The sequence below is a fragment of the Vibrio sp. 1401 genome (genome assembly GCF_033340295.1).
Genome location: NZ_JAWOWF010000004.1, coordinates 134377 through 186686, shown reverse-complemented (window position 1 = coordinate 186686; position 52310 = coordinate 134377). Strand labels below are relative to the sequence as shown.

General features: G+C 45.3%; 49 protein-coding genes, 4 tRNA genes and 1 other RNA gene. 41 read left to right on the top strand and 13 right to left on the bottom strand.

All coding sequences use genetic code 11. The annotated features are described in order from the left end of the window. Positions 1-148: 148 nt before the first annotated feature. On the bottom strand, positions 149-631 hold the full coding sequence (locus tag R7Z77_RS04100) for a YbaK/EbsC family protein (protein ID WP_005380994.1): 483 nt from the start codon (positions 629-631) through the stop codon (positions 149-151). Between the two features lie 26 nt (positions 632-657). After that, positions 658-1287 (bottom strand): LysE/ArgO family amino acid transporter, encoded by a 630-nt coding sequence (locus R7Z77_RS04095; protein WP_025998531.1) that lies wholly within the window; start codon positions 1285-1287, stop codon positions 658-660. Between the two features lie 147 nt (positions 1288-1434). Here R7Z77_RS04095 and R7Z77_RS04090 point away from each other — a divergent pair, with 147 nt between their 5' ends. Beyond that, positions 1435-2331: a LysR family transcriptional regulator ArgP gene (locus R7Z77_RS04090; RefSeq protein ID WP_005380990.1), complete on the top strand. Its 897-nt coding sequence runs from the start codon at positions 1435-1437 to the stop codon at positions 2329-2331. 207 nt (positions 2332-2538) lie between these two features. Further along, positions 2539-3231, top strand: coding sequence for an oxidative stress defense protein (locus tag R7Z77_RS04085; protein ID WP_064377011.1), 693 nt, complete (start codon positions 2539-2541; stop codon positions 3229-3231). Between the two features lie 71 nt (positions 3232-3302). Here R7Z77_RS04085 and serA read toward each other — a convergent pair whose 3' ends face one another. The 5 genes from serA to R7Z77_RS04060 form a co-directional block, all read right to left on the bottom strand. Next, positions 3303-4535, bottom strand: coding sequence for a phosphoglycerate dehydrogenase (serA, locus tag R7Z77_RS04080; RefSeq protein ID WP_017821632.1), 1233 nt, complete (start codon positions 4533-4535; stop codon positions 3303-3305). Between the two features lie 274 nt (positions 4536-4809). After that, positions 4810-5466, bottom strand: coding sequence for a ribose-5-phosphate isomerase RpiA (gene rpiA / locus R7Z77_RS04075; protein ID WP_053304138.1), 657 nt, complete (start codon positions 5464-5466; stop codon positions 4810-4812). 53 nt (positions 5467-5519) lie between these two features. Further along, the gene (locus R7Z77_RS04070) at positions 5520-6119 is read right to left on the bottom strand and encodes a 5-formyltetrahydrofolate cyclo-ligase (RefSeq protein ID WP_025768838.1); all 600 of its coding nucleotides are present in this window, start codon (positions 6117-6119) and stop codon (positions 5520-5522) included. Positions 6120-6124: 5 nt separating this feature from the next. Then, positions 6125-6309: non-coding RNA, 6S RNA (gene ssrS / locus R7Z77_RS04065), on the bottom strand. 8 nt (positions 6310-6317) lie between these two features. Continuing rightward, a complete protein-coding gene (locus R7Z77_RS04060) occupies positions 6318-6626 on the bottom strand; it encodes a cell division protein ZapA (RefSeq protein ID WP_005384553.1) in 309 nt (102 codons plus the stop codon). Between the two features lie 249 nt (positions 6627-6875). Here R7Z77_RS04060 and R7Z77_RS04055 point away from each other — a divergent pair, with 249 nt between their 5' ends. Genes R7Z77_RS04055 through R7Z77_RS04045 form a run of 3 tightly spaced genes read left to right on the top strand, consistent with a single transcriptional unit; the run spans position 6876 to position 9896 of the window. After that, the gene (locus R7Z77_RS04055; protein ID WP_033907447.1) at positions 6876-7454 is read left to right on the top strand and encodes a YecA family protein; all 579 of its coding nucleotides are present in this window, start codon (positions 6876-6878) and stop codon (positions 7452-7454) included. A gap of 23 nt (positions 7455-7477) precedes the next feature. After that, positions 7478-8656 (top strand): 2-octaprenyl-6-methoxyphenyl hydroxylase, encoded by a 1179-nt coding sequence (gene ubiH, locus R7Z77_RS04050; RefSeq protein WP_033907446.1) that lies wholly within the window; start codon positions 7478-7480, stop codon positions 8654-8656. 31 nt (positions 8657-8687) lie between these two features. Beyond that, positions 8688-9896 (top strand): FAD-dependent 2-octaprenylphenol hydroxylase, encoded by a 1209-nt coding sequence (locus R7Z77_RS04045; protein ID WP_033907445.1) that lies wholly within the window; start codon positions 8688-8690, stop codon positions 9894-9896. Positions 9897-9961: 65 nt separating this feature from the next. On the opposite strand, the gene R7Z77_RS04040 is transcribed toward R7Z77_RS04045, so the two are convergent. From R7Z77_RS04040 to ygfZ, 3 genes are all read right to left on the bottom strand, one after another. Next, entirely contained in the window at positions 9962-10168 is a 207-nt protein-coding gene (locus R7Z77_RS04040) for a DUF1107 domain-containing protein (protein WP_005380970.1), read from the bottom strand. Positions 10169-10807: 639 nt separating this feature from the next. After that, complete coding sequence (locus R7Z77_RS04035) at positions 10808-11281, bottom strand: aminoacyl-tRNA deacylase (protein ID WP_033907461.1); 474 nt, start codon at positions 11279-11281, stop codon at positions 10808-10810. Then, positions 11274-12242, bottom strand: a complete 969-nt coding sequence (gene ygfZ / locus R7Z77_RS04030; protein ID WP_033907444.1) for a tRNA-modifying protein YgfZ — start codon at positions 12240-12242, stop codon at positions 11274-11276. Before ygfZ ends, R7Z77_RS04035 begins: the two co-directional genes overlap by 8 nt. 189 nt (positions 12243-12431) lie before the next feature. On the opposite strand from ygfZ, the gene R7Z77_RS04025 reads away from it, so the two are divergent. Together R7Z77_RS04025 and R7Z77_RS04020 are read left to right on the top strand one after the other, a co-directional pair. Further along, complete coding sequence (locus tag R7Z77_RS04025) at positions 12432-12692, top strand: succinate dehydrogenase assembly factor 2 (RefSeq protein ID WP_005380951.1); 261 nt, start codon at positions 12432-12434, stop codon at positions 12690-12692. Then, entirely contained in the window at positions 12661-13122 is a 462-nt protein-coding gene (locus R7Z77_RS04020) for a protein YgfX (RefSeq protein WP_230856650.1), read from the top strand. Before R7Z77_RS04025 ends, R7Z77_RS04020 begins: the two co-directional genes overlap by 32 nt. 22 nt (positions 13123-13144) lie before the next feature. Here the strand turns inward: R7Z77_RS04020 and nadB are convergent, their stop codons facing one another. Next, the gene (gene nadB, locus R7Z77_RS04015) at positions 13145-14758 is read right to left on the bottom strand and encodes an L-aspartate oxidase (protein WP_005380947.1); all 1614 of its coding nucleotides are present in this window, start codon (positions 14756-14758) and stop codon (positions 13145-13147) included. Positions 14759-15312: 554 nt separating this feature from the next. Here nadB and rpoE point away from each other — a divergent pair. The 11 genes from rpoE (at position 15313) to acpS (ending at position 24552) form a co-directional block, all read left to right on the top strand. Continuing rightward, positions 15313-15891, top strand: a complete 579-nt coding sequence (gene rpoE, locus R7Z77_RS04010) for an RNA polymerase sigma factor RpoE (protein WP_005380946.1) — start codon at positions 15313-15315, stop codon at positions 15889-15891. Positions 15892-15917: 26 nt separating this feature from the next. After that, positions 15918-16544 carry a sigma-E factor negative regulatory protein gene (locus R7Z77_RS04005; protein ID WP_033907443.1) on the top strand — a complete coding sequence of 209 codons (627 nt, stop codon included), beginning with the start codon at positions 15918-15920 and terminating at the stop codon, positions 16542-16544. Beyond that, positions 16541-17500, top strand: a complete 960-nt coding sequence (gene rseB / locus R7Z77_RS04000) for a sigma-E factor regulatory protein RseB (protein ID WP_005380941.1) — start codon at positions 16541-16543, stop codon at positions 17498-17500. Before R7Z77_RS04005 ends, rseB begins: the two co-directional genes overlap by 4 nt. Before the next feature lie 2 nt (positions 17501-17502). Further along, the gene (locus tag R7Z77_RS03995; protein WP_033907442.1) at positions 17503-17973 is read left to right on the top strand and encodes a SoxR reducing system RseC family protein; all 471 of its coding nucleotides are present in this window, start codon (positions 17503-17505) and stop codon (positions 17971-17973) included. A 158-nt stretch (positions 17974-18131) separates the two neighbouring features. Continuing rightward, positions 18132-19925: a translation elongation factor 4 gene (lepA, locus tag R7Z77_RS03990; protein ID WP_005380934.1), complete on the top strand. Its 1794-nt coding sequence runs from the start codon at positions 18132-18134 to the stop codon at positions 19923-19925. Positions 19926-20029: 104 nt separating this feature from the next. Next, positions 20030-20929, top strand: a complete 900-nt coding sequence (lepB, locus tag R7Z77_RS03985) for a signal peptidase I (protein ID WP_005380933.1) — start codon at positions 20030-20032, stop codon at positions 20927-20929. Between the two features lie 21 nt (positions 20930-20950). Then, positions 20951-21628 (top strand): ribonuclease III, encoded by a 678-nt coding sequence (rnc, locus tag R7Z77_RS03980; protein ID WP_005380932.1) that lies wholly within the window; start codon positions 20951-20953, stop codon positions 21626-21628. After that, the gene (gene era, locus R7Z77_RS03975) at positions 21621-22583 is read left to right on the top strand and encodes a GTPase Era (protein WP_005380931.1); all 963 of its coding nucleotides are present in this window, start codon (positions 21621-21623) and stop codon (positions 22581-22583) included. The genes rnc and era overlap by 8 nt, the downstream gene beginning before the upstream one ends. Positions 22584-22698: 115 nt before the next feature. Continuing rightward, the gene (gene recO, locus R7Z77_RS03970) at positions 22699-23430 is read left to right on the top strand and encodes a DNA repair protein RecO (protein ID WP_005384578.1); all 732 of its coding nucleotides are present in this window, start codon (positions 22699-22701) and stop codon (positions 23428-23430) included. Further along, positions 23427-24161: a pyridoxine 5'-phosphate synthase gene (gene pdxJ / locus R7Z77_RS03965; protein ID WP_005384579.1), complete on the top strand. Its 735-nt coding sequence runs from the start codon at positions 23427-23429 to the stop codon at positions 24159-24161. Before recO ends, pdxJ begins: the two co-directional genes overlap by 4 nt. Positions 24162-24171: 10 nt before the next feature. Continuing rightward, positions 24172-24552, top strand: a complete 381-nt coding sequence (gene acpS / locus R7Z77_RS03960; RefSeq protein WP_005380927.1) for a holo-ACP synthase — start codon at positions 24172-24174, stop codon at positions 24550-24552. Positions 24553-24621: 69 nt separating this feature from the next. On the opposite strand, the gene barA is transcribed toward acpS, so the two are convergent. Next, positions 24622-27420 carry a two-component sensor histidine kinase BarA gene (gene barA, locus R7Z77_RS03955; RefSeq protein WP_033907441.1) on the bottom strand — a complete coding sequence of 933 codons (2799 nt, stop codon included), beginning with the start codon at positions 27418-27420 and terminating at the stop codon, positions 24622-24624. A gap of 192 nt (positions 27421-27612) precedes the next feature. Between barA and rlmD the strand changes: the two genes are divergently transcribed. The 13 genes from rlmD to rpoS all read left to right on the top strand — a co-directional run bounded on the left by rlmD (position 27613) and on the right by rpoS (position 42032). After that, complete coding sequence (rlmD, locus tag R7Z77_RS03950) at positions 27613-28932, top strand: 23S rRNA (uracil(1939)-C(5))-methyltransferase RlmD (protein WP_025768846.1); 1320 nt, start codon at positions 27613-27615, stop codon at positions 28930-28932. Between the two features lie 123 nt (positions 28933-29055). Further along, positions 29056-31275, top strand: a complete 2220-nt coding sequence (relA, locus tag R7Z77_RS03945; RefSeq protein WP_005380915.1) for a GTP diphosphokinase — start codon at positions 29056-29058, stop codon at positions 31273-31275. A gap of 349 nt (positions 31276-31624) precedes the next feature. After that, positions 31625-32428: a nucleoside triphosphate pyrophosphohydrolase gene (gene mazG, locus R7Z77_RS03940; protein WP_033907439.1), complete on the top strand. Its 804-nt coding sequence runs from the start codon at positions 31625-31627 to the stop codon at positions 32426-32428. Between the two features lie 205 nt (positions 32429-32633). Continuing rightward, complete coding sequence (locus R7Z77_RS03935; protein ID WP_021034029.1) at positions 32634-34274, top strand: CTP synthase; 1641 nt, start codon at positions 32634-32636, stop codon at positions 34272-34274. Between the two features lie 78 nt (positions 34275-34352). Beyond that, entirely contained in the window at positions 34353-35654 is a 1302-nt protein-coding gene (eno, locus tag R7Z77_RS03930) for a phosphopyruvate hydratase (RefSeq protein ID WP_033907438.1), read from the top strand. Positions 35655-36055: 401 nt separating this feature from the next. Beyond that, positions 36056-36337 carry a cell division protein FtsB gene (ftsB, locus tag R7Z77_RS03925; protein ID WP_005380907.1) on the top strand — a complete coding sequence of 94 codons (282 nt, stop codon included), beginning with the start codon at positions 36056-36058 and terminating at the stop codon, positions 36335-36337. Between the two features lies 1 nt (position 36338). Continuing rightward, positions 36339-37046, top strand: coding sequence for a 2-C-methyl-D-erythritol 4-phosphate cytidylyltransferase (ispD, locus tag R7Z77_RS03920; protein WP_017821625.1), 708 nt, complete (start codon positions 36339-36341; stop codon positions 37044-37046). 14 nt (positions 37047-37060) lie between these two features. Continuing rightward, the gene (gene ispF / locus R7Z77_RS03915; protein ID WP_005380896.1) at positions 37061-37537 is read left to right on the top strand and encodes a 2-C-methyl-D-erythritol 2,4-cyclodiphosphate synthase; all 477 of its coding nucleotides are present in this window, start codon (positions 37061-37063) and stop codon (positions 37535-37537) included. Positions 37538-37582: 45 nt separating this feature from the next. Beyond that, on the top strand, positions 37583-38626 hold the full coding sequence (gene truD / locus R7Z77_RS03910; RefSeq protein ID WP_033907437.1) for a tRNA pseudouridine(13) synthase TruD: 1044 nt from the start codon (positions 37583-37585) through the stop codon (positions 38624-38626). Then, positions 38626-39402, top strand: a complete 777-nt coding sequence (surE, locus tag R7Z77_RS03905) for a 5'/3'-nucleotidase SurE (RefSeq protein ID WP_005380894.1) — start codon at positions 38626-38628, stop codon at positions 39400-39402. Before truD ends, surE begins: the two co-directional genes overlap by 1 nt. After that, positions 39402-40028: a protein-L-isoaspartate(D-aspartate) O-methyltransferase gene (locus tag R7Z77_RS03900; protein WP_033907436.1), complete on the top strand. Its 627-nt coding sequence runs from the start codon at positions 39402-39404 to the stop codon at positions 40026-40028. The genes surE and R7Z77_RS03900 overlap by 1 nt, the downstream gene beginning before the upstream one ends. 13 nt (positions 40029-40041) lie before the next feature. Next, on the top strand, positions 40042-40965 hold the full coding sequence (locus tag R7Z77_RS03895; RefSeq protein WP_033907434.1) for a peptidoglycan DD-metalloendopeptidase family protein: 924 nt from the start codon (positions 40042-40044) through the stop codon (positions 40963-40965). Between the two features lie 80 nt (positions 40966-41045). Then, positions 41046-42032 (top strand): RNA polymerase sigma factor RpoS, encoded by a 987-nt coding sequence (rpoS, locus tag R7Z77_RS03890; protein ID WP_005380887.1) that lies wholly within the window; start codon positions 41046-41048, stop codon positions 42030-42032. An 82-nt stretch (positions 42033-42114) separates the two neighbouring features. Here rpoS and mutS read toward each other — a convergent pair whose 3' ends face one another. Beyond that, positions 42115-44676: a DNA mismatch repair protein MutS gene (mutS, locus tag R7Z77_RS03885; protein WP_033907432.1), complete on the bottom strand. Its 2562-nt coding sequence runs from the start codon at positions 44674-44676 to the stop codon at positions 42115-42117. 84 nt (positions 44677-44760) lie between these two features. On the opposite strand from mutS, the gene pncC reads away from it, so the two are divergent. The 10 genes from pncC (at position 44761) to R7Z77_RS03835 (ending at position 52310) form a co-directional block, all read left to right on the top strand. Further along, on the top strand, positions 44761-45243 hold the full coding sequence (gene pncC / locus R7Z77_RS03880) for a nicotinamide-nucleotide amidase (RefSeq protein WP_005380875.1): 483 nt from the start codon (positions 44761-44763) through the stop codon (positions 45241-45243). 200 nt (positions 45244-45443) lie between these two features. After that, a complete protein-coding gene (gene recA / locus R7Z77_RS03875) occupies positions 45444-46487 on the top strand; it encodes a recombinase RecA (RefSeq protein ID WP_005380874.1) in 1044 nt (347 codons plus the stop codon). 127 nt (positions 46488-46614) lie between these two features. Continuing rightward, complete coding sequence (gene recX / locus R7Z77_RS03870; RefSeq protein ID WP_017633543.1) at positions 46615-47082, top strand: recombination regulator RecX; 468 nt, start codon at positions 46615-46617, stop codon at positions 47080-47082. A gap of 142 nt (positions 47083-47224) precedes the next feature. Beyond that, positions 47225-49807, top strand: coding sequence for an alanine--tRNA ligase (alaS, locus tag R7Z77_RS03865; protein WP_033907431.1), 2583 nt, complete (start codon positions 47225-47227; stop codon positions 49805-49807). Between the two features lie 212 nt (positions 49808-50019). Then, complete coding sequence (locus R7Z77_RS03860) at positions 50020-51207, top strand: aspartate kinase (protein WP_033907430.1); 1188 nt, start codon at positions 50020-50022, stop codon at positions 51205-51207. A 92-nt stretch (positions 51208-51299) separates the two neighbouring features. After that, positions 51300-51497, top strand: a complete 198-nt coding sequence (gene csrA / locus R7Z77_RS03855; protein WP_004415691.1) for a carbon storage regulator CsrA — start codon at positions 51300-51302, stop codon at positions 51495-51497. A gap of 334 nt (positions 51498-51831) precedes the next feature. Beyond that, a tRNA-Ser gene (locus R7Z77_RS03850) sits at positions 51832-51923 on the top strand. A gap of 31 nt (positions 51924-51954) precedes the next feature. Further along, positions 51955-52031 (top strand) — tRNA-Arg (locus R7Z77_RS03845). Between the two features lie 29 nt (positions 52032-52060). Then, positions 52061-52152, top strand: a tRNA-Ser gene (locus R7Z77_RS03840). A gap of 85 nt (positions 52153-52237) precedes the next feature. Further along, positions 52238-52310, top strand: a tRNA-Arg gene (locus R7Z77_RS03835).

Here is a 52310-nt window from a genome sequence, read left to right as displayed (position 1 = left end):
GTGAGTTTAAAAGCGAGGGAGTAATCGCGCTGAGTTCTTTTAGTTGTTGATTTCATAACACTCTCCAATTTTGGGGGTAGAAAGTGTCAACCTTATTTAGGACGGCACAAGTCGATATTCAAAAGCGAGGCCAATAGGCCTCGCTTTTTTATATTTCGTAAAGGGTGTGATGACCAGCAAGTAAGAGGCGTTTTAGATGTTTACCTGCAAATCCAAATGTGAACTCAGGTAAGCCAGGCGTATAGAGCAACTCTTGATGTTGATAGAGATTGGTATCAACAATGATAGTGATGTATTCCGGTAAGCCTATTGGGCAAACCGCGCCGGGTACGCAACCTAACACTTCGACCATTTCATCGTCATTACAAATAGAGGGACGTTTACCTGTAATCGCTTTAATCTGCTTGGCATCGAGGCGCGAGTCCTTATCTGTCAGATAAACCGCGTAACCTTGTCCTTTGAGGGTTAAAAAGAGGCTTTTGGTATGCGTACCCGTCCAACCAAGCTCTCTCGCAATGCGTATATCTGTCTCAAAGTCTAAGATGGCTTCGTGCTGCCATTCCCGAAAAGGAATAGAGAGCGCGTTGAATCGCTCTCTATTGTTGTTATAAATACGTTTTAGTGACTCCATGTCTTTGCTGCCTTACTACCTGGTGATTACCAATACTTATCAATAAGCTCACTCGCTAAGATATATGCGATTGTGAACATCATCATTGCGATTGCAATGTCGATGGTTTTTTTCACTTTTGGTTTAGAGAGTGTTGGACCTAGTTTGGCTGCTCCTATCGATAAAGTGTAGAACCAAACAAAGGAAGCCATAATCGTACCTAGTGCAAAAGCAATGCGATCATGGCCTTCAAATTGTCCACCGATCGAACCTAGAATAACGACAGTATCTAAATATAAGTGCGGATTAAGCACAGTGACGGCTAACGCACCTAGAATAACCGTTCGACGACCTCGAGCTACGATCTCCCCTTTTGATTCCGATTCACTCTCTGGCTTAAAAGCACTTTTTAGTGAGAGCAGTCCATAGAAGCTCAAGAAAGCAATACCACCAAGTGTCACCGACGTCAGTAAGATTTCATTTTGAGACAGAATTGCACCACCACCAAAAATACCTAGAGAGATGAAAATCATATCTAGCACGCTACAAATAGTGGCGGTTGTTAGGTGGTGGTTACGCTTTATGCCTTGATTCAAAACATACGCATTTTGCGCGCCGATCGGAATGATCATTGATGCTCCTAAACCAAAACCTTGCAATAGAACCCACAAGCTCACACTTCACCTCACTTCAAAATAACAAATACATTTACAGAAAAGGGAAAGATAAAGCGTTTATCTAAATAAGTATAATTAATGATTTTAATCTTACATTAGATAGACTAATTTAACGGGAGGCGTTTGATCAAGAGTGAGAGGAAAGGTATGCGAGGGTTAGATTACAAATGGATTGAGGCATTAGACGCTATAGTTTATCAGGGTAGCTTTGAGCGTGCTGCCGAGCATTTATTTGTTTCTCAATCCGCCATTTCTCAACGTATCAAGCAGTTAGAGAAGTTTCTCGCGCAGCCTGTTTTAATTCGAAGCCAGCCACCTAAGCCAACGCCAATTGGTAAAAAATTGTTGGGTCTTTATCGGCGAGTACGCTTGCTAGAGCATGAAATTCTCCCCGAACTAAAAAATGATACCAGTACGCGACCTGTGCAACTCTCTTTAGCGACTAATGCAGATAGCCTTGCAACATGGCTACTGCCAGCGCTGCAAAATGTTATGAAGCAGCGTCAAGTTGAACTAAAACTGACTATCTATGGTGAATACCGCTCTATTGAAAAACTCAAAAGTGGCGAAGTGACAGGAGCGATCAGCTTGGAGTCCCAGCCAATCCCCGGATGCAGAGCAGACTATTTAGGTCGCATCGATTATGTTTGTGTCGCGAGCCCAGAGTTCTATCAGCGTTATTTTTCTAAAGGCGTAAATAATCAGACATTGGCAAAAGCACCGGCCGTTTCATATGACCAATATGATGATCTACATAAAACATTTCTTACCGAGCATTTTAACGTCAATCCTGACAGCGTTATTCATCACAACATCAGTAGTTCTGAAGCGTTTCTAAAAGTGGCGTTAGCTGGTGTTGCTTATTGCTTGATCCCCCGCTTGCAAATTACCGACGAATTAGACAGAGGTGTGTTGGTTGATGTGACTCCAGGTTTTTTAATGTCCCATCGGATTTATTGGCACCACTGGCAGTTAGAAACTGGGGTATTACAAGAAATCTCACACGCGATAGTGGGGTATGCGCAGCAGCATCTACCTCAATAAGTTTGTCAGAGCTGCATATCGTTAACTTAGTGTGTTTTGTTTAAAAATTACGCCAATGTTACATAGTCAAAGTTGTGTTAGAAGTCACTATGGGTGCTTGGATAATCGGCGGAAGTTTCTATTATGAAACCACACGCTTTCTCAGCCATGATAGTGATGTTGGAATCTGAGATTAAGTACTTAATTTTGTATGGATGGATTTATTGAATGAAATTGTATTCATTTTTGCTGGCTTCAGCACTCAGCCTTACCAGTGCTTCAGTTTTGGCGAATACGCCAGAGTTTGCTCATGTTACGACAACGGGGTATGGCGAAGTGACGGCCACACCTGATATGGCTACGTTTTCTGTAAAAGTAGTCGATACGACAATGACGGCCGAACAAGCGAAATTGTCCGTAGATAAAACCGTTGAAGAGTTTCTAAAAAGCTTATCGGATGCCGGCTTGTCAAAAGACAATATTACTAGCTCGAATTTATACCTTGCTCCTCAGTACCATTACCCTAAATCAGGAAAAGCAGAACTTGTTGGGTATCGAGCATCTCGCAGTATTGATGTCACGGTGACGGAGCTGAAAAACCTTAACCAATACCTAGATATGGCGTTAGAAGCGGGAATTAATCAGGTTGATAATATTCAACTTAAGGTAAGCAACCAAGCCGAGTATCAGCAAAAGGCACGAATGGCTGCGATTAAGGACGCAAGAGAAAAAGCAGGGTCATTAGCGACTGGTTTTGAGAAAAAGTTGGGCGATGTATGGCAGATCAATTACAGACAGATGCACGTTCAGCCTGTGTTAATGCGTTCAATGGCGATGGATAGTAAAGAAGGAGCGAATAGCTACCAAGATTCAACCATGATCATTCGCGATCAAGTCGATGTCATTTATAAGCTAAAGTAAGGCTTAGCAAACAGTAAAAAGCAAAAGGCAGGGAGTTACAACCCCTGCCTTTGTCGTTTCTGTTTCACTGTTTAGTGAAGGATACGAGCACGGATTGTGCCTTCAATGTTTTTGAGCTTTGTTAGAGCTTCTTCTGCTCGTTCAGTTTCAACGTCGATCACTACGTAGCCTATTTCAGCGGCTGTTTGTAGGTACTGCGCGGCAATGTTAATGCCTTCTTCAGCAAAGATGGTGTTGATCTGAGTTAGAATACCAGGACGGTTCTTGTGAATATGAAGCAGACGAGAGCACTCACCACTGTGTTCTGGCAATGACACTTCAGGGAAGTTTACGCTTGAAAGTGTCGAGCCGTTATCAGAGTACTTAGCCAGTTTGCCCGCCACTTCTAAGCCGATATTCTCTTGTGCTTCTTGCGTTGAACCACCAACGTGTGGAGTGAGAATGACGTTATCGAATTTTTGTAAAGGAGACTCGAACGGGTCAGCATTTGTTTTTGGTTCAGTTGGGAATACATCAATTGCAGCGCCGGCAAGGTGACCAGCTTCTAAGCTATGGCAAAGTGCAGGAATATCCACAACGGTGCCACGTGCCGCGTTGATAAAGATGGAACCTGGTTTCATTCGAGCAAATTCAGCTTCACCCATCATGTTTTTCGTTTCCGGTGTTTCGGGAACGTGCAAAGAAATCACATCACATTTGTTCAATAGTTCACTCATGGTATGTACTTGCGTCGCATTACCAAGGGACAGTTTGTTCTCAATATCGTAGTAGTAAACGCGCATACCTAAGTTTTCGGCAATAATACCAAGCTGCGTACCAATGTGACCGTATCCGATAATGCCAAGGCACTTACCACGAGCTTCGTAAGAGTTGTCTGCACTTTTCTTCCAAATACCGCGATGTGCAAGAGCATTCTTTTCAGGAATACCACGCACTAGTAAAAGGATTTGCCCAAGTACAAGCTCTGCCACGCTTCGAGTGTTAGAGAATGGTGCATTAAAGACAGGAATACCGCGTTTTGCTGCTGCGTCTAGGTTTACTTGGTTAGTGCCAATACAAAAACAGCCAATTGCAACCAGCTTGTTCGCCGCATTGATTACCTCTTCGGATAGGTTCGTACGGGAGCGGATACCAATGAAGTGCACGTCTTTTACCGCTTCAATTAGTTCTTCTTCCGGAAGGGAACCTTTATGGTATTCAATGTTGGTATAACCAGCTGCTTGAAGAACTTCAACTGAAGAAGGGTGGAGTCCCTCTAACAAGAGGATCTTAATCTTTTCTTTTTCCAGTGAAACTTTGGCCATTTTTTCTCGTCCTTAAAATGGAAAGGTGGGCTAATGTGGCGCACATTGGGCAAAACTATTAAAAAGGGGATAATTAACAGTTTTGTAGGAAGACAAACGTTTCCCTGTGCGTCTTCTGTTCAATAAAGTAACAAAAAAAAATTGCTTTGGGTAAGAAAATTACGGAATAAGAGATAATTTTCTTATAGAAAGGAATAAAAAACGGTGCCTTGCAGCACCGTATGTAATGAAATAACAGAAAAGTGAACCAGATAGGTTCATTTTAGGCTGTTATTTACTCTTCAATTTTTGTACCTTCTGGTGTGCCAGTGATCACTACGTCTGCACCACGATGAGCAAAAAGACCCACAGTCACCACACCAGCGATGCCGTTTATTTTGTCTTCCATTTCTTTCGGGTTGGTAATTTGCATATTGTGCACATCCAGAATCACGTTGCCGTTGTCAGTCACAACGCCTTCACGGTAAGCTGGATCACCACCTAGTTTTACCAATTCACGAGCCACGTAAGAGCGTGCCATTGGGATTACTTCAACAGGCAATGGGAACTGGCCAAGTACGTCAACTGCTTTAGTGCCGTCAACGATACATACGAACTTATCAGAGATTGCTGCGACTATTTTCTCACGAGTCAGAGCCGCGCCGCCGCCTTTGATCATTTCACGTGCTGGGTTGATCTCATCTGCGCCATCAACATACACATCCAGCTTCATTACATCGTTACACTCGTATACTTCAATACCAAGCTCTTTAAGGCGCTCAGTTGAAGCGACAGAGCTAGACACTGCACCTTTAATATCATCTTTGATAGTGCCTAGTGCATCGATGAAGTGATTCACGGTAGAGCCAGTACCAACACCGACAATGCTGCCTTTCTCAACATATTTTAGTGCTGCCCAACCAGCCGCTTTTTTCATTTCATCTTGAGTCATGCCAATCTCCTGAATAGATGTTCGTTAACGTTTGCGGGCGTGATTATAGCGGCTTACTTGTCACTTTCCCATTGCCATATTTGGCTTGGGGTCACGATCTTAGGTAATGGAATGTCCCAGCTTTCAATTGGTAAGCGTTCTACATGTTGGCAGTCATGAGCGATACCAACAGGTTTAGCTCCCTCTCCAGTTATAAACCAACGTGACAGAGTACGATCGTAGTACCCTCCGCCCATGCCTAAGCGGTGTCCGATGCTGTCGAACCCAACTAAAGGCGTGCAGATTAAATCAAGCTGGCGAACGGGTTTGAGGTGTCTGATATCGAGCTTGGGCTCTAAGATGCCGTACTTGTTGTAGACGAGCTGTTCATCACTTATATACTGAAGAAACAGTAACTGACCTTTAGAAAAGGGATGGATGACGGGCAGATAAACCGATTTTCCCTGTTGCCATAACCATTCAATGAGCGGTTTAGTATCAAGCTCACCGTCTGCAGAAAGGTAGATGGCAATATGTTGCGCCTGCTCGATTTCAGGAAGTTGGGAAAATTGAGTAATAAGGTCGATTCCCGCTTGGTATTGTGTATCACTGCACAGAGCGTTGCGCTTTTCACGAATCAGTTTGCGGAAGTCTTGTCGAGAGAGGTCTGACATAGAGAGAATACCCCAGGGTGCCGTTGAGGATTGTGGCCCTTGAACCAGCTGGTTCAAGGCGGATCAGCAATGACAACCGTAGGCTTCTCGGTGCATGCCGAGCTTGCTCAATAGTTACCAAATACTAACCCTTAGGTATTGCTTATCGGCTCAGGGACTTAAATCCTGCTGACGCACACCCCAGGGTAAATTTTGTATTTACTGCTGTCCTTGCGTAACTTTGCTTAGTGCGTTCTCTAAAGACGCGGTGAGCTTTTCCATTCGCTCAGTAATTTCTTGCTGTTGACCATTGGATTCGTATGACTTGGTGTGCAACTCATAGCAAATATTCAATGCAGCAAAGGTCAGCAGTTGGATTTCATTGGTTACCTTAGTACGTTCGCTCATTTCTTTCAATCGGCGATCCAGATCTTTTGCCGCTGCAACAAGAGACTCTTCTTGTCCTGTCGGACAATTCACTCGTGTAAGTTTGCCTAATATTTCAACGTCGATCGCTTGATTGCTCATGATGAATAAACTCTATATTCGCGCTATCTAAGGTGTTGCTTCATACAACTACCGAGGAGCAAACTATAGGAAAACCGCTATTAAGATTCAAGCATTTCCCATCACAGAAAGAGAAATGATGACGAGATCACACAGGAATTGGGCAAATTGAACAAATGCTGTCCAAAATTGAATTTGATAGCCGTTTCAGACCACTAACCTTGATGGTAGGATATACCAATACATTATTACGCAAGAATGAGCCAAGTTATGAGTGAAATCACCCTTCCTGAATACCAATCTATTGCTGCTGAACTGCAATCTGCAAGCCTAGCAGTAACACCTGCGGAATTACATGGCTTATTTGTCGGCATGTTAAGTGGTGGATTGGCGATTAATGATCAAACTTGGCAGCCTATTCTGTTTGACTACACCAATGATGGTATGGGTTGGCCTTCTACCGCGCTAGCTTTTGCTCAAAGCGTATTCACTGTTACTGTCAATGAACTAACTGGCACGTCGATGGAGCTGTCTTTATTATTGCCAGATGAGCCGGGCGAAGAAGGCTTATTCGCATTAGCCGACAGTGTGTCCGACTTTGTAAACCACTTTATTTCTGGGCTAGGTCTAGCAGGCGTTGCTCTTAATAAAGCATCTGATGACGCTAAAGAAGCACTGGCTGACTTAGAAGAGATTGCCAAATTAGGCATCGATGAAGATGACGATCTTGGTGAACAAGCGCAATTGCTAGAGCAAGTGATTGAGCACATCAAAGCTTGCGTACTAACGATTCATGCTGAATTTGGTGTTCGTCCTGAAAGCAGCGACAAAAAACCTACTATTCACTAATCGTAGACTGTCCAGAGGTTAGTATGAAGCAATATGATGTAGTCATTGCTGGTGGTGCCATGGCTGGTGCAACGTTAGCATTGGCGATTGACCATTTGTCTCAGGGAAAGCTCCGCATTGCAGTCGTTGAGCCTTTTAAAGCACAATCAGATATGCACCCTGGTTTTGACTCTCGCTCAATCGCATTGTCTTACGGTACTGTCAATCTGTTGCGTCAACTACAGCTCTGGACGTCAGTAGAACCGTTTGTCACCCCCATTGAACATATCCACGTTTCTGACCGTTCTCATGCTGGGATGACGGAGATTACCAAGCAAGAGGTTGGGGTTGAAGCTCTAGGGTATGTTGTAGAATTAGCCGATGTTGGGCGTGTATATCAAGAATTATTAGACAGCAGCGAATCCATTACGCTGTTTTGTCCTGACTCCGTTACCGATATCGAGCGCGAGCAAAACTGTACCCATGTGGCGTTGAAAAGTGGTGAGCAACTTGAAGCAAAACTGTTGGTAGCTGCAGATGGTGCTGTTTCGACCTGTTGTCAGAAAATTGGTCTAGAAATTTCTGAGCAAGATTTTGAACAAGTGGCTGTCATTGCCAATATTGTGACTCAAGAACCTCATCAAGGTAGAGCCTTTGAACGTTTTACTGAAAATGGCCCTGTTGCTTTATTGCCAATGAGTGACAATCGAATGTCCTTAGTTTGGTGTTTGCACCCTGAAGAAGCCCAAGCCGTTCTTGAGTTATCTGATCAAGCATTTCTCCAGCATTTACAGAACGATTTTGGTTGGCGTTTAGGCACGATGAAAAAAGTGGGGCGTCGTGCAAGTTACCCATTGCTTCTTCGCCATCGAAAGCAAAATATTTCACATCGCTTTGCAATTGTTGGAAATGCGGCGCAAACGCTGCACCCGATAGCTGGACAAGGCTTTAATCTCGGTATTCGCGATGTAGTCTCACTAGCAGAAGAAATTGTGCAGCAAAGTGAGGATGTGGGTCTTTATCAAGGCCTGATGCGCTTTAGTCAACGTAGAGAAGCAGATCGAAGCGAAACTATTTGGCTAACCAGTGCCTTAGTGCATGTTTTTTCAAATGATTTACCCGCGATGCGAATTGGCCGAAATACTGCCTTAGCAGCGATGGATAACCTTTCTATTTTTAAGCAGCCGCTACTACGCCATACACTTGGCTTGGTAAAACGATGAACGGCCGCACTGAATTAGGTAATAAAAAGCAATGATGCAAAGTGTAGATATCGCCATCATCGGCGGAGGGATGGTTGGGTTGGCACTTGCTGCCGCGTTCAAAGACAGTGATCTGCGTGTCGCCGTTATTGAAGGTAAAGTGCCAGATGATTCGTTGAAAGAATTACCCGATGTTCGTGTGTCTGCGCTGAGCCGCTCTAGTGAGACGATTTTGCGTAAACTTGGTGCTTGGCAGGGCATAGAACAGCGCCGAGCTTCACCTTACCATGGCATGGAAGTATGGGAACAAGATAGCTTTGCCAGCATTGAATTTAATGCACAAAGTATGGCACAACCTGATTTAGGGCATATTGTTGAGAATCGTGTGATTCAACTTGCGCTGCTTGAACAAGTCCAAAAGCTCGATAACGTCACTATGTTTATGCCTGCACGTTGCGCGACTCTCGCGGTCGGTGAGCAAGAAAGCTGGCTGACGCTCGATAATGGCCAAGCCATGACCGCTAAATTAGTGGTCGGAGCCGATGGGGCGAATTCGTGGCTTCGCCATCAAATGGATATTCCATTAACGCATTGGGACTATGGTCATCATGCTTTGGTCGCGAATGTCAAAACTGCTATGCCACACAACAGCATTGCGCGCCAGATATTTACTCCTCACGGACCGTTGGCATTTTTGCCAATGTCGCAACCAGATATGTGCTCTATTGTTTGGTCCACGGAGCCAAATCGAGCAGAGCAGTTAGTGGCGATGAGTGAACATGATTTCAATAAAGCGTTGACGAGTGAGTTTGATGCTCGACTTGGTCTATGTGAAGTAGTGGGAGAGCGTGCTGCGTTTCCTTTGAAAATGCGCTATGCGCGAGATTTTGTTGTCGAGCGAGTCGCGCTGGTTGGTGATGCGGCCCATACCATTCACCCATTAGCGGGGCAGGGTGTGAATTTAGGTTTATTAGATGCGGCCAGTCTTGCTCAAGAAGTATTAGCACTTTGGAAGCAGGGTCAAGATATCGGCAGTAAACGCAACCTAAGAAGCTACGAGCGTTGGCGAAAAGCGGAAGCGGCAAAGATGATCGCTACTATGCAAGGGTTTCGAGATTTGTTCTCTGGCGAGAACCCTGCTAAGAAGCTTGTTCGTGGCATTGGCTTGAGTTTAGCGGGGCAACTGCCGGGAGCGAAAGATGAGATCATGAAGCGCGCGCTTGGTTTAAAGGGACACTTGCCGGATCTGGCGCGTCAGTAAGTGCAAAGCGAACTTCAAATACACAAAAGGCTGGTTAATCCAGCCTTTGTTTTATCAACATTTTGCTAAGCATATGCGCATCGGAGTTTCATTATTTCTTGATTGATCTCTTTGACCGCTCGGAAATGGCGTTGCTCTGCTTTCTCCGGCAGTATTAACTTACCGTTATCAAACTCGAATCTACCGACCCCGTAAATATAAATTCTTCCTTTAAAAAGACGACTTATATGTTTAGCAATCATACTTGGTGTATAGCGCTTAAACAGTCTCATATTTACTTTCCTTTTATCTAACCTAGCCTAGGTATTCTACGTTCTGGACGCGAAAATTATTGTGACAGCAATAGTATTAAATACAGATGTAGGGTGTTGCGTCAGAGAATTGTGTTGTCTTAGACAATTTGACAGTGTCATCTCTTAAATAGCGTGAGGATTACCCCAAAAATAACCTCTCTAAAGGAACCCTTACGCCAATACACTCCTTTTTACGTGACGCATTAAGCAATAGTTTTGTTACAGAATTAAGAATAGAACGAAAACGGTTGTTTGCTAGTTGTTCCTATTAAGGTCGTGCCTCGCGCAACACACTTTACGTTCTAACGATTAGAGGAAATGAAAGAGAAAAAGTTCCACGTAAAAAAAAGCCCGCTTCAGCGGGCGAATAGTCACAGATGCATTACACAAAAGTGGATAACTAACTGCATGAATGCTGTCACTCAGCTAGCTGACTCACTTTATATCGGTTAAGTGCTTGTTTGAAACTTAACCAACAAATTCAGCATATACGAGTTTTATCTTTGTGACTATTTATGTTTTATATGTGATTAAAAATTCTCATGTCTATTTTTGTAGATATGAGCGAGATCACGCAGTGATAGAAACACTACATGTCATTACATTGTTTTTAGACGATTAACGACAGATCTCAGCTACGGTCGGCTGACACAATTGGATAAGATCTTTAATAGAAAGCGCCAGTCCAGCCATGCGATCGCCACTGCTGATCGTGACTTCCTGTTCTTCTAGTAAGCTAGGGTCGAACACGATTGGCATATGACGTTTGAGTAGCAGAGGAGTGACAGTACCAATTTTGTAACCAGTGATGGACTCAACATCGGCTTGATCAACACAAGTCATCCGGCGATATTTCAGTAACGAGCGCACTTTTTTGGGATCAACGCTACGATCACCTGGCGCACAGGCGAGTGCATATTGATTACCCATGTCTCGTAGCAAGATTGCTTTCACCATTTGAGAGGGGCGAATGCCGCGTTGGTGCGCGGCATCCTCAATGGTGGTTGCTGGTCTTTGATGCGGTAACAGACGAAACGGAATGTGTTGGTCTGTGAGAAATTGCATCAAAGGAGTATTGATTGTATTACTCATCATCAAGACTGTAAGGCAGTGATTCGATTGTCCATTCACATTCTGGTTGCGCAACCAAACGAAGACGAGTGTCCTCATCGAGATTATTAGGCAGTACGATCAGGCCAATCGCGTGATTGTCACTGAACTGGTAGTGATTTAATAAAGCACCTACTGAACGCCAGTTTTCACCTACGCTGCGTTCGAGCTCAATTGGTTCGTCACTGAATGGAGCAGAAGTTGCACCTTTTACGATATACATCGCACGTTTATTGGTACCGCGATACTTCGCTCGTGCTACCGTTTCTTGTCCCGTGTAGCAGCCCTTTGTGAAGCTTATGCCTCCTAAAGCTTGCACGTTAAGTGCTTGTGGAATGTGAGCATTCTGCGCGGATGCAGAGACAAATGGTAAACCTGCCTCAATATCGAAACGATTCCAAAGCTCATTTGTCGTAAAGACAGCGTCGGTAGTTTCAACGATTTGCTGTGCTTCTGGCGCACTTAATATCAGTAACCAGCGATCTTGTGCAACTTGCACTGCTGTGCCACCGTCAACTGGGCGAACGCTGCCAGTTGTCTTGCTCATTGTTGAAATGAATTCGTCGGCTTTGACGCCAGCAACACCTAAGATAACGTCATCAGAAGCTTCAATCGTTACTTTAGAGAAAATAGCGTATTTCTTTATTTCATTAAGTTCTACGTCAATCGCCGATTTTGGTTGGATCATGCCGTAGCCATCATGATGATGGAAAAGGCGGAACACGCTCCACACTTTTCCTTTCGCATCACAATGTGCGCCCAGTGTTGATTGGTCTTGTTCTAAAGAAACAACATCGCAGGTAACCTGACCTTGTAAGTATGATTTTTTATCATCACCGATCATGGTGATCATGCCGAAGTTATCCAGCAGTGAGATAGATAACTCTGGAAGTACGTCTTGAGTTGAGAGAGGTAATGCTGAAAAACGAGTTTGCCATTCCATAATTACAATGCCTTTTGAAGATATTTTTCCGCTATGGTATACCCAAATAACCTTGAGATACTAGGGGAGCGATTTACGAATCAACATTTGTCTGCTTTCACTATCGTATTGTGACCCGCACACTAGTGACGTAGCACATCCCTTGTTACACTCCGCACTAACAACAAGACATCTATGAAGGAATAGTGAATGTACACTCCGGAAGAAAAAGCGCGTATTAAATGGGCTTGTCGTCGAGGCATGCTTGAGCTTGACGTAGTAATTATGCCGTTTTTTGAAGAGTGCTTTGATACTCTGAGTGAACAAGAGCAGCGTGACTTTGTTTCTTTACTTGAATGCGATGATCCTGATCTGTTTACTTGGGTAATGGGGCATGGCCGTAGCGAAAATTTAGGTCATGCAGCAATGGTTGATAAAATTGTCGCCCATAACCTCAGCAAAGTTCGTTAATTTTACTGCTTCTCCCTCTCTGACTGCCCGAGTCTTCAATGTTGTACTTTTCTTATTGATGACTTGGGCTGTTATCCTCTCTAGCATTCCGCTCGTATTATCGACTTATTTGTTATTACTGATTGTTAAGGCTCTCTCAAGCCAAGGCCTTGTTCAACCTACAAGTCATGGGCATTGGTATGTGCACTGCGATGGCTCGGTTAGGTTTGATGCCCTTGAGTGTGGCGAATGCTCGGAAGATATTGAGTCCGAAAAGGGTCATTTACAGCGAGTCGATACATCGGCATCACCATTCAAGATAACATTCCAATTGCAATCTGGCCGTGTTGTTACGATTTGGCGTGATAGCTGTGACGATGAGCAGTATCGTCAACTATCTTTGGTATTACGCCAATGGGAAATGAAACAGGGAGCTAATGCTCCCTGCTGATGTAATAGTTTACTTGGTAAAGTTAAAGCTGTTTAGCTGGAACCAAAATCGTTGGGCCGCTGTTTTCCAGTTGGTTCGGATAGTCAAGCGTGTAGTGCAAACCTCGACTCTCTTTACGCTGCATCGCACAACGAACCATCAACTCTGCTACTTGTAAAAGGTTACGCAGTTCTAATAAGTTGTTCGACACTCGGAAATTGCTGTAGTACTCGTGTGTTTCTTGTTGCAACAGTTGGATACGGCGTAAGGCGCGCTCTAAACGCTTGTCAGTTCGCACAATGCCCATGTAGTCCCACATAAACAGACGAAGCTCGTGCCAGTTGTGCTGAATGATCACTTCTTCATCACTATTGGTTACTTTACTTTCATCCCAACATGGCACCTGTGAGGGTAGCTCAACGTTAGTGTGATGTTTTAGAATATCTTTTGCCGCAGACCAAGCATAAACCACGCATTCGAGAAGTGAGTTTGATGCCATGCGGTTAGCACCGTGCAGCCCGGTGTAGCTAACTTCACCAATCGCATACAAATTTTTCAGATCGGTGCAGCCATTTCTATCCACCATGACACCGCCACAAGTGTAGTGTGCAGCAGGTACGATTGGGATTGGCTCTTTAGTCATGTCGATGCCCAAATCCATCAAACGTGAATAAATGGTTGGGAAGTGTTTCGTAATAAAGTCAGCAGGCTTATGACTGATGTCGAGATACATACAGTCGGCGCCTAAACGCTTCATTTCGAAGTCGATAGCACGAGCCACGACGTCACGCGGAGCAAGCTCTTTACGTTCATCGAAATCTGGCATAAAGCGAGAGCCATCTGGACGACGCAGGTAAGCACCTTCGCCACGCAACGCTTCAGTCAGCAAGAAGTTACGTGCTTCTGGGTGATATAAACACGTAGGGTGGAACTGGTTAAATTCCATATTCGCCACACGACACCCTGCACGCCAAGCAATCGCAATACCATCACCAGACGACACATCTGGGTTAGAGGTGTATTGATAAACCTTTGAAGCACCACCTGTAGCGAGAACCACAAATTTGGCTCGCACGGTTTCGACATGCTCTTCGTTGCGGTTCCAAATATAAGCACCGATAACTTTGTTTTTATCACCGCCAATTTTGTCTTCGGTGATTAAGTCCAGAGCATTGTGACGTTCGAGAACATGAATGTTTGGATGGTTATGAGCGTTATCTTGCAGGGAGGTTTGCATCGCCATACCTGTCGCATCTGCCGCGTGAAGAATACGACGACGGCTATGACCACCTTCACGAGTTAAGTGGTAGCGAGGTTCATCGTCAGAGTCATCTTCTTCACGATCAAATGGGACACCACCGTCAATCAACCACTGTACACACTCTTTTGAATGCTCAGCAATGAACCTTACGGTCTCCTCATCGCAAATACCATCCCCGGCGATTTGCGTGTCTTCAACGTGTGAATCAATGGTGTCTGACTCATCAAATACGGCAGCGATACCGCCTTGAGCATAGTAGGTTGCCCCTTCGCTGCGTGGTCCTTTACTCAGCACCATCACCTTACAGTGGTTAGCAACGCGCAAAGCCAACGACAAACCTGCCGCGCCACTCCCTACCACTAATACATCACACTCATGTTCACGATTTGTGTTCATATAACTTTTATAATCCCAAGCTAAGGTAACAAAGTTACCTTGTGTATTATTTGCACACCATGTGCATTCCATTATCGCGACATCTGTCGCTAAGGGCTAAGTTGGGAGACCTATCGACGTCCGTGTTACGGCGGTGACTGAGCCACTCTTCTTTTTCATGCAGAGCATGAGCATGCTTCCTAAGTTATAATTTGTAACGCGGTGTTCAGATAGCCATTAGCCATGCAAATGAAAAGTAATAGTTTGTCAATGCCATTGCTTTTCCATGCCCGACCCAGCACAATCTGGGACAGAGATCATTCATTATACCCATTTCCCTCCAAGATGCTCGCTTGTCAAACTTAGACTAAAGTCAGGCAGCGGTGGTCATTTGGGTACAGACATCACATTGTGAAAAAACAATGACAAAAAACTTGAGAAACCATGGAACTTTCTCATTCACGTTAGAGTCACAATAGTGCTCAAGTAAGCAGTGGTGTCAATACTACGTTTTGCATAATTAGTACCCATATCTGAGAAGAGTAGGGGCATAACAAATAGGAGTATCCGCTCGAATGAACGAGCAGCTGACCGATCAAGTATTGATTGAGCGAGTTCAGAATGGCGATAAGCAAGCATTCAACCTGTTGGTAACAAAGTACCAGAATAAGGTATGTAATCTTATTTCCAGATACGTTAGTAATCCTGGCGATGTACCAGATGTAGCACAAGAAGCGTTTATTAAAGCTTACCGAGCTATCCCTAGCTTTCGTGGGGAAAGTGCGTTTTATACGTGGCTGTATCGCATTGCAGTGAATACTGCGAAAAATCACATTGTTGCTCAAGGGCGTAGACCTCCAGCGACAGATGTCGATGCTGAAGATGCTGAATTTTACGAAACAGGTAGTGCACTTAAAGAAATATCGAACCCTGAGAACTTAACGTTGTCCAAAGAATTGCAACGGGTGGTGTTCAGTGCAATCGAAGCTTTACCTGAAGATTTAAAAACCGCAATGACATTACGAGAGCTCGACGGCTTGAGTTATGAAGAAATTGCAGAAGTGATGGATTGCCCGGTAGGAACGGTACGATCGCGTATCTTCCGTGCTCGTGAGGCGGTGGAAAAGAAAATCAGACCTCTTTTGCAACGCTAGTACAAGTAATAACTATGGTGAAAATAATGGCTGACAAAGAAAAACTTTCAGCTCTCATGGATGGAGAATTGGTCGATAAGGCTTTAATTCAAGAGTTAGAGCAAGACCAAGAGAGCCGTGATGCTTGGCAGAACTATCACCTGATTGGTGATGTGATGCGAGGCGAAGCGCCAGCAAAACCTGAGTGGAATATTGCTGAAAGCGTGGCGTTAGCGTTAGAAGATGAACCTGCACACCGTGCGTTTGATTCGCACAGTGCAAATGTTATCTCAATTGCGGATACGCCAAAAGAGTCGCAACCAGAACCGCAAAAAGCAAAACGTCACTTGCCAGGTTGGTTGACGCAGTTTGGTCAAGTTGCTGTTGCTGCATGTGTATCGCTTGTTGTTATTTTAGGTGTACAGCAGTACGGTGGTAGCGATTCAATGTCGCCGCAAACAGATCAATTACCTGTATTGCAGACGGTTCCGTTTGCTGGCAGCGCAGAACCAGTGAGTTTGACTCGTGAGTCTGTAGAACGTTCTGTAGGCGAGGCAAATATGCAAGAGCAGCGCAAGCGTGTTCATGCTATGCTGCGAGACTACGAATTGCAGTTACGAATTAACAGTGATGCATCTCAACAAGATGCAAATCTGAATCCGGATATTGAATGAAAAAATTTCTGATCAGCGCTTGCGCTCTGTTCAGTATGATGTCTTCTCAAGCCTTTGCTGGTGATAAGCCAGCGGAGGCTTTATTGCATCAAATGAGCGAGGCGAGTAAGAATTTAAGTTACGAACTCTCTTATATCCTTATCAAAAAGAACAGCATTGAGCCGTTGCTGTATCGTCATGCCACGCATGGTGACGATCAATATGCTCATCTTGTCTACTTAAGTGGCCCAGTGCGTGAAGTGATTCGTCGCGGAACTGAAGTAAGTTATATCGAAACGGGTTTAGAACCGTTCACCATCGAGTCAGGTAAAATGGTCGCTCCGACTATGCCTATGCTCAACACCAATATCGATGAGCTAAACTTGTATTACGACTATGTAAAAGTGGGTAGAGCTCGTGAAGCTGGTGTGGCAACACAAGTGCTGCGTATTGTTCCTAAAGACGGTCTGCGCTATTCATACGTACTATGGATCGATGAAAAGAGTAAATTGCCGTTACGTGCCGACCTTGTGGACCGCGATGGTGAAATGCTTGAACAATATCGCACTATTTCTTACACGGTAAACCCAAAAATCGCAGAGTTAATGAGTGGCCTGCAAGATGTTCAATTACCTGCTGTTCTCACCATGCCAAAAGGCGATATTGGGACCAGTAATTGGCAGGTTGGTTGGATCCCTGAGGGTTTCGAGCCGAACGAGCTCAACCGCTATCGTATGGCCGTTACTAACCAAATGGTGGAGAGTCAGCTGTATTCTGATGGTCTGTTTAGTTTCTCTGTTTACGTAGCAAACAAAGATGAGCATTCGTTAAAAGGGCAGCTGGTTCGCCAAGGCAGAAGAACGCTACACAGTTTTGTGAGCGGTCAACATGAAATCTCCGTCGTAGGAGACATTCCACCGACCACAGCACAGCGTATCGCCCAATCTGTCACATTTAATGTAACAAAGAGTAAATAACAATGATGACCGCGTTGGCTACCGTGACAGACGTGCATCGTCGCGGCAAGCAATTCGAAATTGATTTAAGTTGCGAACAGCAGACCAGTTGCAGTAGTTGCTCTTCACAGAAAAGCTGTGGAACGGGCGTTGTTACTAAAGCCATTGGTAACAAGAGTTTATCTTGGCATCTGCGCACGGATAAATCGGTGAAAATAGGTCAAGTCGTCGAGATTGGTTTTCCTGAGTCAAGCCTAATAAAATCAGCAATGGCGGTTTATTTACTGCCATTGCTTGGTTTGATTATCGGTGCGATGTTTGGTCACTTCCTATTAGCGCCGCTGACAGCCGGCGGGGAAGGCATCATCATATTGGCATCGGTATTGTTTGCCGCTGGTGGAATGTGGATCGCAAAATGTGTTTCTCGTCCGTTAGAAGATGAATCCAAGCGCCAAGTTACCCTCGTTCGGGTACTTGGAGAGCCAATCCAGTAAGTGCTGTCCCCCTCCACTAAAGGTTATTTGGGTATGTACTTTAAATTACGTGCGCCCGTTAACGAAATTCGGTAGAATCTGCCAACTTGATTGAAATGCCGTCAGTAGATGGCGTTTCTTACTGTCCCTATTTGTAAAGAGTTAGTCACCCTAAATCTATGAAGCACATTCGTAACTTTTCGATTATCGCCCACATCGACCATGGTAAGTCGACCCTATCAGACCGTCTAATCCAAGTTTGTGGCGGGTTAACCGATCGTGAAATGGCCGCACAGGTTCTGGATTCTATGGATCTTGAACGTGAGCGTGGCATCACCATCAAATCTCAGAGTGTGACGCTAAACTACACCGCTAAAGACGGTGAGACGTATCAGCTGAACTTCATCGATACTCCGGGGCACGTTGACTTTGCATATGAAGTATCACGCTCTCTAGCGGCTTGTGAAGGTGCGCTATTGGTTGTGGATGCGGGTCAAGGTGTTGAAGCTCAAACACTGGCTAACTGTTACACCGCGATCGAAATGGATCTAGAGGTTGTGCCAATCTTGAACAAGATTGACCTACCAGCAGCCGATCCTGAGCGTGTAGCGGAAGAAATTGAAGAAATCGTTGGTATCGATGCAATGGAAGCAACCCGCTGTTCTGCGAAGACAGGCATTGGTGTTGATGACGTTCTAGAGAACATTGTGTCAGCGATTCCAGCACCGGAAGGTGATCCAGATGCGCCACTACAAGCGCTGATCATAGACTCATGGTTTGATAACTACCTTGGCGTTGTTTCTCTAGTGCGTATTAAAAACGGCGAACTGAAGAAGAACGATAAGATCAAAGTGATGAGTACGGGCCAAGTTTGGGGTGTAGACCGCCTTGGTATCTTTACGCCAAAACAAGTAGATACCGATACCCTTCGTACTGGTGAAGTAGGTTGGGTTGTTTGTGGTATCAAAGACATTCTTGGTGCCCCTGTTGGTGATACGCTGACTCTAGCGAAGAATGGTTGTGATAAACCGCTACCTGGCTTTAAGAAAGTTAAACCTCAGGTTTACGCAGGTCTGTTCCCTGTATCTTCCGACGATTACGAAAACTTCCGTGACGCACTAGGCAAACTAAGCCTTAACGACGCATCGCTATTCTACGAGCCAGAAAACTCTGCGGCACTTGGCTTTGGTTTCCGTTGTGGTTTCCTTGGCATGTTGCACATGGAAATCATCCAAGAGCGTCTAGAGCGTGAATACGACTTGGATCTTATTACCACAGCACCAACGGTAGTTTACGAAGTTGAGAAGACAGATGGCGATCTGCTGTATGTTGATAGCCCAGCAAAACTACCAGCGATCAATGACATTGAAGAAATTCGTGAACCGATTGCACGTTGTAATATCCTTGTGCCTTCAGAGTACCTAGGTAACGTAATCACTCTGTGTGTTGAAAAGCGAGGCAGTCAAGTTGATATGGTTTACCACGGTAACCAAGTCGCTGTGACTTACGATATTCCAATGGCTGAAGTGGTACTGGATTTCTTCGATCGTCTGAAATCAACATCACGCGGTTACGCATCTTTGGATTACAACTTCCAGCGTTTTGAAGCTTCGAACATGGTACGTGTAGACGTTCTTCTTAACGGTGACACTGTTGATGCATTGGCGATGATCACACACAAAGATCAGTCTCAGACTCGCGGTCGTCAGTTGGTAGAGAAGATGAAAGAATTCATCCCTCGCCAAATGTTTGATATCGCAATCCAAGCGGCAATTGGTAACCACATTATCGCTCGTTCAACGGTAAAACAGTTGCGTAAGAACGTTATTGCGAAATGTTACGGCGGTGACGTAAGTCGTAAGAAGAAACTTCTGAAGAAACAGAAAGAAGGTAAGAAACGCATGAAGCAGATCGGTAACGTTGAGCTGCCTCAAGAAGCGTTCCTAGCCATCCTTCACGTAGGTAAAGACTAAAGTTGAACTTTGTCTCACACTTGTCGGTCTTAAGACGTTAGATATTAAAATAAGTGAAAGGGTTTCGGCTCTTTCACTTTCGTATTTTTAGATAAGGGAATTTAATGGCGAATACATTCTCACTGATGTTGGTTATTGCGACTTTGGTAACTGGCGTGGTTTGGCTATTGGAAAAGCTGGTTTTCGCGAAAAAGCGTCAGGAAAAACTGGCTGAGATTCAAGCTCAGACGTCTAATGGTTTGGATGCAGTGACCTTGCAAAAAGTTGAGCGTCAGCCTTGGTGGGTTGAAAATAGCGTCTCTATTTTCCCTGTGATCGCGTTCGTTTTAGTATTACGTTCTTTTATCTACGAACCATTTCAAATCCCATCAGGCTCAATGATGCCTACCTTGCTGGTTGGCGATTTCATTTTAGTTGAGAAGTACGCGTACGGTCTAAAAGACCCAGTATGGCGTACTCAGCTAGTGGAAACTGGTAAGCCTGAGCGTGGTGATATCGTGGTCTTCAAATACCCACCACAACCAAGTGTGGACTACATTAAGCGTGTAGTTGGTTTACCTGGTGATATCGTGCGTTATTCAAGTGATAAGCAGCTTTGCGTGCAAAGCCAAGGCGAATCGGCATGTAAGCCAGTTAAACTGAGCAATGTTGAAGAAAGTCAGTTTAGCTCGAACGGTATTCCAATGATCCAACTGGATGAGAAATTGGGTAACGTTGAGCACAATATTTTGGTTAACCCTCTTGTGCGTAACCGCGTGGAGCAATATTTCCCACGCAGCGGCACGACAGAGTGGGTTGTACCACAAGGTCAGTATTTTGTGATGGGTGATAACCGTGACAACAGTGCTGACAGCCGTTACTGGGGCTTTGTTCCAGAAGCAAACTTAGTCGGTAAAGCTGTCGCGATCTGGATCAGCTTCGAGTTTGATCGTGGCGCAGATAGTGTTCTACCTTCATGGATTCCAACTGGTGTGCGTTTTAACCGCATCGGTGGCATTCACTAACCATTCAAATATCGAGAGAGTATGAATTCTCCAATTGATAAACTAGAGAGAAAGCTCGGCTACCAGTTTCAAGATGCCGGGCTTATCAATTTGGCGCTGACGCACCGCAGCGCCAACAGTAAGCACAATGAACGTCTTGAGTTTCTGGGCGATTCAATTTTAAGTTTTGTCATCGCTGATGATCTGTACCATCGTTTCCCAAAAGTGAACGAAGGTGACATGAGCCGCATGCGTGCTACTTTGGTTCGCGGACATACATTGGCGGAACTGGGTCGTGAATTCGATCTAGGAGATTATTTAAAATTAGGTCCAGGTGAATTGAAGAGTGGCGGTTTTCGCCGAGACTCTATTTTAGCCGATGCGGTTGAAGCCATTATTGGCGCAATTTACCTAGACAGTGATCTTGAAGTTGTGCGAGGCATTGTACTGAGTTGGTATCAGTCACGCCTTGAAGCCATTAAACCAGGCGTTTCACAGAAAGATCCGAAAACTCGCCTACAAGAGTTCCTACAAGGCAGAAGAAAACCGCTGCCTGTCTACACAGTGACTAATATTAAAGGTGAAGCGCACAACCAAGAGTTCACGGTTGAGTGCGAAGTAGCAGGTGTGGATAAGCCTGTAATCGGTAAAGGCACCAGCCGCCGCAAGGCAGAACAAGCGGCTGCTGAAACAGCACTTGAGCAATTAACAAATGGCTGATAACGAATTCGATATCGATGCGTTTTTCGCATCACAAGGTGAGCCAAGCTCGCCAGAAAACCAACACTGTGGCTTTATTGCTATTGTTGGTCGTCCAAACGTAGGTAAGTCGACACTTTTGAACAAGATTTTGGGTCAGAAGATTTCGATCACCTCTCGTAAGCCGCAAACGACACGCCACCGTATTATGGGTGTGGATACGGACGGCGATTACCAAGCGATTTACGTCGACACGCCTGGACTTCACATTGAAGAAAAGCGTGCGATCAACCGTTTGATGAACCGTGCAGCTAACTCGTCATTGAGTGATGTAAACCTTGTGTTCTTCTTAGTCGATGGTACGCATTGGACTAAAGACGATGAGATGGTGCTGACCAAACTTCAAAAATCGAACTTCCCAGTTGTGCTTTGTGTAAACAAAGTCGACAACGTACAAGATCGTAACGACGTGATGCTACACATGGCGGAGATGTCGAAGAAGATGGACTTCGTGGATGTTGTGCCAATCTCTGCCAAGCAAGGTAAGAACATTGACGTACTGCGTAAGCACGTGCGTAATCACTTACCTAAAGCAACGCATCACTTCCCAGAAGAATACGTGACTGACCGTTCTCAGCGTTTTATGGCGTCTGAGATTGTGCGTGAAAAGCTGATGCGCTTTACTGGTGAAGAGCTGCCATACTCAGTAACGGTTGAAATTGAACGTTTTGATTACAACCCCGAAACCGACGGTTTCCACATCAATGCCTTGATTCTTGTTGAGCGTAATGGTCAGAAGAAAATGGTGATTGGCAAAGGCGGCGAGAAGATTAAAACCATTGGTCGCGAAGCGCGTTTGGATATGGAAGAATTGTTCGGTCGTAAAGTTTACCTAGAAACCTGGGTAAAAGTGAAATCTGGCTGGGCAGACGACGAACGAGCGTTGCGTTCGTTGGGTTATATAGACGATTTATAATCTTGGCTGCGAAGGTGCTTCGCTCCAACATCGATGAAAAATCAGTATCGATTAAAATAAGGAGCCGCTCGGCTCCTTATTTTTTATTTCACACTTTTTAGGCACAATGACTTAGATGAGTAATCTGTCTTCCGAAGGTTTACAGCGCTGTTTTGTATTGCACCGACGCCCTTACAGTGAATCGAGCTTAATCCTTGATGTATTTAGTGAGGAATATGGCCGAATGACTTTAATGGCCAAAGGCGCGCGCAGTAAGCGTTCGAACTTAAAAGGCGCATTGCAACCTTTTACCCCGCTATTACTTAAATGGTCGGGGAAAGGCTCGATGAAAACTTTGCGTCAAGCCGAGCCGATAAGTCTAGGTTTGCCGTTAACGGGCATTAATCTCTACTCAGCCATGTACGTCAATGAACTGATTGGCCGTATTTTGATGGCTGAAGTGCCGATGCCAGCACTATTTCATGATTATTTGCATGCGTTAACCGAGTTGGCGCACAACGAGAACCCTGAGCCTGCACTGCGTCGTTTTGAGTTAGCCTTGCTGTCTGCTATGGGGTATGGCGTGGATTTTTTGCATTGTGCAGGTACCGGCGAGCCCGTCGACCCAGAAATGACCTATCGTTACCGGGAACAGAAAGGGTTTATTGCTTCGGTTAGGCGCGATAACCTCACGTTTTTAGGGAATGAACTGATTGCTATCAGTGAGCGGCGGTTCGTCACTAAAGAGCAGCTAAAAGCGGCAAAACGCTTTACACGTATAGCCTTAAAGCCGTATCTTGGCGGCAAACCTTTAAAAAGTCGTGAATTTTTCATTCAGACCCCCAGAGCACGGAGTAACGGAAAATGAGCTCAATTTATTTAGGCGTCAATATCGACCATATTGCCACTCTACGTAATGCACGTGGTACAAAATACCCAGATCCTGTTCACGCTGCTGAAATTGCTGAGCGTGCAGGCGCGGACGGTATCACTATCCACTTACGTGAAGACCGTCGCCATATTTTGGATCGTGATGTACGTATTCTGCGTGAAACCATTCAAACGCGTATGAATCTAGAGATGGCAGTGACGGACGAAATGGTTGAGATTGCGCTGCAAACTAAACCAGAGTTTGTGTGTTTAGTGCCTGAAAAGCGTGAAGAACTGACGACGGAAGGTGGCTTAGATGTAGTAGGGCAGCTTGAAAAAATTAAAGCTGCGACGAAAAAGCTGACAGATGCAGGCATCAAAGTTTCGCTCTTTATTGATGCTGACCGTCAACAGATTGAAGCTGCGAAAAAGTGTGGCGCTCCGTTTATTGAGCTACATACTGGCCATTATGCAGATGCGACGACAGAAGACGAGCAACAAGCTGAACTGAAGAAGATTGCCGCTGGTGCTAGTTATGCACATGATCTAGGTATTATTGTTAATGCCGGGCATGGCCTGACTTATCACAATGTCGCACCAATTGCTGCATTACCAGAAATTTACGAACTCAACATTGGTCACTCAATCATTGGTCGCGCGGTATTTGATGGTTTAAATAAAGCGGTTGCTGACATGAAAGCATTGATGATTGAGGCTCGCCAGTCATAGGGCTATCTAGATGGCGATTATAGGGTTAGGGACCGACATTGCAGAAATTGAGCGTATTGAAAAAGCGTTAGCTCGTAGTGGTGAACCTTTTGCTCAGCGGATTCTTTCAGAAGAAGAAATGGCCAAATTCTCACAGCTTAAGCTGCAAGGTCGTTATCTTGCTAAGCGCTTTGCTGTTAAAGAAGCTGCCTCAAAAGCATTGGGGACAGGGATCGCAAAAGGGGTCACGTTTCACGACTTTTCCATCTCGAACGATGAGCTTGGAAAACCAGTACTCGCATTGACGGGCACAGCCAAGCAAATAGCGGATGCGATGGGTGTTAACCACATTCACCTGTCCATTTCCGATGAGCGTCATTACGCTGTGGCGACGGTCATTTTTGAATCCTAGCTTGTAAGTCTTAAACAAAATACTAAAAAGCCAGAGCATTTGCTCTGGCTTTTGTTTCTCTTCAATAGATCACTGTTCAAGGTATAACTTTGCGGTTGTTGTTACTTTAATCATTTCATCTTGCAGCTCGAACATTTCAGGCTCAACCTCCTCAAGACTGATCCCTGAGCGCAGTGCTTGCTCAAGCGTCGCACAGAGTGATTTCAGCCTTGGAACGCCACAATATGAACTACTGCCGTGCAGCTTATGGATGACATGAATTAGGTCATCACGAGAGATATCTTCTTGCTCCAGAGCTTGGTCAACGACTGCTTCTACTTCAGGGATGAACTCAATCAACATGCGTAGCATGTCTTTAGCGAGATCCTCTTTATTCGCGCTCTGTTTCAAGGCTGCTTGCCAATCAATAATCACATCCTGCTGAGGCGAAGAAACGGATTGTGGTGCGCTTCCTTCAGGTTCATCAACGTATGAAGGGGCGACTTTGCCAATGCTCTCTGTACAAGCATTTGGGTTCCAGTGAACCAAAACCTGTTGTAGCACATGCTCTTCAATAGGTTTGGTCAAGTAGTCATCCATTCCTGCCGAGAGCAAGCGGTCTCGTTCCCCTGCCATGGCATGTGCCGTTACCGCAATCACTGGCGTGTCTTTATTTAGCTCCAACTCTTTAATGTGCTTACAAGCGGTCACCCCATCCATTTGTGGCATTTGAATATCCATGAAGATTAAATCGTACTTTTTCTCTGTCGCCAGGTTCACCGCTTGCTGGCCATTGCTACAGGCGGTGACGGTTTCTACTCGTTCGCGGAGCAGTGCAGAGATCAGCTTCAAGTTTGCAGGGTTGTCATCCACTGCTAGTACAGTGAGAGGTAAACGGTCCCCTTCGCTTGGCGTAATTGGAGCGCTTAATACCGGTGGCGATTCTACATGTTCGCTAATCAGGCTTTGTAGCAACTTACGGCGAGACAATGGTTTCGTCAGGCACTGGACGTGATGCTCTGTCATTATTTGGTCCGCAAGCGCCAATTCGGTACTCGGTGTCCCTAGGAGAACACTCGGAGCCATGCGTTTCGCTTGTTCTATCCAAGGTGTAATAACTTCCGCATCGTGAGTCTGGTTGGCCGCTAAATTCAACAGTACATAATCATATTGTTCTTCGTTGTTTGGTAGCGAAGAGCGGTAGGTTACTAAAATACCCTCCTGACTTAGAATCTGTTGGGTTACGGACGCGGCTTGCATGTTTGGTTCAATCAGCAGTAACTGCTTCCCAGTCAGAAGTTCCACTTCAATCAGTTCGCTCATTGGCATCTCGGTTGAGTGCAAGCGCACCGTAAACCAGAAGGTTGAACCTTGGTGTAGACGGCTGGTTAAACTGATTTCGCCGCCCATCTGGCTCACCAGTTTCTGAGTGATAACCAGACCAAGACCAGTACCGCCGTAACGACGTGAAATACTTGCATCTGCTTGGCTAAAGGCTTGGAACAACTGCGCTTGCTGACGCTCAGAGATACCAATACCGGTATCACGCACCATGAATTGCAGTTCGACGGAGTCTCCTGATTGAGAGCGCATTTCTACGCTAACATCAATGTTGCCTCGCTCGGTAAACTTGATTGAGTTACCGACTAAGTTCGTCAAAATTTGCTGGATACGTAGTGGATCCCCAACTAAACCTGGTGGAATTTTAGGGTCCACTTTTAGGGTGATTTCTAACCCTTTCTCATGTGCACTTGTGGCTTGTAGGTTAATTACCTCTTCTAAGCTTTCTCGGAAATCAAAAGGAATGTTTTCGAGTGCCAGCTTACCCGCTTCAAGTTTCGAGAAGTCGAGAATGTCATTGATGATATTCAGCAGGTTGTTCGCCGATTTCTCAATCGTCTGTAGGTAATCCGTTTGGCTGTTAGAAAGCTGCGTTTTAAGCATTTGACGAGTAAAGCCAATCACCCCATTGAGCGGAGTACGCAGCTCGTGCGACATGTTCGCCAAGAACTCTGACTTAACCCTGGCCGCTTCTTGCGCGCGTTTCTTCGCGATATCCAACTCAACGTTCTGAATTTCTAGCTGCTCAAGCGTTTCACGTAAGTCGGACGTGGCTTGGTCTATACTGTGCTGCATCTCCACGTGATATTCTGATAACGATACCGCCATGGCGTTGATGCCATTTTTTAGCTGGTCTAACTCACCGTGCATTTTGCCTTCGATACGCACATCCAGATGACCACGGCGAATGCGGTCAACGACATTCTTCATGTGGGTGATAGGTTGGGTCACATCGTGCATTAGACGTGAAGCAAACACACTTGCTAAGCCAAGACCGAGAACCAGAACTAAAAAAGCAGAGAAGACTTCTTGATACTGTTGCAGCCTCAAGGAGGAGAGATCTAACTCGACGGCGATGTAACCAATCGCTTTTGTGCCTTGGCTTTCGTTCGACAACTCCGCTAAGTAGTGACCTTCTGACAAAATGGGGACACGCAATATCAGTGAGTTTTCGTAGATTTCCGAATTACCCAGTTGCGGGATCGGTTTATCTTTGGGAAACATCAAGGCTTCAAAATTAGGATGAAAGTTAGAGGTCACAAAGAGCTCATGATGTTCATCAAATACCGCGATACTACGAACCAGTTTGGAGTTTTTGCGGTGCGCGTAGCTTATCAAGCGACGTACCGCCTCTCGGCTTTCTGATAGTAGATGCGTTTCACTGGCAATCGCCAGCGGCTCAATAATGCTGTTACCAGTGGTGATAACTTGTTTCTCAAGGTCTTGGTAGCGGTTAAATGAGAAAAAGCCGCTCAGTAATAAACCAATAATGAGAGTGGGAGCGAGAGTTAGTGTAATTACACGTGCTCGTAAGCCATATCTGGTCATGTTATCTAATTACATCGGAGTCTGGATATGGGAAAATAACGCATTATTTCTCAAGCGCACGATAAAGCCTTGAGCAAAGAAGTGACGTCACCGAATAAACGGTAAGCATAATCAAGTCACTCGAATCACACAACGGCTGCAATCAAGAATAGTGAAGCCGAAGAGCAATTACACATAAATCAGGCATAGAGCATGGCACGCATCTTTCAACCGAAAAAGAAAACCCAACTCAATACTCGGCACCAAGCAGTGCAAGTAGAGCGTTTAGATCACCACGGCGCAGGCATTGCTTACCTCAAAAAGAAGCCATTGTTTATTGATGGAGCACTGCCGGGTGAGGAGGTGGTCACTCAATTGGTGGAAGAAAAGAGCAAATACGCTCGCGGTAAGTTGATTAAAATCCTTAAGCCGAGTGAAGCTCGTGTGGAGCCATTTTGCCCACATTATCATGAGTGCGGTGGCTGTGATTTGCAGCATCTAGATTATGACCAACAATTGACGTACAAACAGCAAACGTTGCGTCAGCTAATGCGAAAATTTTCAGGCAGTGACATTGAACTAGATGCCCCGTTATTGGGATATTCGCAGGCCTACCGTCGCCGTGCGAGAGTGAGCTTGTTTGTTGATAAAAAAACACGTCAGCTACATTTTGGTTTCCGTAAAAAGCAGAGTAAGCAAATTGCGCAAGTGACCGATTGCCCAGTGCTGGCACCGGAACTGAATGTTTTGCTGCCAGAGATTTACTCAGCCCTAAAAGCGTTCAAAAAGCCGGAACAATTAGGTCATGTAGAGCTGGTACTTGGTGATAATGGGCCGTGTATTACGCTGCGCCACTTGAGCGCTCTGACAACGAGTGAAACTCAATCTCTAACGGAGTTGGCAAAACGTCATGGCGCATCGTTGTACTTAATGCCATCGACAGAACAATTAGACCTTATCGAAGGCGATATGCCTTTTTATCAAGAAGTTGGAGTGAAAATCCCTTTTGCACCAAATAACTTTATTCAAGTAAACCAAGGTGTAAACCAACAAATGGTCAAACAAGCGGTTGAGTGGTTAGACCCACAAAAGAGTGACCGAGTGTTAGATTTGTTCTGTGGTTTAGGCAACTTTAGTTTACCAGTTGCGAAATTAGCTAAGTACGTGGTTGGAGTAGAGGGTGTTGCAGAGATGGTAGAAAAAGCCACAAACAATGCATCTTTGAACCAAATCAATAACGCGCAATTTTATCACGCTAACCTTGAGCAAGATTTTGAAGGCCAAGCCTGGGCCGCAGAGCGGTTTGATAAAGTATTATTAGACCCGGCACGCGCGGGAGCGAGTGGGATCATCGATCAAGTTTCTGAGCTTGGCGCACAGCGTGTAGTTTATGTTTCTTGTAATCCTGCTACCCTTGCTAGGGATAGTCAAAGCTTGATAGAGCAAGGCTATAAATTAACGAAATTAGGTATGCTGGACATGTTCCCTCATACCAGTCATCTAGAATCGATGGCATTGTTTGAAAAGTCCTAACTTTAGGACTTTGACCCCTTATTTGTGGTGGGTGGTCATAAAGCCAGCGTGTACGCGCGGTAAAAAGAACTAACCTGGACGGTGTTAGTCAAACCACACGAATATAATAATTAGGATGATGAGATGGTTGCGGTAAGAAGCGCGCATTTAAACCAAGATGAACAGTTTGAACTCGAAAACTGGGTGGCTAGCCTAGGACAAGAGAAAAACACAGCCTCACGCTTAATCGAAGTATATCGAGATTGCCAGACGGTATTAGCTGATAACGAGCAAGCGGAGCTGTTGTTGTGGCGTGGACGAGAAATGATCGAAATTTTGATCACCTTGTCTATGGATCAAGCCACTTTAGTGGCTGCTCAACTGTTTCCTTTGGTTTCAAGTGGTGCTTTTAACAGAGAAATTCTGGAAGAGAAATACAGCAAAGAAATCATAAAATTAATCGACGGCGTTGAAGAAATGGCTGCTATTGGCCAACTCAACGTCAACATGGAAGGCAGTGCAGCGTCATCTCAGGTAGATAACGTACGCCGCATGCTGCTTGCCATGGTGGATGACTTCCGCTGCGTGGTTATCAAGCTTGCGGAGCGAATTTGTAACCTTATTGAAGTTAAAAAAGCGCCTGATGAAGTTCGACGTGCGGCGGCAAAAGAGTGTGCCAACATCTATGCGCCGCTAGCAAACCGATTAGGCATCGGTCAGCTGAAATGGGAAATTGAAGATTACGCTTTCCGCTACCAACAGCCGGAAACTTACAAACAAATTGCCAAGCAGCTTTCTGAGCGACGCATCGTTCGTGAACAGTACATCAAAGACTTTGTTGAAGACCTCACGCACGAAATGGAAGTGTCGGGCATCAATGCCGAAGTGAGTGGTCGACCTAAGCACATCTACAGCATTTGGCGAAAAATGCAGAAGAAGAGTTTGGCATTCGATGAGCTGTTTGATGTTCGAGCAGTACGTATCATCGCAGACAAACTGCAAGACTGTTACGCGGCTTTGGGTGTAGTTCACACCAAATACAAGCACCTACCGAGCGAGTTTGATGACTACGTTGCTAACCCTAAACCAAACGGTTATCAATCGATCCACACCGTAATTCTAGGGCCAGAAGGCAAAACCATCGAGATCCAGATTCGTACCAAGCAAATGCATGAAGAGTCGGAGCTGGGTGTTGCCGCGCACTGGAAATATAAAGAAGGGGCAAGCAGCCGAAGCGGTTATGATGAGAAGATCACGTGGCTGCGTAAGCTACTGGATTGGCAAGAAGAAATGTCTGACTCTGGCGAAATGCTCGATGAGCTGCGTAGCCAAGTCTTTGATGACCGTGTTTATGCCTTTACACCACGTGGTGATGTTGTCGATTTGCCAATGGGGGCAACGCCGCTAGATTTTGCCTATCACATTCACTCCGAAGTGGGACACCGTTGTATCGGTGCCAAAGTCGGAGGTCGTATTGTGCCATTCACGCATAAATTACATATGGGTGACCAAGTCGAGATTATCACTCAGAAAGAACCTAACCCATCACGTGACTGGTTAAACCCATCATTAGGCTTCGTTCATTCTGGTCGTGCGCGTGCCAAAATTAACGCCTGGTTCCGAAAACAAAGCCGTGAGAAGAACCTTGAAGCAGGTCGTGAAATCCTTGAGCATGAGTTAGCCAAAATTGGCGCAACGTTAAAAGATGCAGAGCATTACGCCCTCAAGCGGTTTAACGTCAAAACACCAGATGAATTGTATGTTGGTGTAGGTAGCGGTGATTTGCGTATCAACCAAATAATTAATCATATCAACGCGTTAGTTAACAAGCCAACAGCAGAGGAAGAAGATCAGCAAGCACTGGAAAAACTGCAAGAAGCTGAGCATAAATCACCCGCGCAAAGCCGACCGAAAAAAGACGCAGTTGTAGTAGAAGGCGTCGATAACCTAATGACACATCTAGCACGTTGCTGTCAGCCAATTCCAGGTGACGATATCTCTGGTTACATAACGCAAGGTCGTGGGATTTCAGTACACCGTAGTGACTGTGAACAGCTAGAAGAACTGCGCCATCATGCGCCAGAGCGCATCATCGATACAGTCTGGGGCAGCGGCTTTGTGGGGTCATACATCCTCACCGTGCGTGTTGAAGCGATGGAGCGAGGTGGTCTACTCAAAGACATTACGACACTGTTCGCCAATGAAAAGATCAAAGTGACCAGTATGAAGAACCGAGTCGACTACAGACGTCAACTTGCCATCATGGACTTTGACCTAGAAGTCACCAATATTGAGGTGCTTTCGCGGGTTTCGAAACGTGTGGAACAGATCAAGGATGTCATGACGGTGAAACGCCTCGGCTAAAACTCTCGTCATAGTTATCGTTGTAGCGTTGTTGACTGCACGCACTCGCTCCATCACATGGTGAACCATGCTCAGGAGTCTCGTTTGTTTGTCGCCTAGCTACAACTTCAACTATTTACAGAGTTACACTTGCGTCATATTTGGCTTTTTATCTGCGTTAGCTGCACTTATTCCGACGTGCCGGCTCAGGGGCATCACATAGTAGGCTATGCTCAGGAGTCGCGAAAACTTGTTGCCTTGTCAAAGTAACAATTACTTAGTGAAAGCTGCTGAGAAAATATAATGTAGAAGGTGAGTGGTTTTGGCTGCTCACCTTTTTCTTTAATAGAAAGGTTTAAAGGAACAAAAAATGAGTCATCCAATTGAACAGTTAGAACAAATCATGGCGAAGCTGCGTGACCCCGAAAACGGTTGCCCTTGGGACTTAAAACAAACCTTTGACACCATCGTTCCGCATACAATAGAAGAAACCTACGAGGTGGTGGACGCGATTCAAAATCGAGATTGGCTCAATCTAAAAGAAGAGCTAGGGGATTTGTTGTTTCAGGTGATTTTTTACAGTCAGCTAGCGAAAGAGCAAGAGCTGTTCGACTTTTCGGATGTCGTCGAAACCGTGAACGAAAAACTGACTCGTCGCCACCCGCATGTTTTTTCAGATGTTGAGTTTGAATCTGACGAGGAAATTAACGCGAACTGGGAAGCGGAAAAAGCAAAAGAAAAAGCCCTAGTAGGCAAAGCGGAAGAAAGTATCCTAGACTCAATACCAAACTCTTTACCGGCACTTTCTCGTGCTACAAAAATTCAGAAAAAATGTGCAAAATTTGGGTTTGATTGGGATTCACTTGGCCCGGTTGTCGATAAAGTACGAGAAGAAATTGACGAAGTCATGGAAGAGGCACTGCAAGTTCAGCCCGATGAAGAGAAAGTTGAGTTGGAGCTCGGTGATTTGCTATTTGCGACTGTCAATTTGGCTCGCCACCTTGATAAAAACCCAGAAGTCGCGCTAGGAAAAGCAAACGTAAAGTTTGCGCGACGTTTTAAACAAGTTGAAGGCAAGGTCCAGCAGTCAGGCAAAGTACTTACAGATTGTTCTTTATCAGAACTTGACCATTTTTGGGATGAAGTAAAACAAGAAGAATCGAGGCAGAGGTAAACTGGCAGAATACATAATATAAGGTCAGCTTGTTTGGTTACACGAAAACGGACTTTGGTTTGTCTTTGCTCACTTTGATTTGAAGCAAAAAATAAAAAATTACGGTGTGATAGATTTCACGTTGTGGCGGTAAGGAGCTTCTGGTATATTTATCTCCCGTCCAGAAGCACTCCATTTCCCTCATTCAACCAATTTCAGGTTAAACATGACGACAAATTACATTTTTGTTACTGGCGGGGTTGTATCCTCTCTAGGTAAAGGTATTGCAGCAGCATCTCTTGCGGCTATTCTAGAAGCTCGTGGTCTTAAAGTGACTATGATGAAGCTTGACCCTTACATCAACGTTGACCCGGGCACAATGAGCCCTACTCAGCACGGTGAAGTGTTCGTTACAGAAGATGGCGCAGAGACTGACCTTGACCTTGGTCACTACGAGCGTTTCATCCGTACCAAGATGACCAAGCGTAACAACTTCACTGCAGGTCGTGTTTATGCCGACGTACTTCGTAAAGAACGTCGTGGTGACTACCTAGGCGCAACTATTCAAGTTATCCCTCATATCACTAACGCGATCAAAGATCGCGTTATTGCAGGTTCTGAAGGCCATGATGTGGCTATCGTTGAAGTTGGCGGTACTGTTGGTGATATCGAATCACTACCATTTATGGAAGCGATTCGTCAGCTAGCTGTTGAGCTAGGCCGTGAGCGCGCAATGTTCATGCACCTAACACTTGTTCCTTACCTAGCGGCAGCGGGCGAAGTGAAAACTAAGCCGACGCAACACTCTGTAAAAGAACTTCTATCTATCGGTATTCAGCCAGACATCCTAGTTTGCCGTAGCGATCGCGTTATTCCTGCGAATGAGCGTAAAAAAATCGCACTGTTCTGTAATGTTCCAGAAAAAGCAGTAATTTCAATGAAGGATGTAGACTCTATCTACAAGATCCCTCAGTTGATTAAATCTCAAGGGCTAGATGACCTTGTGTGTGCTCGCTTTGGTATTACTGCTCCTGAAGCAGACCTTTCTGAATGGGAACAGGTTATCTACGAAGAAGCAAATCCTACTGGTGAAGTAACCATCGGTATGGTTGGTAAATACATTGAATTACCAGATGCATACAAATCTGTGAACGAAGCGCTTAAACACGCTGGCTTGAAAAACCGTCTAAGCGTCACAATTAAGTATGTAGACTCACAAGATATCGAAACAAAAGGCGTTGAACTTCTAGAAGGTTTGGACGCGATCCTAGTACCAGGTGGCTTCGGCGATCGTGGTATTGAAGGCAAGATCCGTGCGGCTCAATATGCACGTGAAAATAACGTGCCTTACCTAGGTATTTGTTTGGGTATGCAAGTTGCACTAATCGAATACGCGCGTAACGTTGCGGGTATGGAAGGTGCACATTCAACAGAATTTAACAAAGAGACTAAGTACCCTGTGGTAGGTTTGATCACAGAGTGGGTAGACGAATCAGGTAGCGTAGAAGAGCGTACTGAAAAGTCTGACCTAGGCGGTACGATGCGTCTTGGTTCACAGCTGTGTCACCTAGAGAAAGGGACTAAAGCTCGTGAACTGTACGGTAGCGCGACGATCCATGAACGTCACCGTCACCGTTACGAAGTGAATAACGTGCTTCGTCCGCAAATCGAAAAAGCAGGCCTAAAAGTATCAGGTCTATCTGCGGACAAGAAGTTAGTGGAAATGATTGAGAACCCAGCTCACCCATGGTTTGTAGCGGCTCAGTTCCACCCAGAATTCACCTCGACTCCTCGCGATGGACATCCATTGTTTGCAGGTTTTGTTAAGGCTGCGGGCCAAAACGCACGCGGCGAATTCGAGAAGTAAAAGGATACGGGCGGCGGCGAAGGTTGTGCTGCTGCCCTTTAAGATTGACATTTATATTTGAAACGAGAGGAAACATTAATGTCTAAGATCGTTAAAGTTCTAGGTCGTGAAATCATCGACTCACGTGGTAACCCAACTGTAGAAGCTGAAGTACACCTAGAAGGCGGTTTCGTAGGTATGGCGGCAGCTCCATCTGGCGCTTCTACTGGTTCTCGCGAAGCTCTTGAGCTACGTGACGGTGACAAAGCACGTTTCCTAGGTAAAGGTGTTCTTAAAGCAGTTGAAGCTGTAAACGGCCCAATCGCTGAAGCTCTAGTTGGCAAAGACGCTAAAGACCAAGCTGCAATCGACGCAGTAATGATCGAACTAGACGGCACTGAAAACAAATCTAAATTCGGTGCTAACGCTATCCTAGCTGTTTCTCTAGCAAACGCTAAAGCTGCTGCTGCTGCGAAAGGCATGCCTCTATACGAGCACATCGCTGAGCTAAACGGCACTGCAGGTCAGTTCTCTATGCCTCTACCAATGATGAACATCATCAACGGTGGCGAGCACGCAGACAACAACGTTGACATCCAAGAGTTCATGATCCAACCAGTTGGCGCTAAGACTCTTAAAGAAGGTCTACGTATCGGTGCAGAAGTATTCCACAACCTAGCTAAAGTTCTTAAGTCTAAAGGCTACAGCACTGCAGTTGGTGATGAAGGTGGTTTCGCTCCTAACCTTAAATCTAACGCTGAAGCTCTAGAAGTTATCGCAGAAGCTGTTGCAGCTGCTGGTTATGAACTAGGTAAAGACGTTACTCTAGCTATGGACTGTGCTGCATCTGAGTTCTTCGACAAAGAAGCTGGCATCTACAACATGAAAGGCGAAGGTAAAACTTTCACTTCTGAAGAGTTCAACCACTACCTAGCTGAGCTAGCTAACCAATTCCCAATCGTTTCTATCGAAGACGGTCTAGACGAGTCTGACTGGGATGGCTTCAAGCACCAAACTGAACTACTAGGTGGCAAGCTTCAACTAGTAGGTGACGATCTATTCGTTACTAACACTAAGATCCTTGCTGAAGGTATCGAGAAAGGCGTAGCTAACTCTATCCTTATCAAGTTCAACCAAATCGGTTCTCTAACTGAGACTCTAGCTGCAATCAAGATGGCTAAAGACGCAGGTTACACAGCAGTAATCTCTCACCGTTCTGGCGAAACTGAAGATGCAACTATCGCTGACCTAGCGGTAGGTACAGCTGCAGGTCAAATCAAAACTGGTTCTATGAGCCGTTCTGACCGTGTTGCTAAGTACAACCAGCTAATCCGTATCGAGGAAGCTCTAGGTGAGCGCGCTCCTTTCAACGGTCTTAAAGAAGTTAAAGGTCAAGCTTAATTCTTAATTGAATTAACCGCTTAACTTAAAGCTTTTGAAAACGCCTCGCACTTGCGGGGCGTTTTTTATATGACGGAAGCTCTAAGTGAGCGCGCTCCTCCATGTTTCAAGGAAGTGGTCTCAAAGAAGTTAAAGGTCAGGCTTAATTCTTATTGAGTAAAGTTTCGCTAAATAGCTTTTTGAAACCATCGCTACGGCGGTTTTTTGTATTTATAGGTTTGTATTTTTGGCTCTTACTTTGGTCATGGGTAAGGAGCGCTTCCTATGAGCTTGTTTCATTTTGCTGCTTATTTCTTGTAAGGAGCGTGTGAGTCTCCCTTTCTCCCCTAGAGGCAACCTCGCATTTATGCTATATATGTCACCTTATCTAATTCCTTCCGGTACAGAATGTTAGCAGCGATATGCGAATCTTTGTTATAGCCCTTACGCTACTGTTTGGCTTGCTTCAATACACTCTATGGTTTGGTAAAAACGGAGTGTCTGACTACTACACAGTAAAAGATGAAATTGAAGTTCAGCAACAAGTGAACAGCAAGCTACAAGCTCGCAACAATGAAATGTTCGCTGAGATTGATGACTTAAGGCAAGGTCTTGATGCGATTGAAGAACGTGCGCGTCATGAGCTCGGTTTAGTTAAAGATGGCGAGACTTTTTACCGCATTATAGGTGAGGAAAACCATTAAAATGTTGGATATGAACTCATCGCATATCGCAATTGTGCCAGCTGCGGGTGTGGGTAGCAGAATGAAGGCAGATCGCCCTAAGCAATATTTATTGATCGAAGGTAAAGCGGTACTGGAACATACCGTAGAGAAACTGCTTTCCCACCCAAATATTTCTAAGGTTGTCGTTGCCATTACTGACGGCGACCCATATTACCCAGAATTGTCCATTGCTAAGCACCCAGATGTGATTCGTGTAGCTGGTGGTAAAGAAAGAGCAGACTCTGTGTTATCAGGGCTAAACTATGTCAATGAGCATCTGGAAAGCGAGTGGGTATTAGTCCACGACGCTGCGAGGCCATGTGTATTAACATCCGACATTGACCGTTTGATTGATGTTTGCTGCGCCCACTCAACGGGTGGCATTCTCGCATCTCCTGTGAGAGATACAATGAAGCGAGCAAACGCAGTACAAGATATCGATCATACGGTAGATAGAGAAGCATTGTGGCATGCACTTACTCCACAAATGTTTAAAACTCAGCAGCTTACTCAAGCACTGGCTGACGCATTAGAACAGGGTGTAACCATTACCGATGAAGCCTCGGCTTTGGAATGGTTAGGCGAGAAGCCAGCCTTAGTTCAAGGGAATGCGAACAATATAAAAATCACTCAGCCAGAAGATCTTGCGTTAGCCGAGTTTTATCTAAGCCGTGAGCGCGGCGAATAAAGAAAGGATAGAAAATGATTCGAATTGGTCATGGTTTCGATGTACATAAATTCGGTGGTGAAGGCCCAGTCATTATTGGTGGTGTAGCAATCCCTTATGAGCAAGGTTTGATTGCTCACTCAGATGGCGATGTAGCGTTGCATGCGTTAACGGATGCTCTGCTGGGCGCGATTGCTGCCGGCGATATTGGTCGTCATTTCCCAGATACGGATGATAAATGGAAAGGCGCAAACAGTCGTGAATTACTGAAAGACGTTTACCGTCGAGTTAAAGAGCAAGGCTACCGTCTTGGCAATGCTGATGTAACCATCATGGCACAAGCGCCTAAAATGGCACCACACATTGACGCAATGTGTGCGGCGATAGCCGAAGACCTAGAAACCGACATTAGTAACATTAACGTAAAAGCGACGACGACAGAACGTCTCGGTTTTACTGGACGCAAAGAAGGCATTGCAACGGAAGCCGTTGTACTTCTGTTTAAGCAATAACTAGCAATTTGCTCCTCTAAGCTGTGATATCAGCGGAAACACATCATGTCAGACATTTTATCTTCATTGGCTTACCTAACGGGTAAGCCAGTTGCATCGGCAAAAATTAAAGCGCAGCCAGAGCATTTTCAGGTTCGCGAAGATTTAGGTTTTGCCTTTACGGGCGAAGGCGAGCACTTAATGGTTCGTATCCGTAAAACGGGCGAGAACACCAGCTTCGTTGCTAACGAGTTAGCAAAAGCCTGTGGTGTTAAGTCGAAAGACGTTAGCTGGGCGGGTCTTAAAGACCGTCATGCGGTGACGGAACAGTGGTTAAGTGTCCATTTACCAAAAGGTGAAACGCCAGATTTTTCAGCGTTTTTGGCTCAATACCCAAGTATCGAAATCCTTGCAACAGATCGTCACAATAAAAAACTGCGTCCTGGTGACCTAGTAGGGAACGAGTTCGTGGTTACTTTGTCTGAAGTGACAGATATAGCGGATGTAGAGCAACGTCTTGAAAAAGTGAAACAAGTTGGCGTGCCAAACTACTTTGGTAGTCAGCGTTTTGGTAACGATGGCAACAACCTTGAAGAAGCACGTCGATGGGGACGCGAAAACGTTCGTACCCGCAATCAAAACAAGCGAAGCATGTATTTATCAGCGGCTCGTTCGTGGATTTTCAACCGCATCGTTTCAGCTCGTCTAGAGAATGGTGTGTTTGATAAGTTCATTGATGGTGACATTGCACAGACGAATTCTGGCACTCAGTTGATTGATGCAAACAACATCACTGATTTGCAAGTGCAATTTGCACAAGGTGAAGCGGCAATTACCGCTGCGCTTGCTGGCGATAATGCACTGCCTACTCAAGCCGAGGCTCTGGCATTAGAGCAACCGTTTTTAGACGAAGAGCCTGACCTCATGGCGCTGATTCGTGGTAATCGCATGCGCCACGATCGTCGCGATATTGCGCTGAAGCCAAAAGATTTAGCTTGGACGGTTGAAGGTAACAACATTACGCTGACTTTCTCACTGGATGCGGGATCTTTTGCGACCTCTATTGTTCGTGAGTTAGTTAATGAGGTTGAAGTAGAAAGAGAATACTAATGGAACAGGATTCACGAAACCCGAAGCCCTTAAGAGTCTTAATCAGCAATGATGATGGTGTTCATGCACAAGGGATTCATGCCCTCGCTGATGAGTTGAGAGATATCGCCGAAGTGACCATTGTCGCACCTGATCGAAATCGTTCAGGTGCTTCGAATTCACTCACATTAGAACAACCATTACGCGTGACTGAAATTGCCCCAAATATCTACTCAGTGCAAGGCACGCCCACGGATTGTGTGCATTTCGCGCTGAATGAGCTAATGAAAGATGATTTGCCTGATCTTGTTCTGTCAGGAATCAACCATGGCGCTAATTTGGGTGATGATGTTCTTTATTCTGGAACAGTAGCAGCCGCCATGGAAGGTCATTTCCTTGGCGTTCAGTCGGTGGCTTTTTCACTAGTGGGTAAGCGACATTTCGAATCCGCCGCTAAAATTGCACGTCAAATTGTACAACAGCATTTAGCGTCGCCGATTCCAACGAATCGTCTACTGAACGTAAACGTGCCTGACTTACCATCAGAGAATTTAGGTGAAATTGAAGTTACGCGTTTAGGTGCACGTCATCACGCAGAGAATATGATCAAGCAGAAAGATCCGAGAGGCCATGACATTTATTGGTTAGGGCCACCAGGAAAGGAGCAAGATGCAGGAGAGGGCACGGACTTTTATGCAATTGAGCATGGCCGAGTTTCAATGACGCCTCTGCAAGTTGATCTCACCGCTCACGAGTCGCTGCGTGCTATGGATAGTTGGTTAAAGGAAGAGAAGTAATGAGTAACCCACATGCTGACAGGTTGATAGCGTTTCTTATCTCCAGTGGCATCAAAGACCAAAGAGTTCTGGATGCTATCCAACGCTTGCCACGAGAAAGCTTTGTTTCTCAAGCGATGATGCACCAAGCCTATGATAACAATGCGTTACCAATTGGTCAGGGACAAACTATTTCTCAGCCTTATATCGTTGCTCGTATGACCGAGTTGCTTGAGCTAGAATCGGCGAGTCGTGTTCTGGAAATCGGAACGGGATCGGGTTATCAAACTGCGGTACTGGCGCAAATTGTTGATCATGTATACTCCGTTGAGCGAATTAAATCGTTGCAATGGGAAGCAAAGCGTCGCCTGAAGCAATTGGATATTTACAATGTTTCAACTAAGCATGCTGATGGGTGGCAGGGCTGGGAAGCGAGAGGTCCTTTCGATGCTATCATTGTTACCGCTGCCGCTGAAGTGATTCCCCAAGCTCTTCTCTCACAATTAAGAGATGGCGGCAAAATGGTCATTCCTGTTGGAGATACGGAACAACAGTTATTAAAAATAGAGCGTAAGGGAGACGAATATCTCTCTACCGTTGTAGAAATGGTTCGGTTCGTACCTCTGGTTGCGGGTGATTTAGCTTAAGGGTTAGGGATAGGTGAATAAGTTACTACGTCATATTGGTATTAGCTTTGTGTTTGCTGCAGGACTAGTTGGTTGTGCAGCGCATTCCCCTGCACCTGTCTCTAGCCTAAAAAAAGACTATTCAAGCCTTGAAAGAGGGAGTTACAGAGGGAGTTATTATGAGGTAAAAAAAGGCGATACACTTTACTTCATAGCTTATGTCACAGATAAAGATGTAAATGATCTTGTTCGTTACAATGAGTTAACTCAGCCTTACACTATCTACCCAGGACAGAGGCTAAAACTTTGGGCTCCGAAATATGTCGCCCCTAAATATGGTCAAAAAGTTGAACCCGTTGTGGCTCCTGTTGTTACGACACCCCCAGCTCCAGTGACGAAAACATCAACAGCCTCTAAACCTAAACCTTCGAGTAAAAACTCTAGTCAAAAACCTACAGAGACTAAGCCTAAAGTCGTACAAAAACAGCCTCCAAAGAAGGTTGAACAATCGAAAACAAAGGAGTATGTTGGTTCAAAAGACAACCAAAAAGTGAAGCAAAAATCGCCAACTACCACAGTAAAGAGTGATAAAGTCTCAAAGTGGTTGTGGCCAACAAAAGGGAGAGTAATCAAGAACTTTTCGGCGGGAGAACAGGGAAATAAAGGTATCGACATCGCAGGACAGCGTGGTCAACCTATCGTTTCAACCGCAGCCGGCACAGTCGTTTATTCAGGCAATGCGCTACGAGGTTATGGCAACTTAATTATAGTAAAGCATAACGACAATTATTTAAGCGCATACGCACATAATGACAAACTGCTGGTCACAGAAGGACAAAGCGTAAAAAGCGGACAAAAAATCGCCACCATGGGTAGTTCAGGTGCAAAGTCGGTCAAACTACACTTTGAAATTCGCTATCAAGGTAAATCAGTGAATCCAAAACGCTATTTGCCTTAAAACTTTGAAAAACAACTTGCGACATCATTTAGCGACATATTGAGTTGTCATGTCTTGCTAACTCGCCAGGGGGAGGCGTTATGAGTATCAGCAACACAGTAACCAAAGTTGAAGAGTTTGCATTTGACAATGCGTCAGTGAAGACCATTGATAACGAACTCGAAAGATCATCATCCACAGAAAGCAAAGCGACTGCGCGTGAAGAATTTGACGCGAGCAGTAAAAGCTTAGATGCAACTCAGTTGTATTTGGGCGAAATTGGCTTCTCACCTTTACTTACTGCCGAAGAAGAAGTGCTTTACGCAAGACGCGCCCTACGTGGCGACGAAGCGGCACGCAAACGTATGATCGAAAGTAACCTACGTTTGGTTGTTAAGATTTCTCGTCGATACAGTAACCGTGGTCTAGCACTACTCGATCTGATTGAAGAAGGTAACCTCGGCTTGATCCGAGCGGTCGAAAAATTCGACCCAGAACGTGGTTTCCGTTTCTCTACTTACGCAACATGGTGGATCCGACAAACGATAGAGCGAGCGTTGATGAACCAAACTCGCACGATCCGTCTACCTATCCACGTAGTGAAAGAGCTGAACATTTATCTGCGTACTGCGCGTGAACTTTCTCAAAAGCTCGATCACGAACCGACCGCAGAAGAAATTGCTGCTCAATTAGATATTCCAGTCGAAGACGTAAGCAAAATGTTACGCCTTAATGAGCGTATTAGCTCTGTCGACACGCCAATCGGTGGTGACGGTGAGAAAGCGCTGCTGGATATTATTCCTGATGCAAACAACTCTGATCCAGAAGTTTCGACTCAAGATGACGACATCAAATCATCGTTGATTCATTGGTTAGAAGAGTTGAATCCGAAACAGAAAGAAGTGCTTGCACGTCGCTTCGGCCTACTAGGCTACGAGCCTTCGACGCTGGAAGAAGTTGGTCGAGAGATTGGTCTGACACGTGAGCGAGTACGTCAAATACAAGTGGAAGGTTTACGTCGTCTTCGTGAAGTCCTAATCAAACAAGGTTTGAATATGGAAAACTTGTTTAACGTAGAAGACGATTAAGTAATCCGTATTTCACTAGATACACAAAAGGCTATGGTTCCCCCTAGCCTTTTTTCTTTTTTGCTCGTCGGTGTGAGTCTGTTTACAGCATCTTCTTCAAGCGATACAGCTCTTCAAGAGCTTGGCGTGGCGTTAAGTCGTCAGGATCAATACCTGACAGAGCTTGTTCGACCTCGCTAGGCTCTGGAATCAGGCTCAACTGGTTAGCCACATCTACTGCACTTGGACGCGGTGTGTCACTGTTTTGCCCCAGTTGCTCTAGCTGAGATAGCTTGTTACGCGCATTTTTGATGACCGTTTTTGGTACGCCAGCTAAGCCCGCAACAGCCAAGCCGTAAGACTTACTTGCCGCACCTTCTTGAACTGCGTGCATAAAGGCAATGCTGTCTCCATGCTCTACGGCATCCAAGTGAACGTTCGCTAAGTTTGGCAGTTGGTTCGGTAACTCTGTTAATTCGAAGTAGTGAGTTGCAAATAGGGTCATCGCACCAATTTGTGTTGCGAGCCATTCCGCACTTGCCCAAGCTAAAGACAGACCGTCGTAAGTACTAGTACCGCGTCCGATTTCATCCATTAGCACCAAACTGTTCTTAGTTGCGTTGTGAAGAATATTGGCTGTTTCGGTCATTTCTACCATGAAGGTCGAGCGGCCAGATGCAAGATCATCTGATGCACCAATACGAGTAAATATACGATCTAAAGAACCAATCTGTGCGGATTCTGCCGGTACATAAGAGCCGATATGTGCCATCAATGCAATCAGCGCAGTTTGACGCATGTAGGTTGATTTACCACCCATGTTTGGACCGGTGATGATCAACATCTTACGGGCTGGGTTAAGCTCAATTGGGTTCGCGATGAACGGCTCTGTTGTTACTTGTTCTACGACTGGATGACGGCCAGCTTGAATGTGAATTCCTGCGTCTTTCACAAGCGTTGGGCGGCAGTAATCTAACGAATCTGCACGCTCTGCAAGGTTTTGTAATACATCTAGTTGAGACAGAGCAGAAGCTAGGTTTTGCAGCTTCTCAAGGTTTGGCATCAATAGATCAAACAGTTCTTCCCACAACTGTTTCTCAAGTGCTAACGCTTTAGATTTCGAGTTAAGTACTTTGTCTTCGTGTTCCTTAAGCTCTGGGATGATGTAGCGTTCAGCGTTTTTGAGTGTTTGGCGACGTACATAATGCGGTGGAACCAAATGGCTCTGGCCACGGCTCACTTGGATAAAGAAGCCATGAACGTTGTTATAGCCTACTTTAAGCGTATCGATACCGTGTCGTTCACGCTCATCTCGCTCAAGCTGCTCAAGATATTCTGTTGCACCGTCTGCCAATTTTCGCCATTCATCGAGCTCCGCATTGTAGCCTTCAGCGATGACGCCACCATCACGAATAACAACCGGCGGATTTTCTTTAATCGCGCGTTCTAACAGGTCACATACTTCGTCAATCGGAGCTGCATACTTCGCCAATTTCGTTAGGTACGGATGGGTCAAAGAAGCGGTGACAGATTCTAGCTCTGGTAGCTGTTGCATGGCATTGCGAAGTCTAGCCATATCGCGAGGGCGAGCAGAGCGTAATGCAAGGCGCGCTAAGATACGTTCAATATCACCAATTTGCTTTAACGTTGGTTGAAGATCGGCAAACAGAGCTTGTTCTTTAATCTCACCAATTGCATCAAGACGATTGTTTAACGTTTCAATGCAACGCATAGGCTGATGCAACCAACGCTTCAGCATTCGGCTGCCCATCGGAGTTGCACAATGGTCGAGTACTGCAGCTAGCGTGTTATCGGTTCCGCCTGCTAGATTTTGAGTAATTTCCAGATTACGTCGGGTAGCAGCATCAAGGATGACGGATTGATCCTGATGATCAAACGTTAAAGAGCGAATATGAGGTAAAGCCGTACGTTGAGTATCTTTTACGTACTGGATCAAACAACCAGCAGCACATAACCCTAAGGACGCATGTTCTACACCAAAACCAACCAGATCTTTTGTGCCAAATTGTTGATTGAGTTGTTGCTTAGCCGTATCAAGCTCAAACTCCCAGACTGGGCGACGACGGTTACCATTGCGGCTCGCCATTAAATGTACAGGTTCAAAATCTTCTGGGAACAGTAGCTCACGTGGTGCGGTACGTTGAAGCTCGGCTGTCATCGCTTCTTCAGTTTCTGGTTCTGTCAGTTGGAAGCGACCAGAGGTGACATCCAGCGTCGCATAACCGAACTTACCGTTGTGATGGTAAATTGCTGCGATTAAGTTATCGACACGCTCAGAAAGCAGCGCCTCATCCGTCACAGTACCTGGTGTAACGATACGCACAACTTTACGTTCTACTGGGCCCTTGCTGGTGGCCGGATCGCCAATCTGTTCACAGATCGCCACAGACTCACCAAGCTGAACAAGTTTTGCCAGGTAGCCCTCTACGGCGTGAAATGGCACACCCGCCATTGGGATAGGTTCACCTGCAGACGCACCACGTTTGGTCAATGAAATATCAAGAAGCTGAGAAGCTCGCTTGGCATCATCGTAAAAGAGTTCGTAGAAATCGCCCATGCGGTAGAACAGCAAAATCTCTGGGTTCTCAGCTTTTAGCTTGAGGTATTGCTGCATCATCGGAGTGTGTTTTTGTTCAGCTTTCACAGGTAAGTTCTTTTGTTTATTTCCGTAGCGGCTTAGGATACGTGAATCCCTATCAAGTAAAAAGAGACAAAGGGCATTTTGGCTATGGAAAAAACAACAAAATTGAGTGCCGATTTAGGCGCATTATTGGCTAAACACGGGCATCTTTTAACGACCGCAGAATCATGCACTGGTGGTGGTGTTGCAACCGCCATTACTGACATTGCTGGTAGTTCAGCGTGGCTTGACCGTGCGTTTGTCACCTACAGTAATGAAGCGAAAATGGAGATGCTTGGTGTGCAAGCTTCAACGTTAGAAGCGCATGGTGCAGTGAGTGAGCCAGTTGTGATTGAAATGGTACAGGGTGCAATGAAAAACTCCAATGCGACCATCGGTGTGTCCATCAGTGGTATTGCAGGGCCGGGGGGGGGCAGTGAAGAGAAACCAGTCGGCATGGTCTGCTTTGCTTTTGCTGATAACCAAAGTTGGCAGCAAGTCGAAACCATGCATTTTACTGGTGACCGTGCAGAAGTTCGCAAAAAAGCGGTCGAGCATGCGCTGACTCAATTGTATCAACATCTACTCTAGAATTTCTTAAATTGTTTTAGCCCAGCATTGATAAGGGCTAGAGCAAATCACGACTTTAGGTCAGCCAAATTTTTTTCATACAGGTATGGACACTGTATGAATCAACAGTATAATAACTTTCATTGCTGAGCAGTTCTTCTGCTTAAGAAAAATGAATTACTATTCGTCGCCCAAAGAAGATGAATAAATCGGAGAAAGTAATGGACGAGAACAAACAGAAAGCGCTCGCCGCTGCGCTAGGTCAAATTGAAAAGCAATTCGGTAAAGGCTCTATCATGCGCCTTGGTGATAACCGCGCAATGGACGTAGAAACCATCTCAACGGGTTCTCTTTCTCTTGATATCGCTTTGGGTGCTGGTGGTCTACCAATGGGTCGTATCGTAGAAATCTACGGCCCAGAATCTTCAGGTAAAACAACATTAACGCTTGAGCTTATTGCTGCTGCGCAACGTGAAGGCAAAACTTGTGCGTTTATCGATGCAGAGCACGCTCTAGATCCTGTATACGCGAAGAAACTTGGCGTAGATATCGATGCATTGCTAGTTTCTCAGCCAGACACAGGTGAGCAAGCGCTAGAGATCTGTGACGCACTTGCACGTTCTGGTGCTATCGATGTTATGGTTGTCGACTCTGTTGCAGCGCTAACACCGAAAGCAGAAATCGAAGGCGAAATGGGCGATAGCCACATGGGTCTGCAAGCACGTATGCTTTCTCAAGCAATGCGTAAGCTAACGGGTAACCTAAAGCAGTCTAACTGTATGTGTATCTTCATCAACCAAATCCGTATGAAGATTGGTGTGATGTTTGGTAACCCAGAAACAACAACAGGTGGTAACGCACTTAAGTTCTACGCTTCTGTTCGTCTAGATATCCGTCGTACTGGCGCAATCAAAGAAGGTGACGAAGTCGTAGGTAACGAAACGCGCATCAAAGTTGTTAAGAATAAGATTGCAGCACCATTTAAAGAAGCAAACACACAAATCATGTACGGCCAAGGCTTTAACCGCGAAGGTGAACTTGTCGATCTAGGTGTGAAGCACAAGTTAGTTGAAAAAGCCGGTGCTTGGTATAGCTACAATGGCGATAAGATTGGTCAAGGTAAAGCGAATGCATGTAACTACCTGCGTGAGCACCCTGAAGTGGCTAAAACTATCGATACAAAACTGCGTGAAATGTTGCTAGCGCCAGCACTTGCGGAAGCGCCTGAAGCTGGTGAAGCGCCAGAGCAAGCTGAAGAGTTTTAATCTCTCATAGATTAATAAATGACAAAGCCCTGCAATGCGGGGCTTTGTTGTATCTATTGAAATCAAAAATCGAATTATCACAAAGGCCATTGAGAGCCTGTACAGCAAAAATACTTTTAGGATCATCATGTACCAAAAACGCCAGGCGCCAACATTATCGAGCAAAGAGGCTGCTATACAATTGCTTAGCCGTCGCGATCATGGTCAGTATGAGCTTTACCAAAAATTATCGATGAAGGGCTATGAAGAATCAGACATCGACATCGCAATTAATTTTTGCCTAGACCATAACTATTTAGATGATTTACGTTACGCGAAGAGTCAAATTAGACAGCATGTATACAAAGGACATGGAGAGCGTCGAATTCGTCAAGAGTTAAACCAGAAGCGTGTTGCGGAGTCGGTGATTGAGCAAGCTATGGCTGAAGAGCCGCAAGATTGGTTTGAACTGGCTAAACAGGCGGCAGAAAAGAAATTCAAAGGTATTAAAGCCAAAGACCAAAAAGAGTACGCAAAACAAGTTCGTTTTCTGCAATATCGTGGCTACAGTTTTGACCAAATCAGCTACGCGCTGAGCTTTGAGGACGAAGATTAACGGTCAGTCGTCCGCACTGATTTTTGTTTTGCTTCAAATTTTTTCTCCTACTCCCTCTTTTCCTCAAGAAAACTAGTCTCAGCTGTTTGCATGATCTACAATACGGCAAAATTCTAACTCGACTATTTTCAGGAAGAGCTGCATGTACATGAGCACTGATGAGGTTCGTAACGCGTTCCTCAAGTTCTTTGAGAGCAAAGGACACCAAATCGTAGAAAGTTCATCGTTAGTTCCACATAACGACCCAACCCTGCTGTTCACAAACGCAGGTATGAACCAATTTAAAGATTGTTTCTTAGGCTTAGAAAAACGAGCCTACACTCGAGCGACTACGGCTCAGCGTTGCGTACGTGCTGGTGGTAAACATAACGACCTAGAAAATGTTGGCTTTACTGCTCGTCACCACACATTCTTTGAAATGTTAGGCAACTTCAGCTTTGGCGATTACTTCAAAGAAGATGCGATCTCCTTTGCTTGGGAATTCCTAACCGAAGTTCTTAAACTGCCAGCGGATCGTTTATTGGTAACTGTTTACGAAACCGATGACGAAGCGTTTGACATCTGGAACAAGAAAGTTGGCGTACCCGCTGATCGTATTGTTCGCATTGGTGATAAAGAAGGCGGCAAGCCGTACGAGTCTGATAACTTCTGGCAAATGGGCGACACTGGCCCTTGTGGTCCATGTACTGAAATCTTCTACGATCACGGTGAGCACATCTGGGGTGGCCGTCCTGGCACGCCTGAAGAAGATGGTGACCGTTTCATCGAGATCTGGAACAACGTATTCATGCAGTTCAACCGTCACGCAGACGGCACTATGGAACCGCTACCAAAACCATCGGTAGATACTGGTATGGGTATCGAGCGTATCTCTGCAATCATGCAGGGCGTTCACTCAAACTACGAAATTGATGTATTCCAAGCTCTTATCAAAGCAGCAGCAGAAGTGATCGGTTACGAAGACCTATCAAACCAATCACTACGCGTTATCGCTGACCACATCCGTTCATGTTCATTCCTGATCGTGGATGGCGTTATGCCTTCAAACGAAGGTCGTGGTTACGTATTACGCCGTATCATCCGTCGCGCAGTTCGTCACGGTAACAAGCTGGGCGCACAAGGTGCATTCTTCCACAAGTTGGTTGGCGTTCTAGCTGACATCATGGGTACGGCTGGTGAAGAGCTGAAGCGTCAACAAGCTGTGGTTGAAAAAGTACTGCGTATCGAAGAAGAAAACTTTGGTCGTACACTTGAGCGCGGTATGGCGATTCTAAACGAAGCACTAGATAACCTAGATGGTAAAGTACTAGACGGCGAAACCGTATTTAAACTTTACGATACTTACGGCTTCCCAGCTGACTTAACTAACGACGTAGCACGTGAGCGTGAGTTCGCAATCGACGAAGAAGGTTTCGAGAAAGCGATGGAAGAGCAGCGTCAACGTGCGCGTGAAGCGGGTAACTTCGGTACTGACTACAACGCAGCAATCAAAGTTGATACGCAAACAGAATTCTGTGGTTACACAGGTACTAAAGGCTCTAGTTCTGTAGCAGCGATGTTCGTTGAAGGCAACGAAGTAGATTCGCTATCTGCGGGCGACAAAGCAATCATCGTACTTGGTGAAACACCATTCTACGCAGAGTCAGGCGGTCAGTGTGGTGACGCTGGTGAAATCCGTACTGAGTCTGGTGTATTCCGCGTTGAGGACACTCAAAAACTAGGTAACGCAATCGCGCACCACGGTGTAATGGCAGAAGGCGTTCTAGCGAAAGGTGATGAAGTAGCAACTATCGTTGACGCAGAGCGTCGCGCAGCTATCTCTCTAAACCACTCAGCAACGCACTTGCTACACGCAGCACTACGCCAAGTTTTAGGTGAGCACGTAACGCAGAAAGGCTCATTGGTGAAGGCAGACAACCTACGTTTCGACTTCTCGCATCTAGAAGCCGTAACCGCAGCAGAGTTGAAAGAAGTTGAGCGCCTAGTTAACGCGCAAATTCGTCGCAACCACACGATTGAAACCAACGTGATGGACATTGAGTCAGCTAAGAAGAAAGGCGCAATGGCTCTATTCGGCGAGAAGTACGACGACGAAGTACGCGTATTGTCTATGGGTGACTTCTCGACAGAGCTTTGCGGTGGTATTCACGCATCAAGCACAGGTGATATTGGCCTATTCAAAATCACTTCAGAAAGCGGCATTGCTGCAGGTATTCGACGTATTGAGGCGGTAACAGGCGAGGCTGCATTAGACGCTATTGAAGCTCAAAACGCGAAGTACGAAGAGAAACTGGCAGAATCTGCACAGAAAGCAAAAGCGCTAGAGAAAGAAGTGCAGAAGCTAAAAGATAAGATGGCGGCAGCAGAAAGCGCTAACATCATGGGCAAAGCGGTTGAAGTCAATGGTACAAAAGTTCTAGTCGCAGCTCTTGAAGGCGCTGACAGCAAGAACCTACGTACTATGGTTGATGACATCAAGAACCAAATGGGGTCTGGTATCGTACTGCTTGCCAACGTAACAGGTGACAAGGTTGGCTTGATTGCTGGTGTGACTAAAGATCTAACTGGTAAAGTAAAAGCCGGAGATCTAGTTAAGATGATTGCTGAGCAAGTCGGTGGTAAGGGCGGTGGTCGTCCTGACATGGCTCAAGCTGGTGGTACTGATGTAGCCGCACTACCAGAGGCAATTAAAACAGTTCAGCCTTGGTTAGAAGAGCGCTTATAAGCTTTTAACTACTAAAATTACGCTCAATCAAGTTTCTTTGATTGAGCGTAATTTTTTTTAGCAGCCAAGTGGTTTAATTGACCAAAAGTTAACCGAGCCATTTAGGCTATTTGGTTTTTGTTGTAACTACTGCTTATATAATTTTTCTAAAAGGAAATACTGAAGATGTAAGCAGTTCTAAAGAGACTTCGGTCTTGGGAAGGTGAAGACTGGTGAAAAAGCCCCTTATCGTGCAAAAGTTTGGCGGAACCTCAGTGGGTTCAATTGAAAGAATCCACCAAGTTGCTGAACACATCATTAAGGCGAAAAATGATGGCAATCAAGTTGTTGTTGTCGTGTCTGCAATGTCAGGCGAAACAAACAGACTGATGGACCTCGCTAAACAGATAGATAGCGTGCCTACAGCTCGAGAACTTGATGTTTTGCTCTCTGCTGGTGAGCAAGTGTCAATGGCACTGTTAGCAATGACACTCAATAAATTGGGTCATGCTACACGCTCGCTTACCGGAGCACAGGCGAATATTGTGACGGATAATCAACACAATGACGCAACGATTAAACACATTGATACTAAGACAATTCTGGGGTTGCTTGAGCAAGACCAAATCGTGATTGTTGCAGGCTTTCAAGGTGTGAATGAGAACGGGGATATCACCACATTAGGTCGAGGTGGCTCAGATACGAGCGCAGTGGCACTGGCAGGCGCATTGCGCGCTGATGAGTGTCAAATCTTTACCGACGTTGATGGTATTTATACTTGTGACCCACGTGTAGTGAAAAACGCGCGAAAATTGGCGGTTATCGATTTTCCTTCCATGGAAGCGATGGCAAGCCGAGGCGCGAAAGTATTACATTTACCTTCAGTGCAATTTGCATGGAAGAATAATGTGCCACTGCGCGTGCTTTCGACATTTGATGTTAATGAAGGCAGTCTGGTAAAGGGGGAGTTAGGCAATCAAGCCGTCTCTGGTATAGCCATTCAACGTGACCTTGCCATAATCGAAGTCGATAAAGAACATTTATCTAGTGCTACAAAACAATGTCAGATGTTGGGTATCGACATTTGGAATGTGATCGAGGAAACAGAACGGGCAGGTATCATGATAAAACAAGATGCATGTGCCAAGTTCGATCTGGTGTTCAGCGACAAAATCCGTAATAGTGAAGTGGTAAGCCTGTTGACCGCAGTGGGGCTTGAGGCCAATGGAATGGTAGAGCACGCATGCGATTTGTTGGCAAAGCGAGATATTGAGATCAATTTCAGCGCAACGAATGCACTCACTATGATGCTAGTTTTAGCACCCGAATGTGTGGATACAGCAGCAAACATTCTGCATGATGCTTACATTACGTCTAGTGAAGCATTAAACATTCAACAAAAACATGCCTTTTTAGGCTGATTTTCGCTAACAAGGTAGTTTACGAAAATATAACTTTTGTTGGATAATAGCTTTGTAGCAAGAAAATTTAGAGATTACTCAAGGAGCAAAGAATGCTAATTTTGACTCGCCGCGTAGGCGAAACACTGATGATTGGTGATGAAGTGACTGTAACTGTACTAGGTGTTAAAGGTAACCAAGTGCGTATCGGCGTTAACGCTCCGAAAGAGGTTTCAGTTCACCGTGAAGAAATCTACATGCGCATTCAAGCTGAAAAAGGCAATGGCAACGTTGCTTCAGGTAACTACTAAGTCGCTCCTGTTTACAGAGCTTAGTTTGAATGAAAAAGGCTAACCGAAGGGTTGGCCTTTTTAGTTTTTACTGTTTTTGAAAATTTGCAGAAACTATTGTGTTGAGTATGGCTGTGAATTCATCAATAATGTTGATTCGAACTTCAGAAAGTTATTTGAAAATAAATGTCTTTTTTTCAGAGAAGACTCTCTTTTTTTCATCATAATAGAGTGATAAAGTTCGTTTAATAGTCACTTTGATTAAATCAGCAACGGTTAAGCCAGTTTCGTAGATTTTTTCAAAGAAAGTGTTTGACATATTTTCGGTAAAACGTAATATGTGCCTCCGCAAGACGGTGAGGTGGCCGAGAGGCTGAAGGCGCTCCCCTGCTAAGGGAGTATACGGTTTATCCCGTATCGAGGGTTCGAATCCCTCCTTCACCGCCATTCTTGCAACGTTGATTTATCAACAAAAAGTGCGTCCTTAGCTCAGCTGGATAGAGTACCTGGCTACGAACCAGGCGGTCGGAGGTTCGAATCCTCCAGGACGCGCCATATCTCTTTTGAGATATAACAATGAAAACGGTGAGGTGGCCGAGAGGCTGAAGGCGCTCCCCTGCTAAGGGAGTATACGGTTTATCCCGTATCGAGGGTTCGAATCCCTCCTTCACCGCCATTCATTGACTGGCCCGATGGCCTTTTTTTTGTTTCGTAAGAAATGAATGTGATTTACTTCACAACTTCTTAGCAAGAAGATCTGCGCGTCCTTAGCTCAGCTGGATAGAGTACCTGGCTACGAACCAGGCGGTCGGAGGTTCGAATCCTCCAGGACGC

Excerpts from the sequence above, each read along its gene's own strand:
- R7Z77_RS04100 (WP_005380994.1), bottom strand. The coding sequence starts at position 631 with ATGGAGTCACTAAAACGTATTTATAACAACAATAGAGAGCGATTCAAC.
- R7Z77_RS04090 (WP_005380990.1), top strand. The coding sequence starts at position 1,435 with ATGCGAGGGTTAGATTACAAATGGATTGAGGCATTAGACGCTATAGTT.
- R7Z77_RS04085 (WP_064377011.1), top strand. The coding sequence starts at position 2,539 with ATGAAATTGTATTCATTTTTGCTGGCTTCAGCACTCAGCCTTACCAGT.
- serA (WP_017821632.1), bottom strand. The coding sequence starts at position 4,535 with ATGGCCAAAGTTTCACTGGAAAAAGAAAAGATTAAGATCCTCTTGTTA.
- rpiA (WP_053304138.1), bottom strand. The coding sequence starts at position 5,466 with ATGACTCAAGATGAAATGAAAAAAGCGGCTGGTTGGGCAGCACTAAAA.
- R7Z77_RS04070 (WP_025768838.1), bottom strand. The coding sequence starts at position 6,119 with ATGTCAGACCTCTCTCGACAAGACTTCCGCAAACTGATTCGTGAAAAG.
- R7Z77_RS04060 (WP_005384553.1), bottom strand. The coding sequence starts at position 6,626 with ATGAGCAATCAAGCGATCGACGTTGAAATATTAGGCAAACTTACACGA.
- R7Z77_RS04055 (WP_033907447.1), top strand. The coding sequence starts at position 6,876 with ATGAGTGAAATCACCCTTCCTGAATACCAATCTATTGCTGCTGAACTG.
- ubiH (WP_033907446.1), top strand. The coding sequence starts at position 7,478 with ATGAAGCAATATGATGTAGTCATTGCTGGTGGTGCCATGGCTGGTGCA.
- R7Z77_RS04045 (WP_033907445.1), top strand. The coding sequence starts at position 8,688 with ATGATGCAAAGTGTAGATATCGCCATCATCGGCGGAGGGATGGTTGGG.
- R7Z77_RS04040 (WP_005380970.1), bottom strand. The coding sequence starts at position 10,168 with ATGAGACTGTTTAAGCGCTATACACCAAGTATGATTGCTAAACATATA.
- R7Z77_RS04035 (WP_033907461.1), bottom strand. The coding sequence starts at position 11,281 with ATGAGTAATACAATCAATACTCCTTTGATGCAATTTCTCACAGACCAA.
- ygfZ (WP_033907444.1), bottom strand. The coding sequence starts at position 12,242 with ATGGAATGGCAAACTCGTTTTTCAGCATTACCTCTCTCAACTCAAGAC.
- R7Z77_RS04025 (WP_005380951.1), top strand. The coding sequence starts at position 12,432 with ATGTACACTCCGGAAGAAAAAGCGCGTATTAAATGGGCTTGTCGTCGA.
- nadB (WP_005380947.1), bottom strand. The coding sequence starts at position 14,758 with ATGAACACAAATCGTGAACATGAGTGTGATGTATTAGTGGTAGGGAGT.
- rpoE (WP_005380946.1), top strand. The coding sequence starts at position 15,313 with ATGAACGAGCAGCTGACCGATCAAGTATTGATTGAGCGAGTTCAGAAT.
- R7Z77_RS04005 (WP_033907443.1), top strand. The coding sequence starts at position 15,918 with ATGGCTGACAAAGAAAAACTTTCAGCTCTCATGGATGGAGAATTGGTC.
- rseB (WP_005380941.1), top strand. The coding sequence starts at position 16,541 with ATGAAAAAATTTCTGATCAGCGCTTGCGCTCTGTTCAGTATGATGTCT.
- R7Z77_RS03995 (WP_033907442.1), top strand. The coding sequence starts at position 17,503 with ATGATGACCGCGTTGGCTACCGTGACAGACGTGCATCGTCGCGGCAAG.
- lepA (WP_005380934.1), top strand. The coding sequence starts at position 18,132 with ATGAAGCACATTCGTAACTTTTCGATTATCGCCCACATCGACCATGGT.
- lepB (WP_005380933.1), top strand. The coding sequence starts at position 20,030 with ATGGCGAATACATTCTCACTGATGTTGGTTATTGCGACTTTGGTAACT.
- rnc (WP_005380932.1), top strand. The coding sequence starts at position 20,951 with ATGAATTCTCCAATTGATAAACTAGAGAGAAAGCTCGGCTACCAGTTT.
- era (WP_005380931.1), top strand. The coding sequence starts at position 21,621 with ATGGCTGATAACGAATTCGATATCGATGCGTTTTTCGCATCACAAGGT.
- recO (WP_005384578.1), top strand. The coding sequence starts at position 22,699 with ATGAGTAATCTGTCTTCCGAAGGTTTACAGCGCTGTTTTGTATTGCAC.
- pdxJ (WP_005384579.1), top strand. The coding sequence starts at position 23,427 with ATGAGCTCAATTTATTTAGGCGTCAATATCGACCATATTGCCACTCTA.
- acpS (WP_005380927.1), top strand. The coding sequence starts at position 24,172 with ATGGCGATTATAGGGTTAGGGACCGACATTGCAGAAATTGAGCGTATT.
- barA (WP_033907441.1), bottom strand. The coding sequence starts at position 27,420 with ATGACCAGATATGGCTTACGAGCACGTGTAATTACACTAACTCTCGCT.
- rlmD (WP_025768846.1), top strand. The coding sequence starts at position 27,613 with ATGGCACGCATCTTTCAACCGAAAAAGAAAACCCAACTCAATACTCGG.
- relA (WP_005380915.1), top strand. The coding sequence starts at position 29,056 with ATGGTTGCGGTAAGAAGCGCGCATTTAAACCAAGATGAACAGTTTGAA.
- mazG (WP_033907439.1), top strand. The coding sequence starts at position 31,625 with ATGAGTCATCCAATTGAACAGTTAGAACAAATCATGGCGAAGCTGCGT.
- R7Z77_RS03935 (WP_021034029.1), top strand. The coding sequence starts at position 32,634 with ATGACGACAAATTACATTTTTGTTACTGGCGGGGTTGTATCCTCTCTA.
- eno (WP_033907438.1), top strand. The coding sequence starts at position 34,353 with ATGTCTAAGATCGTTAAAGTTCTAGGTCGTGAAATCATCGACTCACGT.
- ftsB (WP_005380907.1), top strand. The coding sequence starts at position 36,056 with ATGCGAATCTTTGTTATAGCCCTTACGCTACTGTTTGGCTTGCTTCAA.
- ispD (WP_017821625.1), top strand. The coding sequence starts at position 36,339 with ATGTTGGATATGAACTCATCGCATATCGCAATTGTGCCAGCTGCGGGT.
- ispF (WP_005380896.1), top strand. The coding sequence starts at position 37,061 with ATGATTCGAATTGGTCATGGTTTCGATGTACATAAATTCGGTGGTGAA.
- truD (WP_033907437.1), top strand. The coding sequence starts at position 37,583 with ATGTCAGACATTTTATCTTCATTGGCTTACCTAACGGGTAAGCCAGTT.
- surE (WP_005380894.1), top strand. The coding sequence starts at position 38,626 with ATGGAACAGGATTCACGAAACCCGAAGCCCTTAAGAGTCTTAATCAGC.
- R7Z77_RS03900 (WP_033907436.1), top strand. The coding sequence starts at position 39,402 with ATGAGTAACCCACATGCTGACAGGTTGATAGCGTTTCTTATCTCCAGT.
- rpoS (WP_005380887.1), top strand. The coding sequence starts at position 41,046 with ATGAGTATCAGCAACACAGTAACCAAAGTTGAAGAGTTTGCATTTGAC.
- pncC (WP_005380875.1), top strand. The coding sequence starts at position 44,761 with ATGGAAAAAACAACAAAATTGAGTGCCGATTTAGGCGCATTATTGGCT.
- recA (WP_005380874.1), top strand. The coding sequence starts at position 45,444 with ATGGACGAGAACAAACAGAAAGCGCTCGCCGCTGCGCTAGGTCAAATT.
- recX (WP_017633543.1), top strand. The coding sequence starts at position 46,615 with ATGTACCAAAAACGCCAGGCGCCAACATTATCGAGCAAAGAGGCTGCT.
- alaS (WP_033907431.1), top strand. The coding sequence starts at position 47,225 with ATGTACATGAGCACTGATGAGGTTCGTAACGCGTTCCTCAAGTTCTTT.
- csrA (WP_004415691.1), top strand. The coding sequence starts at position 51,300 with ATGCTAATTTTGACTCGCCGCGTAGGCGAAACACTGATGATTGGTGAT.